General features: G+C 34.7%; 53 protein-coding genes and 1 pseudogene (2 of these 54 running past the window's edge). 31 read left to right on the top strand and 23 right to left on the bottom strand.

Annotated features, from left to right (window positions below; all coding sequences use genetic code 11):
• From purL to DDD_RS15645, 5 genes are all read left to right on the top strand, one after another.
• Positions 1–1,776, top strand: the final stretch of a protein-coding gene (gene purL / locus DDD_RS15625; RefSeq protein WP_015363922.1) for a phosphoribosylformylglycinamidine synthase. Its footprint begins 1,932 nt before the window's first position; only the last 1,776 of its 3,708 coding nucleotides appear in the window; its start codon lies beyond the left edge, outside the window; it ends in the stop codon at positions 1,774–1,776.
• A gap of 530 nt (positions 1,777–2,306) precedes the next feature.
• Positions 2,307–2,519, top strand: coding sequence for a helix-turn-helix domain-containing protein (locus DDD_RS15630; RefSeq protein WP_041567214.1), 213 nt, complete (start codon positions 2,307–2,309; stop codon positions 2,517–2,519).
• Entirely contained in the window at positions 2,512–3,738 is a 1,227-nt protein-coding gene (locus DDD_RS15635; protein WP_041567215.1) for a DNA cytosine methyltransferase, read from the top strand. The genes DDD_RS15630 and DDD_RS15635 overlap by 8 nt, the downstream gene beginning before the upstream one ends.
• Before the next feature lies 1 nt (position 3,739).
• Positions 3,740–6,115: an ATP-binding protein gene (locus DDD_RS15640; protein WP_015363924.1), complete on the top strand. Its 2,376-nt coding sequence runs from the start codon at positions 3,740–3,742 to the stop codon at positions 6,113–6,115.
• The gene (locus DDD_RS15645; RefSeq protein ID WP_015363925.1) at positions 6,112–7,020 is read left to right on the top strand and encodes a response regulator; all 909 of its coding nucleotides are present in this window, start codon (positions 6,112–6,114) and stop codon (positions 7,018–7,020) included. The genes DDD_RS15640 and DDD_RS15645 overlap by 4 nt, the downstream gene beginning before the upstream one ends.
• A gap of 322 nt (positions 7,021–7,342) precedes the next feature.
• Here DDD_RS15645 and DDD_RS15650 read toward each other — a convergent pair whose 3' ends face one another.
• Positions 7,343–8,722: an NAD-dependent succinate-semialdehyde dehydrogenase gene (locus DDD_RS15650; protein WP_015363926.1), complete on the bottom strand. Its 1,380-nt coding sequence runs from the start codon at positions 8,720–8,722 to the stop codon at positions 7,343–7,345.
• Positions 8,723–9,014: 292 nt separating this feature from the next.
• Here DDD_RS15650 and DDD_RS15655 point away from each other — a divergent pair, with 292 nt between their 5' ends.
• Complete coding sequence (locus DDD_RS15655) at positions 9,015–9,539, top strand: hypothetical protein (protein WP_015363927.1); 525 nt, start codon at positions 9,015–9,017, stop codon at positions 9,537–9,539.
• A 127-nt stretch (positions 9,540–9,666) separates the two neighbouring features.
• On the opposite strand, the gene DDD_RS15660 is transcribed toward DDD_RS15655, so the two are convergent.
• From DDD_RS15660 to pyrR, 4 genes are read right to left on the bottom strand one after another with little or no spacing between them, the layout of a single operon-like run.
• Complete coding sequence (locus tag DDD_RS15660) at positions 9,667–10,572, bottom strand: ribonuclease Z (protein WP_015363929.1); 906 nt, start codon at positions 10,570–10,572, stop codon at positions 9,667–9,669.
• A gap of 55 nt (positions 10,573–10,627) precedes the next feature.
• The gene (locus tag DDD_RS15665) at positions 10,628–10,960 is read right to left on the bottom strand and encodes a hypothetical protein (protein ID WP_015363930.1); all 333 of its coding nucleotides are present in this window, start codon (positions 10,958–10,960) and stop codon (positions 10,628–10,630) included.
• Positions 10,953–11,888, bottom strand: coding sequence for an aspartate carbamoyltransferase catalytic subunit (locus DDD_RS15670; RefSeq protein WP_015363931.1), 936 nt, complete (start codon positions 11,886–11,888; stop codon positions 10,953–10,955). The genes DDD_RS15665 and DDD_RS15670 overlap by 8 nt, the downstream gene beginning before the upstream one ends.
• On the bottom strand, positions 11,885–12,433 hold the full coding sequence (pyrR, locus tag DDD_RS15675; protein WP_015363932.1) for a bifunctional pyr operon transcriptional regulator/uracil phosphoribosyltransferase PyrR: 549 nt from the start codon (positions 12,431–12,433) through the stop codon (positions 11,885–11,887). The genes DDD_RS15670 and pyrR overlap by 4 nt, the downstream gene beginning before the upstream one ends.
• 150 nt (positions 12,434–12,583) lie before the next feature.
• On the opposite strand from pyrR, the gene DDD_RS15680 reads away from it, so the two are divergent.
• Positions 12,584–12,967 (top strand): hypothetical protein, encoded by a 384-nt coding sequence (locus tag DDD_RS15680; protein WP_015363933.1) that lies wholly within the window; start codon positions 12,584–12,586, stop codon positions 12,965–12,967.
• Positions 12,960–13,784, top strand: coding sequence for a hypothetical protein (locus DDD_RS15685; protein ID WP_015363934.1), 825 nt, complete (start codon positions 12,960–12,962; stop codon positions 13,782–13,784). Before DDD_RS15680 ends, DDD_RS15685 begins: the two co-directional genes overlap by 8 nt.
• Before the next feature lie 382 nt (positions 13,785–14,166).
• Here DDD_RS15685 and rpsA read toward each other — a convergent pair whose 3' ends face one another.
• The 3 genes from rpsA to DDD_RS15700 form a co-directional block, all read right to left on the bottom strand.
• A complete protein-coding gene (gene rpsA / locus DDD_RS15690; RefSeq protein ID WP_015363935.1) occupies positions 14,167–16,020 on the bottom strand; it encodes a 30S ribosomal protein S1 in 1,854 nt (617 codons plus the stop codon).
• 443 nt (positions 16,021–16,463) lie between these two features.
• Complete coding sequence (locus DDD_RS18375) at positions 16,464–17,348, bottom strand: VF530 family protein (protein WP_015363937.1); 885 nt, start codon at positions 17,346–17,348, stop codon at positions 16,464–16,466.
• Between the two features lie 18 nt (positions 17,349–17,366).
• Positions 17,367–17,897, bottom strand: coding sequence for a SixA phosphatase family protein (locus DDD_RS15700; RefSeq protein ID WP_015363938.1), 531 nt, complete (start codon positions 17,895–17,897; stop codon positions 17,367–17,369).
• A gap of 122 nt (positions 17,898–18,019) precedes the next feature.
• On the opposite strand from DDD_RS15700, the gene DDD_RS15705 reads away from it, so the two are divergent.
• From DDD_RS15705 to DDD_RS15725, 5 genes are all read left to right on the top strand, one after another.
• Positions 18,020–19,231: a bifunctional alpha/beta hydrolase/OsmC family protein gene (locus DDD_RS15705; RefSeq protein ID WP_015363939.1), complete on the top strand. Its 1,212-nt coding sequence runs from the start codon at positions 18,020–18,022 to the stop codon at positions 19,229–19,231.
• 1 nt (position 19,232) lies between these two features.
• Complete coding sequence (locus DDD_RS15710; protein WP_015363940.1) at positions 19,233–19,721, top strand: YdeI/OmpD-associated family protein; 489 nt, start codon at positions 19,233–19,235, stop codon at positions 19,719–19,721.
• Positions 19,722–19,783: 62 nt separating this feature from the next.
• Entirely contained in the window at positions 19,784–20,428 is a 645-nt protein-coding gene (locus DDD_RS15715; protein ID WP_015363941.1) for a superoxide dismutase family protein, read from the top strand.
• Positions 20,429–20,509: 81 nt separating this feature from the next.
• On the top strand, positions 20,510–21,046 hold the full coding sequence (locus DDD_RS15720; protein WP_015363942.1) for an RNA polymerase sigma factor: 537 nt from the start codon (positions 20,510–20,512) through the stop codon (positions 21,044–21,046).
• A complete protein-coding gene (locus DDD_RS15725) occupies positions 21,046–21,837 on the top strand; it encodes an anti-sigma factor (RefSeq protein ID WP_015363943.1) in 792 nt (263 codons plus the stop codon). The genes DDD_RS15720 and DDD_RS15725 overlap by 1 nt, the downstream gene beginning before the upstream one ends.
• A gap of 752 nt (positions 21,838–22,589) precedes the next feature.
• On the opposite strand, the gene DDD_RS15730 is transcribed toward DDD_RS15725, so the two are convergent.
• The 7 genes from DDD_RS15730 to DDD_RS15760 form a co-directional block, all read right to left on the bottom strand.
• Positions 22,590–23,915: a tetratricopeptide repeat protein gene (locus DDD_RS15730; RefSeq protein ID WP_041567216.1), complete on the bottom strand. Its 1,326-nt coding sequence runs from the start codon at positions 23,913–23,915 to the stop codon at positions 22,590–22,592.
• A gap of 78 nt (positions 23,916–23,993) precedes the next feature.
• A complete protein-coding gene (locus DDD_RS15735; protein WP_015363947.1) occupies positions 23,994–24,575 on the bottom strand; it encodes a DUF4331 family protein in 582 nt (193 codons plus the stop codon).
• Between the two features lie 38 nt (positions 24,576–24,613).
• The gene (locus tag DDD_RS15740) at positions 24,614–25,330 is read right to left on the bottom strand and encodes a DUF4331 family protein (protein WP_015363948.1); all 717 of its coding nucleotides are present in this window, start codon (positions 25,328–25,330) and stop codon (positions 24,614–24,616) included.
• Positions 25,331–25,448: 118 nt separating this feature from the next.
• Positions 25,449–26,231 (bottom strand): LytR/AlgR family response regulator transcription factor, encoded by a 783-nt coding sequence (locus tag DDD_RS15745; protein WP_015363949.1) that lies wholly within the window; start codon positions 26,229–26,231, stop codon positions 25,449–25,451.
• A 27-nt stretch (positions 26,232–26,258) separates the two neighbouring features.
• Positions 26,259–26,555 (bottom strand): 2TM domain-containing protein, encoded by a 297-nt coding sequence (locus tag DDD_RS15750; RefSeq protein WP_015363950.1) that lies wholly within the window; start codon positions 26,553–26,555, stop codon positions 26,259–26,261.
• 3 nt (positions 26,556–26,558) lie between these two features.
• On the bottom strand, positions 26,559–26,855 hold the full coding sequence (locus DDD_RS15755; protein ID WP_015363951.1) for a 2TM domain-containing protein: 297 nt from the start codon (positions 26,853–26,855) through the stop codon (positions 26,559–26,561).
• A gap of 2 nt (positions 26,856–26,857) precedes the next feature.
• Positions 26,858–28,192 carry a histidine kinase gene (locus DDD_RS15760; RefSeq protein ID WP_015363952.1) on the bottom strand — a complete coding sequence of 445 codons (1,335 nt, stop codon included), beginning with the start codon at positions 28,190–28,192 and terminating at the stop codon, positions 26,858–26,860.
• 205 nt (positions 28,193–28,397) lie between these two features.
• Here DDD_RS15760 and DDD_RS15765 point away from each other — a divergent pair, with 205 nt between their 5' ends.
• The 3 genes from DDD_RS15765 to DDD_RS15775 are packed head-to-tail and all read left to right on the top strand — an operon-like array spanning position 28,398 to position 30,689.
• Positions 28,398–29,042 (top strand): TMEM175 family protein, encoded by a 645-nt coding sequence (locus DDD_RS15765; protein ID WP_015363954.1) that lies wholly within the window; start codon positions 28,398–28,400, stop codon positions 29,040–29,042.
• Positions 29,043–29,102: 60 nt separating this feature from the next.
• Complete coding sequence (locus DDD_RS15770; protein ID WP_015363955.1) at positions 29,103–29,864, top strand: M90 family metallopeptidase; 762 nt, start codon at positions 29,103–29,105, stop codon at positions 29,862–29,864.
• Between the two features lie 54 nt (positions 29,865–29,918).
• Positions 29,919–30,689 (top strand): S1/P1 nuclease, encoded by a 771-nt coding sequence (locus DDD_RS15775; protein WP_015363956.1) that lies wholly within the window; start codon positions 29,919–29,921, stop codon positions 30,687–30,689.
• Between the two features lie 164 nt (positions 30,690–30,853).
• Here DDD_RS15775 and DDD_RS17405 read toward each other — a convergent pair whose 3' ends face one another.
• Positions 30,854–35,008 carry a reprolysin-like metallopeptidase gene (locus tag DDD_RS17405; protein WP_015363957.1) on the bottom strand — a complete coding sequence of 1,385 codons (4,155 nt, stop codon included), beginning with the start codon at positions 35,006–35,008 and terminating at the stop codon, positions 30,854–30,856.
• Between the two features lie 218 nt (positions 35,009–35,226).
• On the opposite strand from DDD_RS17405, the pseudogene DDD_RS15785 reads away from it, so the two are divergent.
• Positions 35,227–36,112: pseudogene (locus DDD_RS15785) on the top strand (dienelactone hydrolase family protein).
• Between the two features lie 134 nt (positions 36,113–36,246).
• Here the strand turns inward: DDD_RS15785 and DDD_RS15790 are convergent.
• On the bottom strand, positions 36,247–37,671 hold the full coding sequence (locus DDD_RS15790) for an RtcB family protein (RefSeq protein WP_015363959.1): 1,425 nt from the start codon (positions 37,669–37,671) through the stop codon (positions 36,247–36,249).
• Between the two features lie 234 nt (positions 37,672–37,905).
• On the opposite strand from DDD_RS15790, the gene DDD_RS15795 reads away from it, so the two are divergent.
• On the top strand, positions 37,906–38,922 hold the full coding sequence (locus DDD_RS15795) for a helix-turn-helix transcriptional regulator (protein WP_015363960.1): 1,017 nt from the start codon (positions 37,906–37,908) through the stop codon (positions 38,920–38,922).
• Positions 38,923–39,062: 140 nt separating this feature from the next.
• Here DDD_RS15795 and DDD_RS15800 read toward each other — a convergent pair whose 3' ends face one another.
• The 3 genes from DDD_RS15800 to DDD_RS15810 all read right to left on the bottom strand — a co-directional run bounded on the left by DDD_RS15800 (position 39,063) and on the right by DDD_RS15810 (position 41,839).
• Positions 39,063–40,520 (bottom strand): aminoacyl-histidine dipeptidase, encoded by a 1,458-nt coding sequence (locus tag DDD_RS15800; protein WP_015363961.1) that lies wholly within the window; start codon positions 40,518–40,520, stop codon positions 39,063–39,065.
• An 80-nt stretch (positions 40,521–40,600) separates the two neighbouring features.
• Positions 40,601–41,284, bottom strand: coding sequence for a tRNA (5-methylaminomethyl-2-thiouridine)(34)-methyltransferase MnmD (gene mnmD, locus DDD_RS15805; RefSeq protein ID WP_015363962.1), 684 nt, complete (start codon positions 41,282–41,284; stop codon positions 40,601–40,603).
• The gene (locus DDD_RS15810; protein ID WP_015363963.1) at positions 41,285–41,839 is read right to left on the bottom strand and encodes a DUF4920 domain-containing protein; all 555 of its coding nucleotides are present in this window, start codon (positions 41,837–41,839) and stop codon (positions 41,285–41,287) included. It abuts the gene before it with no gap.
• Positions 41,840–41,925: 86 nt separating this feature from the next.
• Here DDD_RS15810 and DDD_RS15815 point away from each other — a divergent pair, with 86 nt between their 5' ends.
• Positions 41,926–42,987 (top strand): branched-chain amino acid aminotransferase, encoded by a 1,062-nt coding sequence (locus tag DDD_RS15815; RefSeq protein WP_015363964.1) that lies wholly within the window; start codon positions 41,926–41,928, stop codon positions 42,985–42,987.
• Positions 42,988–43,064: 77 nt separating this feature from the next.
• Here DDD_RS15815 and DDD_RS15820 read toward each other — a convergent pair whose 3' ends face one another.
• Positions 43,065–43,955 carry a DUF6252 family protein gene (locus tag DDD_RS15820; RefSeq protein ID WP_015363965.1) on the bottom strand — a complete coding sequence of 297 codons (891 nt, stop codon included), beginning with the start codon at positions 43,953–43,955 and terminating at the stop codon, positions 43,065–43,067.
• A 108-nt stretch (positions 43,956–44,063) separates the two neighbouring features.
• On the opposite strand from DDD_RS15820, the gene DDD_RS15825 reads away from it, so the two are divergent.
• The 6 genes from DDD_RS15825 (at position 44,064) to DDD_RS15850 (ending at position 52,601) form a co-directional block, all read left to right on the top strand.
• Positions 44,064–47,033, top strand: coding sequence for a T9SS type B sorting domain-containing protein (locus DDD_RS15825; protein ID WP_015363966.1), 2,970 nt, complete (start codon positions 44,064–44,066; stop codon positions 47,031–47,033).
• 92 nt (positions 47,034–47,125) lie between these two features.
• Positions 47,126–49,126: an excinuclease ABC subunit UvrB gene (gene uvrB, locus DDD_RS15830; protein WP_015363967.1), complete on the top strand. Its 2,001-nt coding sequence runs from the start codon at positions 47,126–47,128 to the stop codon at positions 49,124–49,126.
• A gap of 208 nt (positions 49,127–49,334) precedes the next feature.
• Complete coding sequence (locus DDD_RS15835; RefSeq protein WP_015363968.1) at positions 49,335–50,717, top strand: autotransporter outer membrane beta-barrel domain-containing protein; 1,383 nt, start codon at positions 49,335–49,337, stop codon at positions 50,715–50,717.
• A 67-nt stretch (positions 50,718–50,784) separates the two neighbouring features.
• Complete coding sequence (locus DDD_RS15840) at positions 50,785–51,702, top strand: septum formation inhibitor Maf (protein ID WP_111474763.1); 918 nt, start codon at positions 50,785–50,787, stop codon at positions 51,700–51,702.
• Positions 51,699–52,250 (top strand): mechanosensitive ion channel domain-containing protein, encoded by a 552-nt coding sequence (locus DDD_RS15845; RefSeq protein WP_015363970.1) that lies wholly within the window; start codon positions 51,699–51,701, stop codon positions 52,248–52,250. Before DDD_RS15840 ends, DDD_RS15845 begins: the two co-directional genes overlap by 4 nt.
• Positions 52,251–52,277: 27 nt before the next feature.
• Entirely contained in the window at positions 52,278–52,601 is a 324-nt protein-coding gene (locus DDD_RS15850; protein ID WP_015363971.1) for a translation initiation factor, read from the top strand.
• Positions 52,602–52,720: 119 nt separating this feature from the next.
• On the opposite strand, the gene DDD_RS15855 is transcribed toward DDD_RS15850, so the two are convergent.
• A complete protein-coding gene (locus DDD_RS15855; RefSeq protein WP_015363972.1) occupies positions 52,721–53,008 on the bottom strand; it encodes a 4a-hydroxytetrahydrobiopterin dehydratase in 288 nt (95 codons plus the stop codon).
• A gap of 8 nt (positions 53,009–53,016) precedes the next feature.
• The gene (locus DDD_RS15860; protein WP_015363973.1) at positions 53,017–53,202 is read right to left on the bottom strand and encodes a CsbD family protein; all 186 of its coding nucleotides are present in this window, start codon (positions 53,200–53,202) and stop codon (positions 53,017–53,019) included.
• A 119-nt stretch (positions 53,203–53,321) separates the two neighbouring features.
• On the opposite strand from DDD_RS15860, the gene DDD_RS15865 reads away from it, so the two are divergent.
• The 6 genes from DDD_RS15865 to DDD_RS15890 form a co-directional block, all read left to right on the top strand.
• A complete protein-coding gene (locus tag DDD_RS15865) occupies positions 53,322–54,071 on the top strand; it encodes an outer membrane beta-barrel protein (RefSeq protein WP_015363974.1) in 750 nt (249 codons plus the stop codon).
• A gap of 147 nt (positions 54,072–54,218) precedes the next feature.
• On the top strand, positions 54,219–54,827 hold the full coding sequence (gene udk / locus DDD_RS15870; protein WP_015363975.1) for a uridine kinase: 609 nt from the start codon (positions 54,219–54,221) through the stop codon (positions 54,825–54,827).
• An 18-nt stretch (positions 54,828–54,845) separates the two neighbouring features.
• Positions 54,846–55,181: an FtsB family cell division protein gene (locus DDD_RS15875; protein WP_015363976.1), complete on the top strand. Its 336-nt coding sequence runs from the start codon at positions 54,846–54,848 to the stop codon at positions 55,179–55,181.
• On the top strand, positions 55,174–56,643 hold the full coding sequence (locus DDD_RS18275; RefSeq protein ID WP_015363977.1) for a methylmalonyl-CoA mutase subunit beta: 1,470 nt from the start codon (positions 55,174–55,176) through the stop codon (positions 56,641–56,643). The genes DDD_RS15875 and DDD_RS18275 overlap by 8 nt, the downstream gene beginning before the upstream one ends.
• A 53-nt stretch (positions 56,644–56,696) precedes the next feature.
• A complete protein-coding gene (locus tag DDD_RS15885) occupies positions 56,697–57,173 on the top strand; it encodes a hypothetical protein (RefSeq protein ID WP_148285393.1) in 477 nt (158 codons plus the stop codon).
• 1 nt (position 57,174) lies between these two features.
• Positions 57,175–57,671, top strand: the 5' portion of a protein-coding gene (locus DDD_RS15890) for a hypothetical protein (RefSeq protein WP_041567217.1). It continues 43 nt past the right edge of the window; 497 of the gene's 540 nt are visible here — the first part of the coding sequence; it begins with the start codon at positions 57,175–57,177; its stop codon lies beyond the right edge, outside the window.

Below are 57,671 nucleotides of genomic sequence, written 5' to 3' on the forward strand. Positions count from 1 at the left end.
AACGTAGGTGTTATGGCGATGGATTATAACGGTAAAAATGGAGTGGCAACTACAATAGGTCATGCACCAGTTGCCGCATTAATCGATCCAGCTGCTGGTTCTCGCAATGCGATTGCTGAGTCGCTGACTAATCTAGTTTTTGCACCATTAGAAAAAGGCCTTAAAGGCGTGAGTCTAAGTGCTAACTGGATGTGGCCGTGTAACAATCCTGGAGAAGATGCTCGTTTGTACAGTGCGGTAGAAGCCGTGAGCGATTTTGCCATTGAGCTAGGAATCAACATTCCTACTGGTAAAGACAGTCTTTCTATGAAGCAAAAATATCCAGATATGGATGTATTGGCTCCAGGAACGGTTATCATCAGTACGGTAGGTTCTTGTGATGCTATTTCTAAAGTCGTGGAACCGGTATTGCAACGTTATTACAAGGCTCCTATTTATTACATCAACATGAGTGGCGATGACCATAAATTAGGTGGTTCTAGCTTTGCACAAACACAAAATAAAATAGGAAATGAATGTCCTACGATTGTGGATAGTTCCGCTTTCGCGAAAGCGTTTACAGCCATACAATCCTTGATAAAATTAGGCAAAGTGCTCGCAGGACACGATGTTGCTAGTGGTGGATTAATAACCACATTACTAGAAATGTGTTTCCCATCACAAAACGTGGGAATGGAACTGGATTTGGCACAAGTAGGTCACGATATGGTCAAAGTATTGTTCTCAGAAAATGCCGGAATCGTGCTTCAAGCAACCGATGATAGCATCGAGAAAGAATTGGCTAAAACAGGCGTTCCTTTCTTTAAAATAGGAAATGCCATAGACGAAGCCGTTTTAGACATCAATGAATTCATCATAGACGTAGATGACATGCGCGATGTTTGGTATGAAACTTCGCATTTATTAGATAGAAAACAATCCTTCAACGACAAAGCAGATGAGCGCGCACTGAATTACGTGAATCAGCCGTTAGAATTTAAATTTCCTGAGCATTTTACAGGAAAACTGCCTGAATTGCCTCAAAAACGCGTTAAAGCGGCCGTAATACGTGAAAAAGGAAGTAATTCTGAAAGAGAAATGGCACGCGCAATGTACCTCGCAGGTTTTGAAGTAATCGATGTTCACATGACCGACTTAATTGCTGGACGTGAGACACTTGAAGATGTACAATTCATAGCCGCAGTAGGCGGATTCTCTAACAGTGATGTTTTAGGAAGTGCCAAAGGTTGGGCTGGTGCCTTCTTGTATAATGAGAAAGCTAACACGGCATTAAAGAACTTCTTTGCCAGACCAGACACCATGAGTATAGGAGTTTGTAACGGTTGCCAGCTCTTTGTAGAATTAGGATTGATCCATCCAGATCATGACGAGAAACCTAAAATGCTTCATAACGATTCAGGGAAGTTTGAATGTAATTTCACCAGTGTAGCAATTGCCAAAAACAATTCGATAATGCTACAATCTCTAGAAGGTAGCAAACTAGGAATCTGGGCCGCACACGGAGAAGGAAAATTTCATTTACCAAAAGATCGCAGCGCTTATCAAATCCCAGCAACTTATGGTTATGACGGCTATCCAGCAAACCCTAATGGATCTCACTATAACGCTGCGATGTTAAACAGTGAAGATGGACGTCACCTAGTAATGATGCCACACTTAGAACGATCTACGTTTTCTTGGAACTGGGCACATTACCCTACTGATCGTAAAAATGATGAAGTGACTCCTTGGCTAGAAGCATTTGTGAATGCTAGGGTTTGGTTGGAGAATAAATAATTTGTAAGCCAACATGCCAAGTATTTTTCTTAGCATGTTTGGTTGATGAAAATAAAGCTAAATACTTTTCTTAAAACCTTTATCTCGATAAGATTTAGACTATGCCAACAGCATAGTCCAGCTCATTTAAATTTGTTCCTGCCCTAAAAAATTAAAAGAGCTTGTCCTTTTCTATTGTTAATACGGTTAACGATTTTGAATTTCTTCTTGACTAAATTACTTTTACCCATACTAATTGACATACTTCCTCTCTTAATCTTGGGTTAATATTCTGAATCTATATAAAGCCTAATAAATCTCATTGCACTTAGGTTTTCCAATTGATTGTAAACAATTTTCTATAAATCAAATTTGATATATCTTCTATGACTATATATTGTAAAACAATACAAATATATATTGTTATTACATAATTTTTAATAAATTTTTATATTGTAATTTCGTAATGTTATACAACGCACTAAAATGCAGTATTAAAATATAAACCAATACTGTATAAAATGCTTCGCAATGACTGATAAATAGTCAAAATGAACAGAATTAAAGAAGTACTCAAAGAACAGGGAAGAACGCAAACGTGGTTATCAGAACAGATTGAAAAAAGTTATGTAATAGTAACTAACTATTGCAATAATAATGCACAACCACGTATCGAAGTACTCCGAAAAATTGCAAACATTTTGGATGTTGATGTGAGAATATTATTAGTGCCAACAAAAAATAATAATCTTGAAAATGAGTGAAAAGAAAACATATATTGACCTTTTCGCAGGTTGTGGCGGACTTTCTCTTGGACTATATAACTCTGGCTTATGGAAAGGATTGTTCGCAATTGAAAAAAGCCCTGACGCGTTTGAAACTTTCAACTATAATTTAATTGAAAAAAATAATCATTTTGATTGGCCAAATTGGTTACCAAAATCCAACCACGATATTAATGCAATAATTAAGAATTACCCTAATGAGCTCAAATCATTAAGAGGTAAAATTGATATGGTCGCTGGCGGACCACCTTGTCAAGGTTTTTCAACAGCTGGAAAAAGAAATGAAAATGATTTAAGAAATAAATTAATTAAATCATATATAAGATTTATTCGTAAAGTACAACCAAAAGTTATCTTTTTTGAAAATGTAAAAGGTTTTACTCAAAAGTTTGATAAGAATAAAATTCAAGGAAAAGTGTACTCTGAATACGTAAAAAGTGCATTAGGTTATACTCCAAAAGATAAAAAATATTTAGGCTACAAAGTAGAAGGTCGTCTAGTTGATTTTTCCGAATATGGTGTTCCACAAAAAAGAACACGTTTCATTTTGGTAGGAATTAGAAAAGATATAGTAAAGAATACGAAACCTACAGATTTTTTTGACTCAATAAGAAGCGAAAGAAAAAAATTCCTAATAAACAAAGGTATTGGTTTAACAAATAGTTTGGAAGATGCAATATCAGATTTATTAAGAATTAATGAGACTATGTCACCTGATACAGCCTCTTTTAAAGCTGGTTTATACAATAGACCTAAGTCAGAATATCAAAAATTATTAAAAGGAAACTATTCAGAAAAAATTCCTGATAGTCACAGATTTGCAAAACACAATCCTTCTACAATAGAAAAGTTTGAGTACATACTTGAAAATGCAGATAAAAATAAAACACTATCAGATGAAATAAAAGAAAAATTTAATCTTAAAAAAAGAACAATAATTCCATTATCTGGAACTACTCCTACTCCAACCATAACGACTTTACCAGATGATTATGTGCATTATTGTGAACCTAGAATTTTTACCGTTCGTGAGTATGCAAGGATACAATCATTTGACGATTGGTATGAGTTTAAAGGAAAATACACAACTGGTGGAAAAAGAAGAACACAAGAGGTTCCGCGTTATTCACAAATTGGTAATGCAATCCCTCCTTTATTCGGTGAACAAGCTGGTATAACAATTAATAATCTTATCTAGCATGCAGAAACCTCTTCAATTTAAAGTTAGTTCTGCGTTAAAAAATATAATTGGTAGAGACTTAATCACTGATGACTTTATAGCTGTTTTTGAATTAGTAAAAAATTCTTATGATGCTCACGCTACAAGAGTTGATGTGATTTTTCAAGATATCTATACTGAAAAAGGAAAGATCATAATTAAAGACAATGGCAAAGGAATGGGTTATCAAGACTTACTTGATAAATGGCTATTCGTTGCTCGTTCCTCTAAAAAAGAAGGAGACGAAGAAGATAGTTACAAAAATTTTAGAGATAAGATAAAAGTAAAAAGAGCTTATGCTGGTGCGAAAGGAATTGGTAGGTTCTCTTGTGATAGACTCGGGAGTGAACTATACCTTGAAACAATTAAAGATGAGGAAAATGCTAAAACTGAAGCTTTAATAACTGATTGGAATAAATTTGAAGAAGACAGCAATAATGAATTTGTAAATGTGAGTGTTTTGCACGAAACATTAAAGGTTAGTTCCTACGGAATTAATAAGGGAACTGTACTAGAGATTTCAAATCTTCATAGTGTATGGGATAGGTATAAATTTGAAAGATTAAAAGATTCACTTGCAAGACTAATCAACCCTTCAACTATTCAAGATGATGATTCCTTTAAAATTTTTCTATCTGTTGAAGATGAAAAGGAAGGAGATTTAAAGCAAAAAAAGAAAAATAGCAAACTGTTTGAAAAAGGTAAATTAGACGAATCAGAAATTGACTATTTCCATATCATTAATGGTGAAATTAAAAACCCAATTTTTGAGACTTTACAATTAAAAACTAGTTATATAGAATCAGATATTCAAAAAGACAATATTATAACTACTTTATTTGAAGGAGGACAATTGGTTTATAAAGTAGTTGAAAAAAATCCATTCATGGATTTAACTAATATTCATTATTCAATTTATTTTTTAAATCATTCTGCTAAGCTAACATTTGCAAGAAGAATGGGTGTAGACTCAGTAGAATATGGTCATATTTTCGTTTATAAGAATGGGCTAAGGGTTTATCCCTATGGCGAAAGAGGAGAAGACCCTTTTAAAATGGATAATAGGAAGGCTCAAGGATACAGCAGGTACCTAGGCACTAGAGAAGTTCTAGGTTATATTTCTATCAATGGAGAAAATAATAACCTTAGAGAAACTTCAAGTCGTGGAGATGGTTTTATAAGAACCAAATCTTACGAAAATTTGGAAACTCAGTTCTATGAAACACTTAAAAAACTAGAAAAGTATACTATTGAAATTACAGATTGGGGGAATTTTTTATCTGAGAGTGATTATATTAATATTAACGAATCTTTTATCAAAAACGAGGGAAAAGACAATGAAAGAGATTTTAATGTAAATGATAATTTAAGCAAACTAATTTTAAGCTTAACAAATTCTAAATCTGTTGTTAGTTTTGAAATTGCTCCAAATATTTTAAGCCTTTTAGATTCAAAAAGTAAGGATTCAGCAGAAGGAGTATTAAAAAGTATCTCAGATTCTTTAGATGAAAATGATTTTGATAAAAACGAAGTCAAAAAAACCATTAAAAGTGTAGAGAAAAAACTTTCTGATTTAAAGAAAAGCAAAGAAGAAGCAGAGGAAGAAGCTCTTGAAAAGCATATTGAAAATGAAGGTCTTAAAGCTGAATTAAATACAGAAATTGCGAATCGTTTGTTTAGCGATTCTGTTATAGGAAGAGAGAAAAAAGACCTATTAAGCCTTCAACATCAAATAACACATACAGCGAATAATATTTCTTGGTCACTAGACAAACTAACCGAACTAATTGAAAATGAAGAGTCAAAAGATAAACTTTTGAATCGTGTTCAGAATATTAGTTTAGAGGTACAAAAGATTGTTAGTTCTTCGAGATTTGTCACAAAAGCTAATTTTAGTACTGAAGCTAGTCGGATTACTGAAGACATAGTTAGTTTCATAAATCATTATATTGAAAAAATATATGTCCCTAATGATTCTTACATACATTCTAGAAATCAAATAGAAATAAATATTAAAACTCCTAAAAGTATTAAAAAAGTAATGAGTTTTAGACCACTTGAAATCACAGTATTACTTGATAATTTATTTGTAAATTCAAGAAAGGCAGATGCTACTAGAATTGATTTAACTTGGAGTAAAACTAAAGATAATCTATTATTAAATTTTAAAGATTATGGTAATGGAATACCTGATGAAATTTTGAATAAAATTTTCAATTTTAAATTCAGTACAACTGATGGTTCTGGTATCGGCTTATATCACACTAGAAAAATTCTAAAAAAATATAACGGAACCATTATTGCCTTAGAAAATATCTCAGATGGTGCTGAATTTCAAATAAAATTACCAATATGAAAATAGATTACAAAGTTATATGGATTGACGATAAATTTGAAGAAGAAGAAAGTCCGTTCACAGACATTAAAGATTATTTGGTTGATTATTTAAAAACAGAACACTATTTCCAAGTAGATATTAAAACATTTGAAAATGTCGAAAATTTCAAGAAAGCCGTATTAAAAGATAATTTTGATTTAATAATCACCGATTATCATTTGAATGATGGTAAATTGGGGAGTGAAGTGATTGATTTCATTAGAAGAGAAAACAATATTGCTACTGAAATATTCTTCTATTCTGCGAAACAAGATTTAGGGGTTGACACCAAGTTAATTAACAATAATAGAGTCACATTCTATACTTTAACTGGCAATAGTTATAGGGATTTGCGTAGTGAAATTAAAAACTTAATTGATTTAACATTGAGAAAATTCAACCATATTGTAGCTATGAGAGGGATGATAATGCACGAAACCAGTAATCTAGATGAAAAAACTCTTGATATTGTTGGTAAATATTTTGAAAGAAAAACAGATCAAGATATTATTGATGCTTTATTTGGAGAAATAATTTCTTTTCACAAAAGAAAGTTAGGTGAAGCAGAAAACTTTAAAAAGAATTCAAGATTAGATAAGATTATTGGAGACCCAGTCTCATTTTCTGCTTTCCAAAGAGCAAATACTTTATCTAATATTATCGATAAGGAAGGTCTCGTGAATTTTATTGCTGACTATAAAAAGGAAATTCTATTAGTTAGGAATCAATTTGCACACGCAATATTAGATGAAGAAAAACAAGTATTTAGAACCAAAAAAGGTGAAGAGTTTAATGAAGACCTTTGTAAAAAAATTAGAAAAGACATTAACATACATATTGATAACATAAATGATTTAAGTTCACAATTAAAAGCCAACGCGTAAAGCCATACACATTTGCAATTCACTACAGCCAACTCTACGCCAAAAATTGCAAAAGAGTATGTCTTGCCGACGCTAACATTTGAACTAAAAAAAATACATCGGATAACCGAGTTTGACTGACAATCTGAACGTGGAAAGCACTATGCACAACAAAGTACTATGGTAAAAAATAAGTAAATCCTACTTTAAAATATCAGTAAAGAACTTCTGTTTAAATCTAGATAAATAATTAGGATTTCACTTTCGCGAAAGCGAAATTATAGGAATACAAAAAACCACTGCGCAAACAGTGGTTTTTAAATTTTATAAATGCTGGCAAGGACTAATCCAAAATATTAATAGCCTTAACATTTACAAATTCCTTTATACCAAAACCACCATGTTCTCTACCAAAACCTGAATCTTTCACTCCACCGAATGGCATATCTACTTGAGCAAGTCCAAACGAATTGATAAACACCATTCCTGTATCAAAATGATCTTGTGCTAATTGTATGGCTTTATCCTCATTTTTAGAGAAGATTCCGCCACCTAAACCGAAACGGCTATCGTTTGCAATGCGCATGGCATCTTCTTGATCTTTAGCTTTAATTAAGGAAGCTACTGGCCCAAAAAGCTCGTCGTCATAAGCTGGTTGTCCCGGTTTTACATTGCCCAAAACCGTAGATGGATAATAGTAACCATCACCATCTGGTAGCTGCCCACCACATAATATTTCGGCTCCTTTTTCTACACTTTCCTCCACTTGATTGTGTAATTTCTCTCTTAAATCTTTGCGAGCCATAGGACCTAACTGTGAAGTCTCATCCATTGGATCTCCATGTTTAATATTGCTCATGCGTTCTACAAATCCTTTCTTGAATTCTTCGTAAACTGCATCTACTACGATAAAACGTTTTGCTGCAACACAGGTCTCTCCGTTATTATAGATACGACCTCTTGTGCAAGTTTTTACAGCGTGATCAATATCGGCATCTTCTAATACTATGTAAGCATCATTACTACCTAGTTCTAAAACCGTTTTCTTAATGTTTTTACCAGCTTGCTCACCTATTTTTCTTCCTGCTCCAGCACTACCAGTAAATGTAACTCCACGAACTAAATCATGTTCGATAACTTTTTCACTCGTATCATGATCTATAATTAATACATTAAATAGATCTTTAGGTAGACCAGCTTCTTCATAAATCTCTTTGAGCTTAAGAGCAGATCCCGTAACATTCTCAGCATGTTTTAATAGGATTCCGTTACCTGCCATAAGATTTACGATAGAATAACGCACCACTTGATATGCAGGGAAGTTCCATGGTTGGATTCCATAAATGACTCCTAGCGGTGAATAAGTTACTATTCCTTTACCTCCATCTTGAAGGTCTACATTTTCGTTAGCCAATTCTTTAGGACCGGTTGCTGCTGTATACTCACAAATACCAGCGCAAAGATCCAATTCTTGTTTACCATGTTTAAATAATTTACCCATTTCTTGGGTCATTAACTCGGCAAACTCATCTTTATGCTCTTTAAATTTCTCTCCTATCTTTTTAATAATGTCACCTCTTTTCTCAATAGGTAAAGCTTTCCATTCTTTAAATGCCTTATGACAGTTTTCTATTTCGGTCATGGTTTGCTCCTGAGACATTAAATCATAAGATTTAATTTCTTGCTCGGTTGCTGGATTGATAGTTGTTATCTGGTTGCTCATAATATTTTTTATTTGAATATAGGCACATCATCGACGCCTTACCGTTAATTATATAAGAAGAGTTGAGTATCTATAAATTATTTAACTTGCTCTTATACAACTATTAACAATTAAGCAATACAATCGTTAAATAATTAGATCGCAATTTAATTCCATCAATAGGAATGTGGATAAAAGTCCATCCTAATTTCAAGAATTTTAGATAATACGATTGTTGAAATAATCTAATAGGTATTTTTTGTTACCTTTAATTACTTGATTTACAGCTTTTATTATTTTAAAAACACTTGACATGTTTAAAAACACCTTAACCTTCATCTTATTACTTTTTACTTTTTCAACTATTTCTGGTCAGAATTTAGAAGAGCTGAAAAAAACCGCGTTACGGGATTGTAAAATAACGGTACAATCTACCTTAAATGAAGATTTTAAAACACTTTTAAAATATACTCATCCAGCAATACTAGAAGCTGCTGGTGGAGCTTCTGTTATGGAAGAGTACTTAAAAACTACATTTGCTCAAATGAAAGAAGGAGGCTTTAAATATGTAAAATGTGAAACTCAATTTGTATCAGATGTTGTTCAAGAACAAGGAGAGTACCGTTGTTATCTTAGAGTGTACAATGAAATGATAATGAATAATAAAAGAATAAAATCAAATTCTCACATGTTAGGGTTCTATCTGGAAGATGCAAAAAAGTGGGTTTTTGTAGAAGCAAAAGAAATGAAAGAGAATGGCTCTATCATCAATTATTTTCCTGATTTTAAAACCAACTTAAAGATTCCTGAAAACACAATGGAAATTGTCGATGAATAAAAATACTTGACCTTTTTTTACTATTAGTTATAGATAGGATTGGAATTGATCTCGCTTTCGCGAAAGCGGGACCAAAATTATCTACACGATCCTTTTTTACTTAGAAGCCAACAAAATTTATAGTGTCTTAAAATTCAAATACCTTTCCATCCATAGCAAGCTCTGTTTTTTCAAAAACTTCCTGAGCCTCTTTCCTAAACAATTCATAATCACCATAACGAGAGGAATAGTGACCTAATATAAGAGTTCCTACAGTTGCTTTTTTAGCAATTTTTGCAGCCTGCTCTGCTGTGCTGTGTTTTGTTTTCTCGCATAAATGCTCGTGCGATTTAAGAAAAGTACTCTCATGGTATAACGCTGTAACATCAGTAATTTGTGGTACAATATCTTCTTTATAAACCGTATCGCTACAAAATGCATAACTTTTAGGTTGATCGCCATCCGTCGTGAGTTCGGTATTTGGAATTACTTCACCGTTCTCCTTTACATAATCGTGACCTTGCTTGATTTTGCGATAATAAGCTTTCTCGATTTCATATTCTTGACAGGCTACAATATCTAAATGCCTATCGCCAGGTTTTTCCTGAAAAAGAAATCCATGAGTAAATATGCGGTGTTCTAGCGGTATAGTCGTTACTTGTAATGAATCATCCTCTAAAAGTATTTGTGGAGTGTTGATCTCGCTTTCGCGAAAGCGTAAACTAAAAGATGTGTAAACACCAGCCAATTTTAACTGAATTAGTATAAGTTCTTTGATGCCTTTGGGACCGTAGATCGTTAAATCAGCATCACGACTCAATAGACAGAATGTTGAAATTAACCCAATCAGGCCGTAAACGTGATCGCCATGTAAATGCGAGATAAAAATGTGCTTGATGCGAGCAAACTTCACTCTATTTTTACGTAAAGCCATTTGCGTGCCTTCACCACAATCTATCAGAAATAAATGTCCTTTCATTTCTAAAATTTGAGCGGTAGGTCTCGCATTATCTCGAGGCGTTGCACTATGACAACCAAGTATAGTTAGTTTCAAAGAATGTAGGTTTGGATTATAAAGTACGGTTAGAATAGGTGTTTAAAATTTGACTTTAAAAGCCTAATTCTCGTTCCATATCTTCCATAGAAATAACATCTGTTGCCTCATGCACCGTAGGCACAACAAGTAATTCATCAGGGATTTCATCTCTTGATAACGCCGTGTTTACTAATACAAAAGACTGTTTTGTAGCTCGATGTTTATTGCTCAACTCAAGAAATGAAATAAGATCCATCAAGGAAGCTTCTTCATACTTTAGTAAGTCCACGATCAAATTCTTACCTTTAAATTGATCATAAATACGAGATAAAAAAGATGCGAAATCTTGAATATCGTCTTTTTCGTCTTTTAACAGCGTATAGTTATCGTGTTGTTCACTAATCATTTCTTCTAATTTTTGCGGCTATTAAATATAAAACTGCCATTCTTATAGCAACACCGTTTTCTACCTGATTAAGAATAATTGCTTGATCAGAATCGGCTACATCGCTTGTAATTTCTACACCTCTGTTAATAGGTCCTGGATGCATGATTACGATATCTTTGTTGAGACTATTCAACAATTCCATATTTACTCCATATTGCTGCACATACTCTCGTACGCTAGGAAAATAGGAAATATCCATACGCTCATTTTGCACACGTAACATATTTGCTACGTCACACCATTCCAAAGCTTTTTTAAGATTGAGTTCCACCTTGACACCCAAAGATTCTATATGTTTAGGTAATAGCGTTGCTGGTCCACAAACCATGACTTCTGCCCCTAATTTTTTGAGGCAGTAAATATTTGATAAGGCTACGCGGCTGTGTAAAATATCACCAACGATCACTACTTTCTTACCTTTTAAGTCACCCAGCTTTTCTCTAATGGAATAACTATCTAGTAAAGCTTGAGTAGGATGTTCATGAGCTCCATCTCCTGCGTTTACTATTCTTGCATCCACGTGTTTAGAAAGAAACACTCCAGCTCCAGGATGTGGATGACGCATTACTACTAGATCTACCTTCATGGCTAAAATATTATTGACCGTGTCGACTAATGTTTCTCCTTTTTTGACAGAGCTTTGAGCAGCGCTAAAATTGATAACATCTGCACTGAGACGCTTTTCTGCAAGTTCAAAGGATAATTTAGTTCTAGTAGAATTCTCAAAAAAGAGGTTTGCTATGGTGATGTCTCTAAGTGAAGGTACTTTTTTTATGGGTCTATTAATAACCTCCTTAAACTGATCGGCAGTTTTGTGAATTAAATGAATATCATCTACGGTGAGGTATTTAATTCCTAAAAGATTATCAACGCTCAATTCACTCATGAGTCTGTATTTTTTAAAAGATAAACTGCGTCTTCACCTCCATTTTCTTTCCACAACACCTTTACTTTTTGATTATTGATAGCATCTACTTGTCTACCATTATAATCTGGCTGAATAGGTAAATGCCTGGAGAACCTTCTATCTATAAGGGTTAACAACTCTATTGTGTCTGGCCTACCGAAGGATTGTAAAGCAGTTAAAGCTGCACGAATACTTCTTCCTGTATATAAAACATCATCTACAATAACGACGCGCTTATTCTCAACGAGGAAATTAATTTCGGTAGAGTTTGCTTTAAGCGGTTCTTCATTCCTTCTAAAATCATCTCTGTAAAAAGTGATATCCAACAAACCTGTTTCTAAGTTCTTGATCTTATAAGAGTTTTGTAGAATAACAGTTAATCGTTGTAATAAAAAACTACCTCTAGGTTGCAGTCCTATTAATGCTGTATTTTCAAAAGAATCGTGATTTTCAATTAATTGACAAGCTAGTCTATGAAGTATAATTTCTAGAGCTGCGGCATCGAGAAGTAATTTTTGACTCATTAATCCTATTTATGTTTTTAAAAAAGGTATTAACTTTAATTGTGCTTTCAGAGCAAAGATAAGTATTTTGCTTTGCGATAATCATGAATCATCTATTTAATGAAATTAAAAAGACTTTGTAGAATATTTCTTATCCTATTGCCCATAATTATGATTTCCTGGCAAGTTTATGCAAGTAACTTTCAGAATCTTACAAGATGGAAAGGCTGTGGTTATGGCATGTACACGGACAGTCATGGAGAATACCGCGCTATTGTTTACCGATTAAAAGGCACAGATTCTCTACTTCAGGTCTTCCCTTTAAAAAAAGAAGCTTACCATAAACTTAGTGAAGATGATCAATCTCTTTATTTTAATTCTGGAAAAACTCTAAGAGTGGCAAGTTTCTATCCAGAGTGGTATGAGGAAGATTTGAAAGAAAATCCTTGGGTTTCTATATTTTTAGAACAAGAAGGAAATTTAGAGATTCATAGAACCGACCTAGATATTGATGAAAAAGAAGCTCGATCTGTAAAAGTGTATAGTTATGAATAGAATACTATCCTACTTGAATAGAATGGACATAATGAAGATGTATCACTTCTTTATATTTTTATTTTTCTTGAGCACTTCTTTAAAAGCACCATTAATTAAAGGTCCTATAGTTGCTCTTGCATTTGTTAATTTAATCTTTGAAAATAAAAAGTTAGAAAAATATAGCATTTTATTTTATGCTTTAAATTTTCTAGGAAGCTGGTACATGAGTTACTATCAAATGGCTAATCACAGGAGTTTACTGGGCATATTCACCTTATATATGGTTTATCGATTATGGTTTAAGGACAAAGAATGGAATTTCCCTTTTTACATCTTATCCTTAATCATCATTGTAGCTACGATTCAAAAAGGTTTGAGCGCCTATTTCATGAATGGTAACCTGATTGGAGAGTTATTCTTGAGCGGTACTAGTTTTCCACAAATAGGTATTCTCATTGATCCTAATTTTAGTGAAAATGCTCAATATTTTAATGATCATTTTCATGAGGTAAAATATTCTCATCAAACTGTACCATTGCTCATCAGTGATAACACGGTTCAGTTTTCTAAAATATTCACCTGGTTCGTCTTAATTAGCGAGATAGCCTTATCTGTTGCTATGGTGGTACTTTCACAAACTAAAAAATACTATGCTATTTTTTTCTTTGTCATAGGAACGGCTCTATTTAGAAGTGAATTCGGTTTCTTTTCTATCCTAATTCTCATCTCATGTTCTGATACAAAAATCCAAAACACTAGAATTCAACAATTGCTAAAAATACTCTTTCTCCTATTAGTAAGTATATTTTGCTATATTGATTATACTAGGTTTTAAACCCTTTAAAAAACATTGTAAATAACGTGAGTCCGACGTTATAAAGGTTTATATTCAATAAGTTAGTTTGATTTTTATTTTTATAATAAATAGAATTGAATTCTTTCAACGGTTTGGGACGTTCAACCACTCCTGATTGCATCGTCGCAGGTGCGACGAGGTCAATCTGTCCTCGCCTTTTCCAAAGCGAGGAGTTAAATATCAATATTTTAAACTTTAAATGTCAAGTATTCTTATATCGAACTCACGATAAATACTTAATTAGTTATCTACAGTTGTAAGATTAGAACTGGTATTATATATCAACTAAAATTCTACAAAATAAAAAATCCCTTATCAAATAAATGATAAGGGATTCTTTCTATATTAAAATGAGTTGGGCTTACTTCCCTTCCATTCTATCTTTAAGAGCTTGTAACTTAGAGTTAGCATCACCTATTGTAGGCTTCGTGTCCTCTTGAGCTTTAGCAGCTGCTTGTTTCACGTTCTTAGCTTCTTCTTCTTTGTGAAGAACCATGTGAGAACCTACTACACGCTTAAATTCTTTGTTGAATTCAATGATCTGGATTTGAGCCTTCTCACCTTTCTTCAATTTAGAACCATCTTCTTTTTCTAAGTGACGTGTTGGAATAAATACAGAGATATCTTCATTAAAGTTAACTACGGCACCTTTGTCCACAGTTTCAGTAATTTCAATATCGTGAGTTGTTCCTACACCAAATTCACCTTCGTACTTATCCCATGGGTTAGGCATAGTTTGCTTATGTCCTAGAGATAATTTACGTCCTTCTACATCTAGTTCAAGAACCACTACTTCTAGTGTGTCTCCTACTGCACAGAATTCAGATGGGTGTTTCACTTTCTTAGTCCAAGATAAGTCAGAGATGTAAATTAATCCATCTACTCCTTCTTCAAGTTCTACAAATACACCAAAATTAGTAAAGTTTCTTACCGTTCCTTTATGACGAGAACCTACAGGATACTTAGTAGTAATGTCAGTCCATGGATCTGGGTGAAGTTGCTTCATACCTAGAGACATCTTGCGATCTTCTCTATCAATAGTAAGAACCTCAGCATCGATCATGTCTCCTACTTTTACAAAGTCACCAGCACTTCTTAAGTGCGTAGACCATGACATTTCAGATACGTGAACAAGTCCTTCAACTCCTTCTTCTACTTCTACAAATGCACCATAATCAGCGATTACAACTACTTTACCTTTCACCTTATCTCCTGGCTTGATCTTATCAGAAAGAGCTTCCCATGGGTGCGCTTCTAATTGCTTAAGACCTAACTGGATACGAGACTTATCTTCATCAAAGTCAAGGATTACTACGTTAAGTGTTTGATCAAGTTCTACAATCTCATTAGGGTGATTGATACGTGACCAAGAAAGGTCTGTAATGTGAACTAATCCATCTACACCACCTAGATCAACAAATACACCGTAAGAAGTGATGTTTTTCACAACACCTTCTAGTACTTGTCCTTTCTCTAGACGAGAGATAATTTCTTTTTTCTGCTCTTCGATATCTGCTTCGATAAGCGCTTTGTGAGATACTACAACGTTTTTAAACTCGTGGTTGATTTTCACCACCTTGAATTCCATTGTTTTATCTACATACTGATCATAATCACGTATAGGCTTCACATCAATTTGTGAACCTGGTAAGAATGCCTCGATACCGAAAACATCTACGATCATACCACCTTTAGTACGACATTTAACGTAACCGTTAACGATCTCGCCAGTGTCGTGAGCATTGTTAACGCGCTCCCAAGCCTTGATAAGACGTGCTTTACGGTGAGAAAGAACTAATTGTCCTGTCGCATCCTCACGTACATCTACAAGTACCTCAACTTTATCACCTTCTTTAAGATTTTGGTTGTAACGGAACTCGTTAAGAGAGATAACACCTTCAGATTTTGCATTAATGTCGATAATAGCGTCACGATCAGTGATCTTGATAACTACACCTTCGATAACATCGCTATCGATAGTATCTACAAAATTGTCAGATACTAACTTTTCAAATGCTTTTAATTGCTCTTCATCAACTTTTTCAATTCCTTCACTATAACGTTCCCAGTCAAATGAGTCTAGAAAAGCAGTAGGATCTTCTTGTTGTGGAGATGTAGTTGCAGCGGTTGCTTTCTCTACTTGTTCTTGAACTTGAGTTTCAGTTGCACCATCTTGTGCAGCTTCAAGTTCTTGTTTGTTTGTTTCTTCAGCCATGATTTGTTGCTGATTAAAATTTGTATTCTAAAGAGGCGTGGAAACTTACAGAACTCCTTTAGAAGAGTTATAGATAAATATTTGATTCCCAATTGGTTTCCTTATTCTCAATTTGGGTTTGCAAAAATACATTCTTTTTCCCTCTTTTCCTAGTGCTATTTCTCTTAAAATTATGGGTGTTGGTCTCGCTTTCGCGAAAGCGCAATTTACAACCTCATCGCAGCAATACTTCTCACTTCACTCAATGAGATATAGCATTCACTCATTTATGCTTTTCAAGAGAAGAAAATATCTCCAAATTGAAACAATTAAGATAAAGGTTGACCTCGCAAATCAGAGAAAATGATCAACTTAAAAGCCAGAAGTATGATTGTGATTTGCGAGGTTTTTTATGATAACCATGGGCGTATTTCTTTAGGTATGATGATATTCAAAACCTTTTTTTATTCCACAAAAGTCTCCACATACAAATCCTCTACTTTTTTTCTAGCCCAATCTGTTTTGCGTAAAAACTTTAAGCTTGATTTAAATCCTGGGTTTGAATTGAAGGAATTGATCCTGATGCGATCGCCCAGTTCATTCCAGCCGTAATGATCTACTAGTTTTTCTAGCATATAAGCAAGTTTCACACCGTGTAACGGATTATTAACTTGCTTTTTGATTTCCTTTTTTTTGATCTCTACGACTATGATTTCTTTATTAGAAATGTGAGATGGTACTTCAAAAAGATCAAGCTTTGTGGTGTTTCCTTTTAGGAACGATTTGCTAATCGTTACATGGCTCATGAGATTTTCAAAGTCGGCAGTGAGGATGGCCATTTTTTGAGAATCTGCAAAGGCTTGCATGTCCTTTACTTTCTCTTCATTTGGTAAAAAAGGTTTAACAAAGCTCATTTGATAATCACCTACGTAACAAATAGCGCCTTCTATTCGTTCTAGATCGTCTTTTTGCTCTAATAGATCTGACTCAAAAAGCTCAATATTTGCACCTATTACAGTTCCATAGATATTCAGGTTGCCTAAGGGCGTATCTAGCATTTGACAGATACTATTATGGTCATCATAAGTTTTGACCTTATTCTTTAAGGGGTATTTGGTATAAATACTAACTCTGTTTTCACCTTCTTTATAAACAATGCCGTCATGACGCAATGGCATTTCTTGAGTAGAAATTCTTTTATAGATCCCGCCTAACTGAAAGTTCAAATTAGTATGTGTTAGAATAACTACATCAGCATCGTGCTCTAGGATAAGATCTTTGCACGCACTATTAGACGAGTTTTCTTGATCACCATCATGGCGATTCATATTCCAGCTTAGTATTTTCATTAATTGCTATATGTTACTTTATTCCTGAAAGCCCATTACCTCCTTAACTGCACTAGAATTACCATCTTTATCTATACGTACAACAAAGAAATGATCGTAATCAGAATCTTCTAAGTCGTTATAGATGCTATCCTTTTGCAATGCGTTTGCATATTTATTAATTGTATTACTGTGCCCAAATAAAGCAACAGTTTTACCTCTATACTTTTCTAACAATGATTTACCAGTAGCTTTTCTCACATCGTAAAGTTCTATATCTAACTTCTTAGATTTTGCAAGTGGTGCAGCAGTAGCTTTAGTTCTTTTGAAATCAGAAGAAATTACGTGATCTACATCCTTGATAAAAAAATAATTCACCCAGTCATTTGCTCTTGCAGTACCTTGATCTGTTAACTCTGGATCGCTACCTTGATCTGTCATTTTCTCTGCATGACGTATAAAATAAAAAGTAGTGAGTTGTTCCTTTTGTAATTCTTCTGGTGACTTATTATCGTTAGAGCTAAAACAAGAAACCAGACTAAAAGCGAGTAAAAAAAGTATTTTATTCATGGGAAAGATTTATTACGGTAAAAATATAGAATCTATAATGAATTTAATGAGAAACCTGAATTATTAGTCATATTGATACTACTGTGATAAAAACATTTTACTTTTAAAGAAAATAAGTGTTTATGAATTTTGAAAAAGTAAGCTTTAAAAACGCAAATGGATATGACTTAAGTGGTAGAATGGAATTACCTGCCGATAGACAACCTCATAACTATGCGATTTTTGCGCATTGTTTTACCTGCAGTAAGAACTTTAGCGCTACAAAAAATATAACTAGAGCTTTAACCACTTCTGGTTACAGTGTTTTAAGATTTGACTTTACAGGTTTAGGCGATTCTGATGGTGATTTTGCTGATACTAACTTTTCAGGAAACGTGGAAGATTTATTAGCTGCGATAGATTACTTAAAAGATAATTATAAAGCTCCTTCTCTACTCATAGGTCATAGTCTAGGCGGTGCTGCTGTTATATTCGCTTCCGCGAAAGCGAGTTCCATAAAAGCTGTAGCAACCATTGGCGCTCCTAGCGATACAAAGCATGTGCGTCATTTATTTGGTGATCAACTAGAAGCCATTATAGAAAATGGTGAAGCAACGGTTCAATTAAGCGGACGACCGTTTAAAATAAAAGAACAATTTCTTAGAAATATTAATGAGCAAGAAGTAACTAAAAAACTTCAGGAATTAAGAAAACCTATTTTGATCGCACATTCTCCACAAGATACAACAGTAGGAATCCAGCACGCTGAGAAACTGTATCATGCCGCTATACATCCTAAAAGTTTTGTAAGTCTCGATGGAGCTGATCATTTACTCCTAGATAAAGTAGATTCTAAATATATAGGTGAGGTAATAGCTAGCTGGGCAAAGCGCTATGTCTCTCAAGAAACAGAAAATGATTTAAAAACAAGAGATCAAGTTGCGGCGAGTTTAGGAAATGAAGAAGCATTTACTACTCAAATTGTTGCTGGTAAACATTACTTAACCGCCGATGAACCAGAAAGCGTAGGCGGTAATGATTTTGGACCAACTCCTTATGATTTACTTTCTAGCGGTCTTGCAGCTTGTACTGTTATGACCATACAGATGTACGCCAAAAGAAAAAAATGGATCATTGAAAATGTGGAATGCCATATAACTTACGATAAACAACATGCCCTAGACTGTCAAAACTGTGAAGAGGACACGGCTAAAATAGACACCTTTACCAGAAGTATAAAAATTACTAGTACTCTAGATGATAAGCAGTTGCAACGTATCTTACAAATCGCAGATAAATGTCCTGTTCATAAAACGCTGCATTCTGAAACACAAATAATTACAAAATTAATCTAATATGGTTTTTGAGTTTAACACTTCAATAGGTCATAATGGTTTTATGGGTTTAATTGCAATACCAGATGATGTAGCTATGCAAGCTGTTCAAGATCGTGTAAAGCGAGTTGTAGCAAACTTGTCACATAAAGAAAAAGAAATCACTTTATACGCTGCCATTTCTAAGAGACATGGCTCCTACTCTATGATGTTTTCAAAGGCAAATCAAAAAAAGCTAGAAGTACAACAAGGAGACACCATTCAAGTAAGAATGCAAGAAGATACAAGTAAATATCAAGCACCTATGACTGAGGAACTGGAAGCTGTATTATTAAGTGATTATGAAGCTTATGAAATATTTGAAAATCTACTTCCTGGCAAACAGCGCAATATTATTTTTATGATTTACAACGCAAAAGGCTCACAAAAAAAAGTAGACTTAGCTCTCAATGCCATGGAAAATTTAAAAATAGGTAATCACAATCCTATGAAATTTGAGAAACTCTTATGAGGTTTTGAGCTTTTTACTTAGTATTTTTAGCACTAATAATCAAACTTTAAAATAAATCAACAATGAAAAAATTAATAATTGGAATAATGGCACTTACCTTATCAATAAGTGTATCTTCTTGCAAAGAAGCAAAAGAAGAAGTAGAAACAGAAGCACACGATCATGAACATACTCATGATGGAGAAACTCACAGTCATGAGCACGATGGCGACGATCATCATAGTGATGATATGGATAAAGCAGGTACTAAATTAATGGTAGGAAAAGAAGTAATGGTTCCTATGTCTGCAAAAAGTGGTAGTAATGTAAGTGGTACTATTACCTTCACTCAGAATGAAAAAGAAGTAGCCATGAATGTGGATTTGAAAGGATTGACTCCTGGAATGCATGCAATTCACATACACCAAAATGGTGATTGTAGCTCAGACGACGGAAAAAGCGCTGGTGGACACTGGGATCCTACAAGTGAAGCTCATGGAAAATGGGGTGACGAGATGCATCACTCAGGTGATATAGGTAACCTAGAAGTAGGAGAAGATGGAATGGCTACATTAGATTTTAGCACTGATAAATGGTGTATAGGATGCGATGATGAAACACGTAATATCGTAGGTAAAGGTGTAATCGTTCACGCAAGTGCTGACGATTTTGAATCTCAACCTAGTGGTGCTGCAGGAGCTAGAGAAGCCTGTGGAGTAATTGAATAACAAAAATATTTATCATAAAAATGCTTGACCCTTTCTAGGTCAAGCATTTTTTATGCATCTTTATCCCATAACTATATATCAATGAGTGCACAACCAGATTTATTAATTGAAAGAATGAAAAGCGGTGATCAAACTGCTTTCACTCGAGTTTACGATCGTTATCAAGAGGCCTTGCATGGTGTTATCTATAACATTGTAAAAAACCGTGACGTCTCCGAAGAAATATTACAAGATGTTTTTATTAAGATCTGGAATAACTCTGACTCATATGATTCTGCGCAAGGGCGTTTTTTCACGTGGGCTTTAAACATTTCTCGTAATGCTTCTATAGATTATTTAAGATCTAAGCGACATAAAGACGGTTTAAAAAACCTAAGTACAGATAATTTCGTAGATATACTAGAAACCAGTGAAGATCTGGATAACTCAACAAATGCTATCTATCTTAAAAAATGGATTAACAAATTAGAACCTATGTGTATAAAAATCATAGATGTAATATTCTTTAAAGGATTTACATTCAATGACGGTGCAAAGGAGCTTGATATGCCTTCTGGAACTTTAAAAACCAGGCATAGAAAATGTATGATGGCATTACGTAATATGATACTGAACTAATGGATACTCAAGAATTAATTAACAGCGGTGATTTAGAGCTCTACGTATGTGGAGTGCTAGAATTAGAGCGTTCCATAGAAATAACTAAGGAACTCAAAAAGAACATTCCTCTTCAATTAGAAGTACAACAAATTGAAGAGACATATATGAAGCTTGCTACTGGTTTAGCACCTTCTAAAAATGAATTAGAACTATTTGATAGACTACAAACTATAATAGGAAAAGACACTTCTGTAGAGATCGTTAAAACTCGACCTAATTATCTGGCTTGGGCGGCAGCGGCAGCATTACTGATAAGCTCCGGTTATTTGTATGTAACAAATAATGACCTGACAGATACCAATTCTAATCTAGAAAATCAAGTAGTAACAGTCCAACAAGACAATGAGATTCTCAATTCAGAAATTGAGAACGTAAAATCGGTTAACAACGATTATGAAGAAGCTCTTGCCTTTATAAAAGATAAAAATACGGTAAAAGTCGACCTTGCTGGACAAAAAGGGTTTGAAAACTCCTATGCAACTGCTTTTTATAACGATCAAGAAGATGTTACTTACATAGATGTTTCAGGATTACCTGAAGCTCCTAGCGATAAGTCTTATCAACTATGGTCGCTTACATTAAATCCGCTTACGCCTACCAGTTTGGGAGTTGTAGAAAATAGCAATAGTCTATTACGAGTAGAGAATGATAATGCTTCTCAAGCCTTCGGTATCACATTAGAAGAATACGGCGGCGCTGCTGGACCTAACTTAGAACAGCTGTATACCTTAGGTGTTATAGATCAATAAGTACCAATTAGTAATAATTATTTTAAGATGACCTTTATTTTATAGAGGTCATTTTTTTTTAGACTGTTTTTAAAGTATTCCGCTTTCGCGAAAGCGAGAACAAAAACAATTAACACAATGACCAAATCAATCCTTAAGATAATAATCACTTTACAGTTCAACTAGATTAATAAAGGCTGTACTAATAATTTAAAATTGTGTTGCCAGCTATTCACATGCTTAGGGAAATATAAAACAGAATCCGAGAATAGGACTCTTGAAGAACGTATTCATAAAACCTTAAACATACTGTTATCGCAATAATATATTTCGCTCAATCGGATTCCTGATTGCTTTAATCACCAAGGAAAATGAGGTGATCATTTCATTAATAGTTCCAACTTGTGCTTCATTAATCGTTTCAGATTTGTTTATGCCGGAATAGCTTTAAAAATAATTTCTAGACAATGATTAGAAAGCTTGAAAGAAACAATTGGGATTAATAAGCTTAAAAGAAAAGAGGCTAGAGAGAATGAAAACAATGCTATCTATTCAACTTCATCATATAAGTGGTTTAAGCTACGCACAATTGTCTTACATGAAATTCTCGCAATGAAATTTATAGAACATATTTGAAATAAAAAATGCCCCACTATTTTACTAGTGAGGCATTCAAACTAACCAACCAAAACTAAACCTAACATTCCCCTTAGGCTTATTTTAAAGGATTATGATCCTCTTTTATTATATACGTAGAAATCTTAACTGCGGTTTTAAATTTCTTCAAGAATCTCATAATAGTTCTTCATAGTGACAGGACCCAACTCATAAGATGCGGCAGACAGCTCTTCCGTGTAAGTGAGTGCTTTATTTTTTTCATCATTTGCCAATAGGATTTCTAAGGAGTGTAGTTGTGCTACCGGTTCATAAGTTTTATCAATTACATACTTCTTTTGATTTTCTAAAGCTTCTTTAGTAAGGTTATTTTTAAGCATAGCATAGCTTAACAGGCTTTGAGTCTCTGGAGTTGAGCGGTTGTCAATTTCAATTTTTGCGATCTCAAGAGCTTTAGCTTTATCTGCTTCATTTCCAGACAGTAATTGTTCAATTTTATAAGTATTGTACATCGCTCCATAAGCGTCATTTTCAACTTCAGCTAGGAAGTTTTTTCTTAAAGAATCTGCATCCTCGCTTTTATTTTGAAACTCTTTTATTTCTGCAATATCAAGATCGTAATCTGGTAGTGGATGACGCTCTTTTAGTTTTTTTAATATACGTAATGCCTCTTCAGGATTTTTTTCATGAGAATAGGCTATCCAGGCGATTCCCTTAAGTGCATATGTATTATCTGGATCTAATTCGAGTGTTTTAATATAGTGGTCATAAGAATTTTGAATTTGACCATCATGTCCGTAGTAGTCTGCAATATTAGAATTGCTCCATATTTGGATAGAAGGATTACCACTTTGATCTGCAAGAGTTTTTGCTTCTTCCATTAATCGAATAGTAGCATCAAGATCACCTTTATAATCATTCCATTTTGCAGCTCTGATCAAATAGTTGTAATTCTTTTGATTTTGAATAGCGTTAAGCATCTTTTCTGCACGAGTATAATCTCCTAATTCCATAGCAATGTCAAAAAATAGCAATTGGCTTTCTTTTGTGCTTGCATCAGCGGCAAAAGAACGCATTAAACTATCTGCTTTTTTAAATCTATGTTGTTTGATATAGGCTTGAGCTAAGGCATATTTGGATTTCTCAGGCTCTATGTACATGTTTTTCACTACAGCTTCTTGCATCTCAACTGATCTATTGAGATGGTTCACATCTCCTTTTAAATCGTATAGTAAGTTGAGTTTAGAAGAGAGTCTTCCTAAGTCTAATACGCCAGTATTGTTTACTGCAATAATTTTTTCAAGACTATCTATATCAGATTTTAAGGTTGCTATTAATGCAGAATTATCCTTGTTCAAGTAGGAGTTATAGTCTTTTTGTACAGTTACTATATCGGCATTTTCTTGCCCATTCTTATCTGTCGTTTGATTACAAGATACAGTTATTATGGAAAGAAAAAGGAGGAGCAAAAAGGAATTTTTCATGGTAAGGAAAGTTAGAATTGTTATAAAATAAAATGCCGATTTTATTTAAAAAATCGGCATTTACAAAAAACTATATGATTAAAATGATGCTGGCACTAGATAAGGAAAAGTAGTACTAGTTACTCCAGGCTCAAGACCTACGTTATCTGAAACTAAATTAGGTGTTCCATTCATACCATCAAATCTTGCTCCAGTGTTACCACCGAATAGTACAATTAATGATACATCAATTACATCGTCTTCTAATCTACGACCAGTTAAGAAACTACTAGTATCAGTAAAATATGAAGTCGGTGCATTTTGTGCTACTTGTAATACATCTAATGATAAAACCGCAGTCGTTTGACCTTGATCTAGTCCTAAAATGTTGTTTTCAAAACTTGCTCCATAAGCATTATAATAAGCGACTAAGGTGTTGTTGAATATTCCAGAAAACTGAGCTAATTGAGTTTCTGGCGTAGTAACATTAAAATTATTTTTGTTTGCATCACTTCCAGAAAGAACCGTGTTAATTCCTGGTCTACCCATTTGATCTTGAGTCGTGAAGGTTCCAGTAAAATCTGTAGTTACAGGCTCTCCTGTAAAGTCATCGTCGTTGTCACAGCTTACAGTTAGAGTGGCTGCAATGGCAACTGTTAATATATATTTGAATATTTTCATTGTGTTTGTTTTAAAAATTAAATTTAATTTGAGGTTGTTTAGTTTCTTCTTTTAGTTTCTACCCAAACATTGTAAGAATTAGGTAATCCATAAACTGGAACTTGTAAACCTGCACGGAACTGATCTGCAAGGTGAGTAGGTGCTGTTCCTAATAAAGAATTAGGCACTTCTACTACTATTGCATTTACGTTTGCATTTGCAAAAGCATTAGTTCCTGTTGTTCCAAATCCATCAGCTGGTGCAGTACCTATAACTGTATTGAATTGTTGGAAGTCAAAGAAAAATGCATCCTGACGTTGTCCTGCAAACGCACGGATTCCACCAGTTAAAGTTTCTCCTTGAGAGTTGATTGCAACACTACCTATAGCTTCGTTAGTATCGATAGTACTACTTAAAGATGTTGAATCTGGAGCATAAGGTCCAAAGAAATACATTCTATCTCCTTGTCTCAACGCTTGAATTACTAGCTCTTCTGTAACACCTACTGATGCTGGAAAAGCTCCAGGAACATCTGCACCGGTATTATCTATATTGATTTCTATCATCACATTTTCATCAAAATTTGATGCTGCGCTTGAAGCAGGTAAAGTGACTATAAAAACAGTAGAATTAGGATTCTCACCTTCAAAAGCAAAAAAGTCTGCAATGTCAGATGGTTGTGAGGCTACATTAGGAGCGTCTAAGTGATCGGCCGCAATTATAAAACTAGCAATAGCTACTATCGCAAGTGTGGACCATAGGGCAATTTTTTTCATCGTAATAATGGTTTTAATTAATTTATACCCAACTTACGAGAGAAAGAAGACCGCGGTTTTAAATATTGTGTTAAAGCGTTCTTAATGCCATATTAATTTAAGATATATTTTTAATAAATCACCTTTCTAGCCATGATTTGAAGTCTTTAACTCGTTCTCTACTAACAATTAAATCCATTTCTTTAAATGTCTTTATTTTTATTTGCAAACGTGAATTTGTGTAAGAAATCATGTCATCTATTGCATTCACATGTATAATTGCTTGTCTTGAAATGCGGAAAAACTTTTCTGGATCTAATTCATTCTCTAGAGCTTCCAGTTTTGTGTCTATTAAATAATTCCTACCGTTATCTATATGAAGATAAGTTCCCTTATTTTCAGAAAAAAACAATTGTATGTCTTCAGTATGGAACAGCTTTAAGTGCTCGCCTACTTTTGCTGTATATCTTTTTTTAAATTTACGATCGACTGGATTACCTAGGAGTTTTGCAATGTCATCAAAGTTTATGGTTGCCGCTTTATTGTTGTTGTTCTCGCTTTCGCGAAAGCGGGATACAAATTGCTCTACTGCAATCTTTAATTCATCTTCATCAATAGGTTTGAGTAAATAGTCTATGCTGTTAAGCTTAAACGCCTGAAGTGCATATTCGTCATATGCAGTTGTAAAAATGATGGCGCTTTTAACATCTACTTGATCAAATATTTCAAATGATAATCCATCACTTAATTGAATATCAAGGAAAATAAGATCTGGTGCATCGTTATTTAATAAGTAGTCTACTGACTCCTGCACCGAGTGAAGCATGGCTTCTGGAACGATATCAAGTTCTCCCAGCATTCTATTTAATCTCCTTGCTGCTGGCTTTTCATCTTCAATAATTATTGCTTTAAAATCTGACATACTTATTCTTGAATTAGATTGATGTGTTTAAATATTAAATTGATCCTGATCAAGAATCTCTTGAATTTTACGCTTTTCCCATTCTTTATTAGTAAACGGATTGATTTCAAATACTCTAATGGCATGTGACGCAAGCCCGATTCCCCAACCCAAAACACTTACAATAAAGAAGAACATTAAATCTCCTTCAAAAAGTAAAACAAATGCTAGAATGGATAAGTTAATTATAGTAAACACAATAAGGTGATGATAAAAGGCTTTGATTTCCTCTACTCTTCTCGCTGCTTTTTTATATTTCTCTGATGCTTTGTTGATATGATCCATAATCTAAATATTATTTTCTTCTTTTTCTAGAATTTCTTTAATCTTACGTTCTTTCCATTTTTCATTTGTCAACGGATTCCCGCCAAAAGTTCCGAAACCATGGGCTGCTAGACCTATGCCCCAACCTAAAAGCGGAAAAATAAACCAAATAAAACTCCATTCATTATGGTAATAATTCACTGCAATTAATAAGATATTAATTACAACATAAATAATTGCGTGATTGTAAAAGGCTCTTATTTCTTCTACCTTTTCTACTGCCCGATTGTATCGGTCTTGATAGCTTTCATTAGGATTCATAATTAAAACCTTTCATTATTCATTAGTTCGTTGATCTTGCGCTCTTTCCATGATTCTCCTAAAAAGAAGTTCTTGTTAAATGTTCTCATGTATTTAAATAGCAAACTAATTCCCATTCCTATAGCAGGGAAAATCACCCAAGGAAAACCACCTGTAAATGCATTTATAGCTGCTAAGAATGCTAGGATTACCAGCGTCTTCACTGCATTATCATAAAAGTCTTTAATACTATCTACTCGCAGTTTTGCTTTAGTAAGTCTTATGTCCTCCGTATTTTCCATGTCAATTGTATTTAGGTTTACTGATTCTGATTGATTAGTAAGTATAGGAACACTTACTTTAAAAGTGTCTGTAGTTTCATTTATAGTCATTTGCCTCTTAGTAAGCAATCTGTATCTACTCTCAATATTTTGTAAACCTACTCCACTACTCTCCTTTATCACTTGTTTCTTTTGCAGGTTATTTTCTATGACTAGAAACTGATCTTGCTCATAAATATTGAGCTTCAAAGGTTTATTACTACTTACAATATTATGTTTTACTGCATTTTCTATGAGTAATTGCAAACTAAGAGGAACCACCTTTGCGTTTTCTATAGAGCCTTGCTCTGGTATTTCTATTTCAATGCTATCTTCAAATCTTGTTTTGAGCAGTCCTACATAAGTTCTAGCAAACTTTAGTTCCTCATCTACAGACACCAGTTCCTTATTTCTTTGTTCTAGTACATATCTATAAACTTTAGAAAGCGAGGTTGTAAATTTTGTAGCCGCTTTAGGATTTTCTTCGATTAAGGACACCAGAACATTTAGACTATTAAATAAAAAATGCGGATCTAATTGATTCTTAAGCGCATCAAATTGTGCTGTTGCAGATCTTGCAATGGTTTTTTGTTCGTTTACTTTTTGAGCTTGGCTCGCTTTATAAAAATAAATCGCATGATAAATAGCCGAAACAAAAAGTGTTATTATCAATCCAAAGACATACCATTCTGTTTCTTGATCATCTAGGAACTCTTGAATTGTAGTATCATATATTACAACGTACGTAAAGAAATTAAGAAAAGATAGCAATAACATCGTTAGTACAACAGATCCTATGGCACCGTATATTAAACGTTTAGTCGACTCATCCCGCCATGAAAGTTTTTTACCTAGAAAATCAAACCACCATTGATTACCTGATGATAGCACAATGGTAAACATGAAGTTGACCAAGAAACCTTCCAACTCTCCTTCAAAATTTAAAAATTTTCCTCGGAAATAAGCATTGATCAAGTTTATAGTTATAGATATGGCAATACTCGCTATTAAAAATTTGTAAAATCGTTTTAAGTTCATCTGGTTCAATTATGATTCTAAAAATAGTTTAATACTTTAGAACAGTTCAAATATGAAAAGAGAAAAAGCTATATTAAATTAAGAATAACCGAATTGTAGAAATAAGGTACTGAACTGTTATGCTTTCGCGAAAGCGAGATTAAAACCACCTTCAATTTTAATATAAACAGTAAATATAAAAAGACTAAAATCATATATTTACCTGATGGAATTAACCTACGATAAGAATAGAGTCAATAATTTTACCGATGCCATATTTGCCATAGCGATGACTTTGCTGGTACTCGACCTTGTTGTACCTAGTTATAATGAGCTAACTACAAAGGGCTTTGGGCAAGTAATGCAAGATCTTCTTCCTAAATTTATAGGGTATGCTGTTAGTTTTTTAGTCATCGCACTATACTGGAGCAGTCACATGAATATTTCTAAAAACTTAAAACACTACAATAAAGGCGCTTTAGGATGGAATATTATGTTATTATTTATGGTTGTTTTAATGCCTTTCACGACTTCTTTTTACTGTTCTACTTTTGTAGTTAACGAGCCTTTTATTATCTACTCAATTAATATTATAGCACTTAGCGTTTTTAAGTATTTAATGATTCGCAAAATTGAAAAAGACCAACTCATTGAAAAAGGCTATGATCCGATTTTATTTCAATGGGCAAAAACTAGAGATTTGATGGCTGGTTTGGTTTGGCTATTTGCCATTATAGTCTCTTTAAAATTTGCGTTGCTCTCTAGATTTTCTCCTTTACTATTATTTCCTGTACTAAAATTTGTAGACATCGTTTATAAGCGAAAATCTACCAAACGTATCAAAGTAAAATCGCGTAAAAAAAGGACATAACAAAAGTTCTTTTTTAGATTATCAAAGCAACTTGTTTATTATTAAATAGATCATTAACTCATGCCTATATTCCATTTATTCAAAAAAGAAAAACCAGCGCCGTCCACAGAGCACTGGGACGAGCTATTGATAGAATATGTGCCGTTTTTTGAAAAGTTAGAAGCTAGAGATCGATTATTTTTCAAACTACGCATGCAGGCATTTCTTGATGAGATAGAAATAGAAACCATAGACATGGAACCTGCAGAGTTAGATGCTTTATTAATTGCTGCCAGTGCCATCATTCCTATTTTTCAATTTCCAGACTGGCATTACAGTAATTTAAAGACAGTTATTCTATTACCAGAACATTTCAATGAAGACTTAGAATTTGAAGGACATGGTAACGGTAGACGCATTTTTGGAATGGTAGGCACTGGTAAATGGAACAACAAGATGATTCTTTCAAAAGAAGCACTCTATCACGGTTTTAAAAACGAAACAGATAAATTAAATACTGCCATACATGAATTTGTGCATCTCATTGATAAAATGGACGGCGCCATAGATGGAATTCCTAAAGTTTTAATGGATCAAAATGTAATACTTGCATGGATCAATCTTATGCATGAAGAAATGGAGCGCATTAATAAAGATAAATCTGACATAAGAAATTATGGAGGCACCAGCAAAATTGAGTTTTTTGCTGTCACTGCAGAATATTTTTTCTCTAGACCAGATTTAATGAAAAGAAAGCATCCAGAAATCTATCAAATGCTTCAACTTTGCTTTAATCCGCAAATGAAAAATAAAGTTTCCAGAAATAAAATAATATCTTTTTAACACCTAATTCACCTAGACAAGTGTGATGCAACTTACTTTTGCAAAAAAAATATCATGCGCAAATTATTCTTATTTCTTTTTCTAAGCTTTTCAATTTCTGCTTTTGCAAACGATTGGGGTAAAACCGGTCATAGAACTACAGGAGCTGTTGCAGAGCAATATCTTAATAAAAAAGCTAGAAAAGCCATTGCAAAATTACTTGACGGAGAATCATTAGCATTGGTCTCTACATTTGCAGACGAAATAAAGAGCGATACACTTTATAGAAAATACGGGCCTAAACATTACGTTAATATCCCATTTGACTCTACCTATGAAGAGCATCCTAAGAGCGAGCGAGGTGATATTATTGAAGCAATTGATACTTGTATTGCTACCTTAAAATCAAAGACTGCCACAAAAGAGGAAAAAGCATTTCAATTGCGTTTATTAGTTCATTTTATAGGCGATCTTCACCAGCCTCTGCACACTGGATTAAGTGAAGATAAAGGCGGTAACGATTTTCAAGTACAATGGTTCAGAGATGGAACAAATCTTCACCGTGTATGGGATTCTCAAATGATAGACAGCTACGGCATGTCTTATACCGAATTGGCAAGCAATATGCCTGCGTTAACAAGAAAACAACGTAAAGTCATGGGCAGCGGTACGCATAGAGACTGGTTAAAAGACAGTCGTGTTTTAGTTAAAGATATTTATGCCAACACCAAAAAAGGAGACAAATTAAGCTACCGATACATGTATCAATACTTTTACAAGCTACGTGTTCAATTACAAAAAGGTGGTGTAAGGCTTGCTGCTTTATTAAATGAAGTTTTAGGATAAAGTTAATTTGTATTCCGCTTTCGCGAAAGCGGAATACAAAATTGATTCATTCTAATTTTTAATAATTAATCAATTACAACCTTAAAGTAATTTGATTCATTAGCTGTTTTCATTTTAGTTAAGCGAAACCTAGATTTCAACTTTATAGCTTAGATAAAGCGATATTATTCTTTAAGAAATTTCAACGTTTGAGATAGATCACCAGATGTAACTTTTAAGAAGTAAACACCAGAAGATAGCCTCGATAATCCTGTAATTTGTGAAGATCCGTTTGAGAAATCTAATTGGTATTCAAACAGCTTTTGACCAGCCAAATTATAAATTAGTGCTGAAGAGTCATTTTCTGAATTAGCATTTACAATATTGATTTGAGCAAAGTCCAAATTTACAGGATTGGGTAGTAATTCCAGTCCAAGAGAAAGTTCGTTCTCTTCCATTCCCAAGGTTTGAGCTTCTATTTTAATTTGAAACCTGTCTGACGCAGCCGAGCTATTAGAAGCATCAATAGTAAAATTATAAAGGTTTACTCCATCATTTAATAAACTCATAGTACCTAAATATGTGTCTTCAAGATACACTAGTTTACCATAAACGTTATTTATCATTAATTTGTATTGATAAGCGTCAGTACGGTAGGTATGATGACTGAGTTGAATTACCTCTGAGTTATTAGGTAGTTGTCTATTATCAACAGCTAGTAATGAAGCCCCATATGCAACTGCTATGCTTTCATCTTGATTAAAAATTTTGGAAGCATCAAAGGAATCGACCGCATTGCTAGATGTGCTATTAAAGAAAACACCAAAACTGTCTTGTAATGAACTAGCAACGAAACCATCATCAATTCTGTACAATTGACCTATTATGGAAGCATTATTTAAAGGTGTCGAAAATGTATTAGTGTTTTCTCCTGCTGCCTTATGAGCCTCTGTAAAAAGTACATTACCAGCTCCATTTGCTAAAGTAGTTACAAAAATAGACTGACCTGGTTGTAAAAATCTATTTGCCATAGATCCTGAAGTATTTGAACCTGCTGGTAAATTTACTGTGACGTAACTACCTCTAGCCCCTAATTGAGGATCCCAAGCATAATAGAAATTAGGATTGATATTAGAAGAGGAAGCAAGCGCTAAATTCATATCTACCGATGACTGGTATGGGTTTCCTATAAAATTAAATTCTCCAGCATTTAAACCGATGTTTGAAACGGTAACATCTCCTATAACTAAACTTCCTGTAGCTTGTAAGGTTGTTGCATCTGCTGGAGACAGGTTAGAACTAAGGTCCACTATTCTACTACCTCTAACAAATAATCGATAAGGCGTTCCGGCTGTAAGTGTATTTACATCAGTATTTAATACCTGTGTCCACGTCTGATTGATATTATCGTATCCAAACATAGAAGCATTCCCTGATCCTGTAGCATCGAAACCATTAGCTCCTATAATCGAACCAGTAATGTGAGTACCAAATCCGGGATTAGGATTATCTCCTGCATTTACAGCACCTTCTTGCCAATTATTTTTAATTGATGTGTTAGTAGTTACTGAGCTCGATAAAAATCTATATGCTCTTTTACCTGGTATAAATCGCTCGACAATTACAGAGCCTTCACCAGAAATACTTCCAGTAAATGTATCTAATTGTCCTGTTGTAGTGGAATTACTTTTAAAAACCAGCTTTCCATCATTGGTAATATCACCATTTACATCAAGAATACCATCCGTACTCAATGTCTTAAATGGTAAAATAGTAAGGTCATTACTTGCAGTTGTTCCGGTAAGCGTCGGTTCACCATCTACAACAAGAATGTTATCTCCAGTTGTAGAGACACCACTTGGGTTTGTAGGTGTCCACGTATTATCGTAATGCACATAATCCTCGTAAATAACAACGGTGTAGTCTTCAACTTCTCCTAATGAAGAATCGCCACAAGGTGTAGTATTAGAAGTTCCACTATCTGCATTATTGATGCGTACTCGCATTCTAGTTTCTCCTAGAAATGCGCTATTAGGAATAGTGATATTTCCTCCATACGGGAATGCAGCATCATCATTTATAACTTGTTCTCCTGGATCAAGAAAGCTTCCGTTCTTGTTGTAATCGATCCATACATAAAGCTCATCTCCTATAAAAGGTCCAGGATTTGAAGAAGCTGTTAAAGTATAGGATTCCCCTCTTGATAGTAATGTATAAAGGTTACTGTAATCTTCATACCCATTACTAGACGTTGAAGAGGAATTATCAATAGTGTTAAATTCAATTCTAGAAATATTAGTAAAACTTGTTTGTGCAGCACCGGCATCGCAGTAAACAGGCATAAATTCAACTCCTATACTAAATGCTTGAGTATTGATATCAAAAAAAACGTTATCTGATGCTTTTACCATAATACGTGCATTTGAAGTTTGTACGTCTGGCACAATAATATCTGCGCTACCATCATTAGGCGTATTTGCGATTAAAATGGTAGGATAAGTTAAACCGTTATCGGTAGAAAGAAGAACGTCTACATTTTGCGCATTTACACCACTCGGATCATCAGTGTTAGCAATATCCCAAGTTATGGTTTTGGAACTATTTGCAACCCATGAATTTCCAGCCGTATTTTGCGACGTTACCCTAAATGGTCCTGCCGCATCATTAACGGTTACAATACTTGTTTCTGTAGAAACCTGACCTCCTAAAATGTTATTATCCCGAACAACAAGACCAAAATTCATAGTTCTACTCACAGATGGTAGAACTTCCCAAGTATTGGAATAAGAATTTGTAATTAAAGTACTCATTGAGGGAAAATAACGAATCGGACTGGCTGTAGGTAGGTAAGTTCTGAAACTTGGCCCTATCGTTGAATTTTCTAAAGGAGGCATAGCAGCGACGTCATTATCTATCTGCTCCCAACTATAAGTAAGGATATCTCCATTAGAGTCTGTAGCAGTTGCTTCCAGTAAAAATGGAGTGCTTTTAGGTATGACGTAGTTGGGACTTTGGGTGATAGTAGGTTCATCATTTGCAATAATTATTTCTGTTGCACAGTTACCTGTGTTCAAATTGTTGGTAACCGTAAAAAAGTTGCTTATTTCTAAAATACTTACATAATGAAACATGGCATCACTATTATTTTGAACATTAGGAGCACAAATACCTGCATAACCCATTATTGTATTTGCTGAGCCTGGTTCTACCGCTGTATTTGAATTTCTTTGACAAGAGTTATTTTGGGTATGGTTTGCTCCAAACTGATGTCCCATTTCGTGAGCTACATAATCAATATCAAAAAAATCACCTACTGGATTTCCTTGACCTGTAACTCCACGAGCTTTGAAATTAGTATTACATACAGATGGAGTACTGGCAATTCCTCCACCACCAGTGCTAAATACGTGCCCTATATCGTAATTTCCACTACCAATTACACTGTTGAACGTAGCTTGATTCTCACCTAACATCGTAGAACCACTGTTATTTGTATAAGGATCCATAGCTGTATCTCCTAAAAAGATAACATCTTGATTATTGGTTATAAGCTCTAAGGTTACGCCTAAATCTCTTTCATAAATTTGATTTACACGATCAATTGTAACAACTATAGCTGCTTGAACTGCATTTTTCTTTTGAGTATCACTAGCACTTGCTGCTAAACCTGCAGCTTGCCAATGAAAATCAGAGTATTCCACTGTAGTAGCTACTCCAAGACGGTATTTTCTCAATATTCCTTCACTAATAAATTTTGTTCTAATAGGAGCTTGAGTAGAAAAGGTAGTAGAAATATTAATAGTATTTACTCCACATTCAAATGAGTTTTGATTAGTATTTCTCGTGTCTCTTTTACTAAAGACAGTGTAAATATTAGTGTTTTTAGCATAAGGGTTTATGTAAGTCTGACCAAAGTCAGATCCAGTTGTCATACCAAAGAAACCTTGAGGTGTTATGGTAATTCTCAGTACGTGTAGAGGATTAGTTACATTTGTTCCTACAAAGCTTTTTACATCGGGCAGTTGCTCTGATAATTCTGGAGACATAGTGAGTGTCGAAAAAATTTCAAAAATCTCTTGTTGCCCTTGAGGATTAGGTATATTTAATTTTATAGGAGAATTTGTAGTTTCAAATCTATTTGGGGCATTCGACAAAAGAGTTGAAACAGATCTGCTGTCTAAAGTAAAATAAATAGGATTCAATACATCTGTCGAATAAGTAATAACGTCCTCTTGAGGAATGCCTTCAACGTTTGTTATATCCCAATATTTTTTTTCTTGTGCAAAAAGAAATACTGAAACTAGTAAAAGTATAGCTGTTAATACGGATTTTAAAGACATAGTAGCAATTTTGATTTGTGGAGAGGAAAAGTAATCAAAATTTACCTAACAAACTCATAATCATGAAGTAAAGATTTTTAACCTCTTGAAAAATGGTGCGTAATAAAGTTCAATACAAACAAAGTTGCTTCGAACAATTTTTCATGTTTACCGACTATAGTTTTCATAAATCAAATATTTGAGAAAGAATATTGTAAATTTCATGGAAATTGTTGACCATGAAAGATTTAAAAAAAGAAGATATAAAGCAGGAAGTTTTTGATTTATATGATGATTATGCTCATAATAAATTAAACCGTAGGCAGTTCGTAGAAAAATTAGGAATTTATGCAGTAGGCGGAGTAACTGTAGGTTCTTTACTAAGTTTTATGTCTCCAGATTATATGGAAACTTTGTTGGTAAGTCCAGACGACCCTAGTTTAGATAGCGACTATATAATTTATGATTCTCCTAAAGGTGCTGGTAAGATGAAAGGCTTATTATCTACTCCTAAAAATACCAAGACAAAGTTGCCAGGTATCATAGTCGTGCATGAGAATAGAGGTCTTAACCCTTACATTGAAGATGTAGGAAGAGGCGTTGCAAAAGAAAATTTTATTTCTCTCGCTCCAGATGCTTTAACACCTTTGGGCGGTTATCCTGGCAATGATGACGATGGTAGAACTTTACAAAAGAAAAGAGATAGAAATCAAATGCTTGAAGATTTTATAGCTGCTTATGAATATCTAAAAGCGCACGAAAATTGCAATGGACATATAGGAGTGGTAGGCTTTTGTTTTGGAGGTTATATTGCAAATATGATGGCCGTTCGCTTACCAGAATTGGGAGCAGCAGTTCCTTATTATGGGAGACAACCTGAAAAAGAAGATGCCGTAAAAATCAAAGTGCCCTTATTGTTGCAGTATGGTGAATTAGATAAAAGAGTAAATGCAGGATGGCCAGCTTATGAGGCTGTTTTACAAAAGAATAACATCGAGTATCAAGCATATATATCCAGAAGTGAATCATGGTTTTCATAACAATACAACGCCTAGATACGATAAGAAAATGGCAGAATTATCGTGGACTCGAACTATAGATTTCTTCAAAAAGCATTTGAAGTAAAATAAAGTTTACTTTGAACTATCAATTGATTTTTTCACCTATTGTCATGACGTTTTACTAGCTGTAAATGGCTAGATAATAACATGAAACGAAAAAAGCTCAAAAAATACGGGACTATTTTTTGAGCTTTCTGTTTACTTCTTGTTACGCAGTTGTTTTTTACGTCTTTTTACTCGCCAAGGTGCGTTTTTATCTACATCGCCAGCCATGATACAACCGTAAGGCATGACTTCATCAATCACCGTCCCAAGATTAAAATCTTCCATTTGCTGTCTTACCGCCGCCGCATTTTTATACGCACTAGGAAGTTCAGAAATATCAATTTCATTGGAGTAAAAACGAATATCAAGTCCTTTTGTTTCTTCAATAAAAATCTCTTCATCAGTTTTATGAGCAAGATTACGCTTATGTTGCGATCTACTCATATTACGTCCAGCGCCATGCGGTGCAAAGCCTAAATTAGTTGCTGTCGTTGCACCTTCTACAATTAAAACTGGCTCTGACATATTAAGTGGAATCAATCGTGGACCAGTAATATCGGGCATAAATTTAGGATCAAGAGGTGTCGCTCCTTTTGCATGGTAAAAAGTATCACCATCTTTAAAAACAAAGTTATGCTCGTTCCAGAAACGATTTTTGACAGTCGCCCCTATTTTTTCTTTAACGCCATCGTGAATCAATTCATGATTTAATTTAGTCCATTTTCTAATCGTTTGTAAAGCTTCCCAATATTTCTCTCCTTCATGCGTGTCAAAAGGGATCCATGCATTCTGTTTCATGGTTTGTGGCGAGATCAATTTTCTAAACTTCTCTGCAACATTCATTCCTTGCGAGTACAATCTTGCACCTGGCGCACGAGAACCATGATGAGTAATCATCATCGTGTTTCCCGTCAGCTTGCTTTTACCTACAAATAAAAAGTGATTTCCGTCACCTTGAGTTCCTAAATGTTCTTGTGCTAGTGAAATACTTCGCGCACTGTTCAAAAAGAAGTTTGCTTCAAACTCTTCTCTCAACTCTTCTGGAAGTTGAAACTGTTGTCCTCTAGGTCTTCCTCCAGGTGCAAAGTGCGTTGTAGCACTTGCCGCATCCAGAACCTCTTTAGGATCTGCATCACCAAAATCGGTTAACATCACAGAGCAACAAATATCTGCACTATGCATACCTGGATGGATCGCATTCTTTGCAGCTACCACTCCACCTACAGGAATCATTCCTACTGGTCCAGCTGGACAAGCGTCTGGCATCACACTTCCATTAACAACAGTAGGCGTTTTCATAACGGCATTCATAGTTGCAATAACTTTTCCTACATTATCTTCTTCTTGCTCATTTTCTGCCTTTAGATTAATAGAAAAAGGTACTGGCTTTTCATGAATCCCTACTTCTGGTGGTAACCTAAATTGTTCTAGGTAAGCTTCCATTTGTTCCAGATTTAATTGATTAGAATTTATATGATTTATGGCTTCTGTAAACCATTGTCCACTTGGGTAACCTAAAGCTACAATTTCTTTACCAGTGATATTTTTGAAGTCCGTTTGGTTGGTTTCTTTTTTCATCTTATTTGATTTTACATTCTTTTAATAAGCTGCGCCATCTCCTCGTATGACGCAGCACTACATTTTTGAAAGCCTTGAATCGCTTTCTGTTTAACTATGCAACAAATATGCATACAGTACTACGCAATCTTTTTGCGTAGTTAAAAAAGATGTTTATCATTGTAAATAGTTATTGCTGTTCCGCTTTCGCGAAAGCGGAATTACAACTATCCTAACTATCATTAAAACAGACCTATGGCTATTAATAAAAATGCACTCATAAGATATAAAACTATAGATCGCTGTTTACAGAATACCTATAGAACCTGGACTCTGGACGACTTAGTAGAGTATTGTTCTCAGGCATTGTATGATTTAGAAGGTCGAGAAATAAATGTTAGCAAACGCACTGTACAGCTAGATATTCAAACTTTGCGCAGTGATAAGTTAGGTTACGATGCACCCATAGAAGTCTACGATCGTAAATATTACCGCTATAGTGATCCAGATTATAGTATTACTGATATTCCTATTACCGGCACAGATATGTCTGTGCTCACTGAGACCATGGAAATGTTGCGACAGTTTAAAGATTTTTCATTCTTTGACGAGCTTAATGTAATTATCAATAAGCTGGAAGATAAAATCTACACGGAGAAAAAAAATAAACCGCCCATTATCTATCTGGAGAAAAATGATAAACTTAAAGGTTTAGAATACTTAGATGAGTTGTATCAGGCTATTCTTAAGGAAGTGGTTCTAGTCATCACCTACCAGTCGTTTCAAGCAAAATCTTCACAACAGTTTACTTTTCATCCACAGTTTTTGAGAGAGTATAATAATAGATGGTTTCTTGTAGGACTTAATGAAAATACTCCTGTGATTAAAACACTAGCCCTGGATCGTATTATATCTATCGATTACGATTTGAACATAGATTATCAGGATGCTGAGTTTCATCCAGAAGAGTATTACAAAAACACCATAGGTGTAACCGTTCTAGACCATCACAATACTGCACACGTTGTTTTTAAATTAGACAAGAAGAACGCGCCTTATGTAATGACAAAACCTTTTCATCATTCTCAAAAAGTCCTTTCTAAGAATGATGACGGTAGTATTACCTTCCAGATTTTTGTAAGCTTAAATTTTGAATTAGATCGATTGATTCTTGGTTTTGGAGAATCTATTGAAATCTTAAAGCCTAGAAATTTACGACATCGCATTAAAAGAAAAACCCAACTTGCGGCTCAGGTGTATCGTAAAAAATAACTGCTATAATTTGTATTACTAATAAAAACTTATCTTGTTATTGCAAACGTTTGGTTCCGCTTTCGCGAAAGCGGGATCATAAAAAAAGCTCAAAAAATAGTTACCTACTTTTTGAGCAATTTATCTAATTGAAATATGTTCTATTTCTTTGGAATCTCCTTCAATAATTCTTGAAGTAAACTCCAGAATTTCTGCACAGATTTGATCTCTACATGCTCATCTGGACTGTGCGCTCCTCTAATGTTAGGACCAAAAGAAATCATGTCTAGACCAGGATAACGTTCTCCTAGTAATCCACATTCTAATCCTGCATGGCATGCAACAACTCTAGGTTCATGGTTGAAAAGCTCTGTATATTTTGATTTTGCTATTTCTAGCATCGCACTATTAGGATTAGGCTGCCATCCTGGATAATCTCCAGATAAGTTAGTTTCCATACCAGCCAGTTTCATTACTGCTGCAATGCTCATGGCAAGATCTACTTTAGAACTATCTACTGAAGATCTAGTTAAACAAGCGATTTGCAAGTCACCATTTTTCAACGTTACTCTGGCAAGGTTATTTGAAGTTTCTACCAGTCCGTCTATATCTGGACTCATTCTATAAACACCATTATGAACACCTAGTAAGGCATAAATAAGTTGCTTGCTATCTGTTGCACTTAAGGTTTCATCATTTGGAGCATCTTCTATGCTTATGTATAAATTCTTTTCTAAAGACTTATACTCGTCTTCAATTGCTGCTTTGCAACTTTGAAAAGCTTTCATTGCTTGATCGAGTTCACTTTCTTCTATACTGAAAACGGCAACGGCTTCTCTAGGAATGGCATTTCTTAAACTACCACCTTGAATCGATTGAAAATGAAGTGATGCTTTGCGCTGTATAGCATCGGCAAGACGGTTGATCATTTTGTTTGCATTACCAAGGCCTTTAATGATATCCATACCACTGTGACCTCCATTCAAACCTTTTACAGTTATCTTTTTAGAAACAAAACTATTTTTAGCAGGTAACAACTCATACTTCTTAGTAGCAGTGACATCTACTCCACCGGCGCAACCTATATCTATCTCATCATCTTCTTCTGTATCAAGATTTAATAAAATGGTAGATTTTAGAATATTTTTATCTAACTCTTTTGCTCCAGTCATTCCAGTTTCCTCGTCAATGGTAAATAATGCCTCAATTGCTGGGTGAGCAATATCTGTAGAAGAAAGAACTGCCATAATTGCGGCAACACCAATACCATTATCTGCACCAAGTGTGGTACCATTTGCTTTAATGATGTCACCATCTACTGTCATTACTATTCCTTGAGTAAGAAAATCAAAGTCGGTATCATTATTCTTTTGATGAACCATGTCTAGGTGCGACTGTAAAATAATGCTTTTGCGATCTTCCATTCCCAAGGTAGCAGGTTTCTTAATAATCACATTACCTATCTGGTCCTCCACAACTTCTAGATCAAGACTTTTACCGAAGTCTCTCATAAAAGCTCTTACTCGTTCTTCTTTTTTAGAAGGTCTAGGAACAGCGTTTAGATCTGAAAAATGATTCCATAAAGATTTAGGCTCTTGATTTCTTACTTGTTGTGACATATATAATTTTGATTTCTGCAAATATAAAGTTACTCCTTGCTAGGATACTTAAGTTAATACTAAATGATTGTATAAGGTAATTAGAACTCTTTGCTTGCTCTAAGCATTTCTCTTTTTCCAGGTGGTCCTGGCAGTCGCTCAACCGTAAAACCAGCGCTTTGCATGTTGCGTCTTACTTGACCAGCAGCACAATACGTGGTAAGAACACCACCATTTTTCAACGATTTGAAAGCGGCGTCAAATATAGGTTGCGTCCATAATTCTGGTTGTGTTCTAGGACCGAATGCATCAAAAAAGATCAAATCAAACTTTTGATCGTAATCTAGTTTTTCAAAGGTTGTTTGAATCTTTTCAATGAAAAAAGAGTCGGAGATTTGTGTTTTTTTATTCCAAGAGGCATTGTGCAATTGAGCAAATAACTCTTGATCTTCAAGAAGTTTACCGTAATCAATAGCCTCAACTTCTTCTGCCGCAATAGGGAAAGCTTCTAATGCAGTGTATTCCATGAAGGTATTAGATTTATGCTGCGCAGTAAGCATAGCATTCAGGCCAGTACCAAAACCATATTCTAAAATATGAAGAGGTTCTTTTTTAAAATCCCGCTTTTGCGAAAGCGAGACCTCAACAAAGTACTCTAGACCTGTCTCTATAAAAACATGAAGCGCCTCTTGCAAGGCGCCATGTTTAGAATGATATTGCTCATTGAGATCTGGCATGTGGATGGTTTTTGACCCATCACCAGTAATCATGATCTCACGTTTCATTTACTCTTCAGTTTTCTCTACTCCTTCTACATCTGGATTTTCAAACTCCTCTACCATTGCGCCATCTGCCACAAAGCTAAGTGTTACCTCATCTTCGGTAATAGCAGCAATTTCTTCTTTAGTTTTCCCAGCATCTTCAGCATAATGTTTCAATTCATCTACTGGAGTGATGTTTTTAAAAGCTTTACCACTCAAGATAACTTCTTTACCTTTCCCGTTTTTAGGAAGAAAAAAACCGTAGTCTTTAAATTTTACGGTAGCAGACTCTTCTCCTACTGGCATTTTAATCCAGCATCCTTTTTTTACACAAACATCAGCAATGGTACCTTTTACTTTTACGGTTGTGGTATCACCTACTTTCATGTTTTTGTACATCGTTCCTAATTCCATAGCGTCAATAACGTCGGTATTAGAAAATGTAGCACCATAATCCATGTAGGCCATTTCTTCAACTTGCTCGTCGTTTACGGCTGGCATTTCTTCTTCTTCTTGTTTTTGTTCTTTACATCCTACTAATAAAGTCAATGCAAATAATCCTATGATGAACTGTTTCATGTGTTTATATTTTACACAAATTTAGGGATTCGTTTACATTTATGCTAAATGATAATGAAGTATATTTGCAAAAACACAAAAACACCATGACCAACACGCACGCAATCGTTATAGATAAGGTAAAAGAATCAAAAATCGCAAAAACTGATTTTGATAATTTAACTTTTGGTAAAACATTTACAGACCACATGCTGGAATGTACATGGCGCGATGGTGAGTGGCAATCGGTAGAGATCAAACCCTATGGACCTATTGAAGTAGAGCCTAGTTGTAAGGTTTTTCATTATGGTCAAGCTATTTTTGAAGGGATGAAGGCTTTTAAGGACGCCACTGGTGATGTTTTCTTATTTAGACCAGAAGATAACTGGCAGAGGTTTAATGCAAGTGCAAAGAGACTTGCTATGCCAGAAGTTCCAGAAGAGATCTTTATGGAAGGTTTAAAAAAATTAGTGGCTTTAGATAAAGATTGGGTACGCTACGGTGAAGGTTTATCTCTTTACCTAAGACCATTTATGATTTCTAGTGAAAATGGCGTTGCTGCTGCTCCGTCTACAGAATATAAATTCATGATTATTATGTCTCCTGCTTTTGCTTATTATAAAGGAGATGTTAGGGTAATCATTGCTTCGGAATTTTCACGTGCTGCTGATGGCGGAGTTGGGTATGCAAAAGCAGCTGGTAATTATGCTGCTAGTTTTTATCCAAATAATCTTGCTATTCAAGAAGGTTACCAACAAGTGATTTGGACAGACGCCGCTTCTCATGAATACCTTGAAGAAGCAGGTACTATGAATATTTTTGTTAGAATAGGTGACAGTTTATTTACCGCACCACATAACGATCGAATTCTTAATGGAGTCACTCGTAGAAGTGTTATTCAAATGGCAAAAGATCATGGAATCCATGTAGAAGAACGTCGTATTTCAGTAAATGAAATTAGAGAAGCTGCTAAAGATGGTAGTTTAAAGGAAATCTTTGGAAGTGGAACTGCTGCTGTAATCGTTCCTATAAAAGGATTCAAACACAAAGACTTTAAATATGAATTGCCGCAATTAGATGATTCTTATGCGAGTCGTTTAAAAGAAGCATTAAAAGATATTCAATACAATCGCGCCGAAGATAAACACGGCTGGAGAGTTAAAATATAATTAGAATTATTACCAATTAAAAAATGCCCATCTAAATAAGATGGGCATTTTTATTTCTATCGAAATGAATATATAATCTAAAGCATTTCTACAACAAACTGGCCGTTTGTAATGGTGAACGTACTACTAGGATTATTAGGATCTGTTGCTGTAAAATCAAATGTACCAGTGATTACATCGCCTGTTCTATCTGTAATGACTATAGATCCAGTTCCTGCAACAGAGTCGTGTTGAGCGCCCATATTAACAGAATCGTTTTCATAATACCCACTATAAGTACCACCTGAAAAATTCTCAATAGGATAAGTCCCTGCAGTAATATTAGATGGAACACTTATCGCGATTCTTTCATCAAGACCACTATCAAAAACAATAGTCTGTCTATTGTTTATTTCTCCTATAGGGAATAAATCAGCAACAAATGGCATTCCGTTTACATCTGCAGTTGCCATATCACTTCCTTCATCAGTTGTGTAAGGAATGTTTTGAAAAACACCATTAGTAATCGCACGATCTGTATCAGATCCAAATATTTCTTGAGCAAGTCCTTGAAAAGTTCCTGTCACTGTTTGATTTGTCATATCAATTTCAGTTATAACTACTTCACCGGTACTAGCTATCCATGCTAAATTAGATGGCTCATTTGCATATACTAAAAGAGCACCAGTCATAGAGCTTGCAGTATCCACATTGAAAGTTCCCACTACAGGATCAAAAACTTGAAAACCTAACGAAAGATTTCCTTGTTCACTTTCGATGATTAAACCATCACTATTTAAGGTTGCTTCAACTATAGAGCCTACGTAGGCTGTCCCATTAACTGTTGCAGTAAAAACTGCATTAGTGTTCGGATTACCATTTCCAGGGTTACTTCCATTGGGATTTAAGCTAGGGTCAAGCGGCTCAATATCGGTAGTACAGGAGATTAAAAGAGCAAAAAAAGCAAGGCTTCCAATTAATTTTTTCATTGTTATTTTTTTTACGAATATATAAAACCTAACGCTACCGTTTTAAATTAGTCTTTATTAACATCTAATTTTTATGAAGATATAGAATTGATTACATATTTTTAGACAGTGAAAAAATACCTCATCCTATTCTTAATATTGACATCAACTGCATGTTTATCTCAAAATGAAGCAAATTGGTGGTTCTTTGGTAGCAATGCAGGAATAGACTTCAATAGTGGTACTCCTATTCCAACAGATGTTGGTCAATTAAATACCATCGAAGGATGCTCAGCAATTTCTGATGCTTGTGGTTCTTTACTTTTTTATACCGATGGGATTACAGTATGGGATAGAAATCACTCCATAATGCCTAACGGTATGAATCTGTTAGGAAATCCTTCTAGCACACAATCTGCTATAGTGATTCCTTTACCAGATAGCTCTAATCTGTATTATATTTTTTCTATTTCTATTAATTCAGCGACTGGTTTATATTATACCGTAGTTGATATGAATTTAAATGGTGGTACTGGAGATGTTATTGCCGCACAAAAAAATATTCAGCTATTGGCTAACAGCACAGAAAAACTGTTTGCTGCAGTCGCTTCAAATGGTCAAGATGCATGGATTGTATCCTATGCAGAAAGAGTTTCTGGAAGTTTAAATTTTGATCAGTTTTATGCTTTTAAACTTACTCCTAGCGGTATAGATTTATCAGCCACCGTGACATCTGCAAGTCCTTCTACTCGCACAACAGACAAAAGAGGTTATTTAAAAGTTTCTCCCGATGGTACTAAAGTAGCTATGATGACTCAGTTTTATGTAGATCTCACTAATCCTAACGAAGCTGGTTATGGTGCTTGGTTATTTGACTTCAATAATAATACAGGTGTAGTAAGTAATCCTTTAAGACTTAATTTCCCAGCTGCCTATCAAGCTTATGGAACTGAGTTCTCGTTAGATTCCAGATTAGTTTATGTGGATTTAAATACCTTAGGCAGCGGTCTTATACCTGGAGAACGATTGTTACTTCAATATGACACAACCGCTGCAAATTTTCAAAATAACCCAATTACTATTTACGAAAGTGACCCTTTAAATGCTAGTGATGACGTGACTCGAGGCGCTTTACAAATTGCTCCAGATAATAAAATTTATTACTCTCGTGATGAACAGCCTTGGCTAGCTGTAATCAATAATCCAAATGGTATTGGAGCCTTATCAAATTTTCAATATGACGGACTGGCTTTAAGCCCTGGAACCAATAGCAATGAAGGTTTACCTCCATTCTACAATGCCTTTTTCAATCCGTCTTTTGGAGTAGTAGAAGGCTGTAGCGGTACTGCCACTCAATTCTTTGCAGTTGATATAGCCACTTGTCCCAATACCAGTGTGCTTTGGGATTTTGGCGATCCGAGCAGCGGTTCTAACAATAGTTCAACCATCATCAATCCTAGTCATATTTATGCTACCGCTGGAATCTACACGGTTTCCCTTACCATTAATACGCCTTCAGAGGTTTTTACTTCTACTCGAGATGTTACTATAGTTGATACGCCATTGATACAAAACGTACCTGATATTAACATCTGTGATGATGCTCTTAATGATGGTGTTGCCCTTATAGATTTTAGCACCACAAGAGTTACCGCTTTAGGAAATCAAGACACAACTATCTTTAATGTTAGTGTTCACTCTTCTTTACAAGATGCACAACAAGATTTCAATCAATTGAGCGATAATGATTTTTATGAAAGTGGCACCTATTATTTGCGCATTGATAATCGCAATTCAAATGGTTGTTTTGTAACTACTTCTTTTGATCTAAATATTTCCGAAATCCCATTGCCAGTAGCTATTGATGATTTGATCACCTGCGACGATTTTTCTAATGATGGATTTGAATTATTTGATTTGACTGCTGCAGCAATACAAGGTTTAGGAACTCAAGATCCTAACTTGTTTTCTTATACTTTTTATAACTCAAGAACAGAAGCAGAAAATGATCAAAACGCCTTGAACAACATGTACAACGGTACTAACAATGAAGAAGTTTTTGTGCGTTATGAAAACATCGATAATTCAGACTGCTTTGACGTCACGTCTTTTCAATTACGTGTGATCTCTCAACCATCCATTCCTGTTTTGAATGATTTTCAAATTTGTGACGACGAGTCTAGAGACCTGACAGAGTTATTTGATCTAGCTTCTTTGGTTTCAACTATTGAAAATGGACAATTAGGTAATTTGACAACTACATTTCATGCGACACAGCAGGAAGCAGAATCTGATATTGCCAATCTCAATTTTCAGTACGAGAATTTAACACCTCAACAAACCATTTGGGTACGTTTAGAGAATAACGACTTGATTACTTGTTATGATGTTCAACCTTTAGTTCTAGAAGTTTTGCCTAAGCCAGTAGTAATCTCAACACCTGATTTTTCAAAATGTGAAGATGATGAAGCCATAATTGAATCTAGTTCAGGTTTTGTCTCCTACTTATGGAATACTGGAGAGACCACACAAAATATTACTGTCAGTCAAGACGGAACATATACCGTGACAGTAACGGACTTCAACGGCTGTGAAGACACCACTTCTACCACAGTCACTAATTATCTAGAAACTCAAATCGTAGATATAGAAGTACAACAATTCACCATAAGAGAAAATAGCATTACCGTTTCAGTTACTGGAGATGGGCCTTTTGAGTACAGCATTGATAATTTTTTCTACCAAAGCAGTAATGTTTTCACAAATTTACTTCCTGGATATTATACGGTATATGTACGCGATTTAAACGGTTGTGATTTAAAAACCGCTCCTGCAACTATAATAGCGGCACCACCTTACTTCACGCCTAATCAAGATGGTTTTCATGACTACTGGCAGGTAACCGCCATAGAAACAGAACCTGATGCAGAAATATTTATTTTTGATCGGTTTGGTAAATTATTGAAACAATTAAGTCCCGTCGGACCAGGCTGGGATGGCATGTACATCGGTAATCCTATGCCTAGCACAGATTATTGGTATCGCGTTGAACTGAACGATGGACGCAGTTTTAAAGGCCATTTTACTTTAAAGAGATAATTCTTTCTCCAGAGTTCTTTTATGAATAAAAAGTGTTTTTTTAACCTCGCTTTCGCGAAAGCGGAATTACAAAAATCTTATTTTTACATTTCATGGATTTTAATATTATATCAGACTTTTCTCCTACTGGAGATCAGCCTCAGGCGATAGATAAATTAGTCAAAGGAATCAAGGCTAACGAAAAGTATCAAACACTCTTAGGTGTTACCGGAAGTGGTAAGACTTTTACTGCGGCAAACGTGATTCAAGGAGTGCAAAAACCTACTCTTGTACTGTGTCATAATAAAACTCTTGCGGCGCAATTATACTCTGAGTTCAAGGACTTTTTTCCTGATAACGCGGTAGAATATTTTGTGTCTTACTATGATTATTACCAGCCAGAAGCATTCATACCTTCCAGCGGAACTTACATTGAGAAAGATCTATCTATCAATGAAGAAATAGAGAAAATGCGATTGAGCACAACCTCTTCCCTACTTTCTGGTCGTAGAGACATTATTGTTGTGGCATCGGTTTCATGCTTGTATGGTATAGGGAATCCGGTAGAATTTCAAAAAAATGTAGTACGCATTAAGCGAGATGAAGTTATTGCAAGAACAGCTTTATTGCATCGATTAGTGCAATCCTTATATTCAAGAACTACTGCAGAGTTTAATAGAGGTAATTTCAGGATTAAAGGAGACACACTGGATGTATTTCCTAGTTATGCAGATACTGCATTTAGGATTCATTTTTTCGGTGATGAAATTGAAGAAATAGAACGCTTCAATCCAGTAGATGGATCGGTTATTGAAAAGTATGACCAAATTACTATTTACCCAGCAAATATGTTTGTTACCTCACCAGACATATTGCAAGGCGCGATTCATTCCATACAAGAAGATCTGGTCAAACAAGTAGAGTATTTCAAGGAAATAGGAAAACCACTTGAAGCTAAAAGACTAGAAGAACGTACGGAATTTGATCTTGAGATGATCAGAGAACTAGGTTACTGTTCAGGAATAGAAAACTACAGTCGTTATCTAGATGGTCGCTTGCCTGGTACAAGACCTTTCTGTTTATTAGATTTCTTCCCAGACGATTACTTAATGATCATCGATGAAAGTCATGTAAGCGTTCCTCAAGTAGGTGCCATGTATGGTGGTGATAGATCTCGCAAAGAAAATCTGGTAGATTATGGGTTTAGACTTCCGGCCGCAATGGATAACAGACCTCTTAAATTTGAAGAATTTGAAGCTTTACAAAATCAAGTATTGTATGTAAGTGCCACTCCAGCAGATTATGAGTTGGAAAAAAGTGAAGGTATCTATGTTGAGCAAATCATACGACCTACCGGATTATTAGATCCTATTATTGAAGTACGACCGAGTCAAAATCAAATAGACGATCTGGTTGAAGAAATACGCATAAGAGAAGAAAAGGATGAGCGCGTTTTGATCACTACGCTTACTAAACGTATGGCAGAAGAACTTACTAAATACTTAACACGTATCAATGTGCGCTGTCGCTATATACATAGTGATGTAGATACTTTGGAGCGAGTGGAAATTATGTCAGATTTGCGACGTGGAGTATTTGATGTTTTAATAGGTGTAAACTTACTGCGAGAAGGGCTGGATTTACCAGAAGTTTCTCTTGTTGCTATTCTAGATGCAGATAAAGAAGGATTTTTACGTAATAATAGATCCTTAACCCAAACCATAGGTCGTGCAGCAAGAAATGTAAATGGTCTGGCCATTTTATATGCCGACAAGATTACAGATAGCATGCAAAAAACGATCGATCAAACAGAATACCGACGTTCTAAACAAATCGCTTATAACGAGGCAAACGGTTTAAAGCCAACTGCTATTAAAAAGAAATTAGAAACTGCATTATATCGTAAAAATGCAGCTACTTATGCTATCGAAGAAACGCTGACCATGAAAGCTGCTGAAGAAGAGGCAGAATACCTTTCTAAAGCACAGCTGGAAAAGAAAATAAGAGATACTCGTAAGATGATGGAAAAAGCTGCTAAAGAATTGGATTTTATGGAAGCTGCAAGATTGCGCGATCAGATTAAAATGATGCAAGAAAAAGTCAAAAACTTGTAGATAACTGGCTCGCATAAGTTCCAAGTACCATTTATCGACTTTTTAAGAGGTTATTTAATCGATGATTTAAAACGTATAAACGTTTATTTAAGTCTAAGCGATTTAAAATAGAGTTGAATGGATTTTTCCATAGTATGATATTAACTTTCATACTCTATAAAACAATTAAATTTTTATCTTTAAAGGCTAATACAATGAATATATCCCTATGAAATTTTTCTACTGTATCTTATTTTCTTTTGCAAGTCTTTTATCGTATTCTCAAGTAGGAATAGGCACTGCCGCTCCTACTGCCGATTTGGAAATTATTTCAAATACTGGCCTTGCTAGCGGTGAGTTTAATGGAATTATTATCCCAAAAGTCCCAGTTCTTCCTACTGGAGCCGCTTTACCTAGTGTTGCTCAGACAGGACTTATTTTGTATTTAGATTCTAACGATGCAGCCGAAGGTTTTTACTACTTTAATGGGACGTCTTATCAAAACGTGAATGCTACATCTGCATTTTATACCGATGGAACAACTGACAATGCTACTTCTACAACTTCTGACATCGTAAGAACTGGAAGAACCTCTTTTGGAACAGAATCAGTTGCTGCGGCTGTTGTAACAGTAGAGAATCCAGGCGCTGTGGCTTCAGAAGAAAGAACGATTTTAAGCGTGACTAATAGGCATACAAGCGTTGCGGCAGCGGCTTCAACGCCAGATACTAAAACATTAGATTTGACCAATACAAGTACAACAGGTCGAGATAAGATAGGTATTGCTAATGAAGTTTCTGTTTCCGGTTTAGGCGCTCACATTGGTATCGACAATGTAGTTGCTGTTAATAATAATAGTAATTTCACCAATTATGGCATCAGAAATGTAATAGGATCAAGCACGACTTCAGGACAAGATATTAATGGAATTTCTACAAGAGCAGGTAATGCAGGTGCAACTGGAACCGTTTATGGAATAAGAAGTATTGCTTTGAACGATGGCTCAAATAATTCGTTTTCTGGATATTTTCAAGGAGATTCATTTGCGATAAGAAACGCTGGTGACACAGATGGTTACACAATGCCAGTAGATTCTGGTACGGCTGGTCAAGTACTGACTACAGATGGTACTGGTGCAGCAACGTGGAGTGGTCTTTCAGATTTTTCTAGAGCTGATGTATCTGGGACTACATACACTTTGAACAACCCTGCACAAGGTGATACAAATGATGATTGGGAAGATGTTGTTTTCAGTAATGAAACTGTGACTAGTGCTAATTATGATAATTCAAATGGTGTATATACAGCTCCTGCAGATGGTGTCTATAACATAAATGCAATGGTTACTTCTGACTTTACCACTGGAGACACATTTAGATTTGGTATTAATGTGGTGGTTGATTACGACGGTGGAGATGATAGTTATGTATTTTATAAACAAATAGAATATTCACATTCAGGAACTGGTACGGTTTCTAGAGAAGTAAACGCAAATATTTCTTTGCTAGAAAACGCGAATATTAAAATCCAATTTTTAATGCCGGATTCCTATGCTAATTTCACGGTTGACGAGTTTGGGCCAAAAACCAATTTAACGATTACTAAGCTGTAAGTTATTTACGCTTTCGCGAAAGCTTAACACTACATAAATATAAACTTCATAACTTTGAAAAAAAATTATGAAGTTTTTTTATACCTTAATAGTTGTGTTGACTTTAATGTCATGTAAAAACGATGCTGAATTAGCTAATAATACACCAGCCACAAAAGCTGAAAAACCTGTTTCACAATTAGAAAACAGACAACTAACACAAGAATTCAAAGACTACTGGTATAACGGTACGGCAGAGATATCGAGTTATGACATCAGCGTTGCTCGTTATGGTGAGATGAGAGAAGGAACTGGTGTGATGATTTTTGTTACTGAGCCATTTGATAATAAAGATCAAATAAAAGCAGACCAACATAAAGAAAACAATCGACCTGTTCTTAAATTAAATGCAACTCGAGATTTCTACACAGGAATTTATCCTTATAAAATAATGAGCAGCACCTTTTTGCCACTGGACAAAAAAGATAATGCGATTAAAATAGCGACTTCTATTCAAGAATGGTGTGGTCACACTTACATGCAATTAAATCAAAATGAAGCTAGTTATGATGTGACGCTTCACTCCTACTTTCAAAGTGAAGGAAATAAAGATTTTGAAATCGATAACGTAATAACTGAAAACCAAATAGCAGCGCAACTAAGAATTGACCCTAAAGACATGCCTACAGGCGAATTAAAGGTAATTCCAAGCACTGAATATTTGAGATTAAAGCATATGGAAGCCAAACCTTATGATGCTGTTGCTAAACTTAGTGAAATCCCTGATGGTTATTTGTACAGTGTTAAATTCACTGATCTAGGTAGAACCATTGCTTTTAAAACCGAAAAAGAATTTCCTTATAAAATTCTTTCATGGATGGATCGTTATAAAGACGGAGCAGCACCCATGGTTTCCTCTGGTACGCTCAAGAAAACCATAAACACTGCTTACTGGGGAAAGAACGCAAATAAAGATGCTGTTTTAAGAGATAATTTAGGTTTATGAAAGAATTTTTACTGAGACCACAAGTTATACTCACGTTATCATTGTTATTGTTAACTTTTATAACACATCGTTTTATTATTTGGAGTGCGATAAAGTTATCTAAACGAGTTTCTAGAACAGAACTACGTAAACAATATCTAAACAGATATACTGGCTATGTAATTTGGAGTATTTGTGTCATTGCAATTATTCTCGTTTGGGGTTTTTCTACTGATGGATTTTTTGTTGCACTAGGATCTACCTTTGCAGTAGTAGGTGTTGCATTATTTGCAAACTGGAGTATTCTAAGTAATATCACCTCCAGTTTTATTCTTTATTTTACCTTTCCGTTCAAGATAGGTGACCGCATTCGTATTCATGATAAAGACTTACCGGTAACCGCCGTTATAAGTGATATAAAAGGTTTTTATACCTTACTCATTACAGACGAAGGTGAGAATATTACCTACCCAAACAATTTGCTTCTTCAAAAAGGAGTATCTATACTTCAAGAAAGAAAGGAATCTATTTTTGACATTAATGATCAAGAATCAGATCCTACAGTTTAATAATTATATAAATTAAAATTGCTTATTATGGACTTAAGCGACCAGCTCAAAAACCTTTTTCCAGATCACGACTTCAAAGAAGAAAAACAAACAGAAAAAAGCAATATCTGGTTACAAGAGCAACCTCTAGAATGTAAGTTTGAAAAACGTAAAGGAAAAGTAAACACCATTATCGATGGTTACACAGGAGCAACAGCAGACTTTAAAATTTTAGCCAAAGAATTAAAAACTCAATTAGGAGTAGGTGGAAGTTTTAAAAACGATCAAATAATCATTCAAGGTGATTATCGCGATCGCATCATGGAAATGCTCAAAGACAAAGGATTTAAAGTAAAGCGTGTCGGTGGATGATTTCAAAGATAAGTAAGTTTGATAAAAGTCTTGTACTATATTATTTCTCCATTCAACAACATAAAAAAAGCTCCAAAATCAATTTGATTTTGGAGCTTTTATCTTTAGAATAAATTGAATTACTCGTCACCTACTATATGTTCAATAGCAGCTGCAAGTTTAAAATCCTTTTCAGTTAAACCGTTGACATCGTGAGTAGAAAGCGATATTTCTAACGTAGCATAAACATTATGCCAGTCTGGATGGTGTTCCATCTTTTCTGCTTCCATCGCAATGCGCGTCATTACTGAAAAACAATCCATGAAGTTATCAAATTCAAATGTAGTATGAATAGCATCATCATAATAATCCCATCCTTCTACATTCTCTAAATGCTTTTCAATTTGTGCTTCTGTTAATTTTTCCATTTTGGTATTTATTTACCGTCAAAGGTATTTTTAATTTTCCTCTTAGCCTCACCTAGTCCTTCTTTAATTTTTCCTTCGGCCTGATCAGCTTTTCCTTCGGCTTCTGTAGAAGAATCATTGGTCATTTTACCTACTTCTTCTTTTACTTTTCCTTTTGCTTGATCTAATTTTCCTTCTAGTTCCTTGTCGCTCATAATATTTGTTTTTGTGATTATTTTTAAATATAGTTACGCTTTCGCGAAAGCTTACACAAAAAAATCTTAATCCTGCATTAATGGAATCATAATAACCATCAAACTATTATCTTTAAACCATGAAAAATACCACTCTTTTATTATTACTTGTTTGCTCCATGAGTCTCGCTCAGGTGGACTCATTGAATCAAGATACCTTTAAAGATCCCGTACATTTAAGAGAAGTGCCCAGACATAATTTGATTATTGATTTAGGTGTTGCTCAGCCAGCTGGTGATTTTAAAGATGTTTCTAGAAGCGGATTGAATCTAGGAGCTGAATATGGGTATTACTTTAATAAAAAAGTAGGGTTAGGCGTGAGTTTGCGTCATCAGTATAACGAATTTGGGTATTTAGATTTCAGAAATGACGAGAACACAGCCGTAAGTGATAATAATTATACCAACACTTCTATAGCGATAGGACCGACCTATTCTTTTACTAAAAAGCGATTTCAATTTGATGTTTTTGCAAAAGCTGGAGTTGCCTTTTTAAACAATCCAGAAAATAGTATTTCTCAGGTAGGTATTGGGAATTCGATGCCTTTTTCTAGTGATAATGAAAATTCGTCATCATCTAGTATGTACATAGAAGGAGGATTGAGGTTTAACTATTACTTCCGTAGATCAGTGCAAGTTTTCTTTTCTCCTCAATTCAATACAACATTGGGAAACCCTTTAAGTTATTCTTATAGAGACGAGAATGCTACAACGGTTATCCAGCCTGCCCTAAAAAACGATATAAATATTTCTAATATACTCTTTAATGTAGGAGTTAAAATTGCTATAGGTAAAGAGTATAGCAATGGAGAAGATCGTTTAGACGATTAAAAGTTTGATCTTTAGTTAAGGAAAAGCAAGAATATTGAACTAGAAATTTTCAGTTAAAATTCCAGTGAATTAGTTCTGATTGAGAGCTAGACTTTGTCTTTTCATATAAGTTCAAAACCTTACTTTTGCAAAAACAAAAAATAACTCATGCTTATATTAGGGATTGCAGGTGGAACTGGTAGTGGAAAAACCACGGTAGTGGAACAAATGGTACATGAGTATCCAGATCACGAGGTAACTGTCATTTCTCAAGATTCATATTATAAAGATACCAGCGACCTCAGTTATGAAGAGCGCACAAAAATCAACTTTGACCATCCAGAAAGTATAGATTTTGATTTGCTAGAAAAACACCTTCTAGAGCTCAAAAAAGGAAATTCTATAGATCAACCAGTTTACAGTTTTAAGGAGCATAATCGAACAGGAGAAACGATTAAAACCGCGCCATCAAAAGTTGTTATCGTTGAAGGAATTCTTATCCTTACCATGCCACGCATCCGCGAGTTATTTGATATCAAAGTTTACATCGATTGTGATAGTGATGAACGTTTAATACGCAGGCTTAAAAGGGATATTGCAGACCGTGGACGCGATCTTCAGGAAGTGCTAGAACGTTATCAAAATACATTGAAACCTATGCACGAGCAGTTTATAGAATCTACTAAACTCTATGCAGATGTCATTATTCCTACTAATCGTTTTAATACGGTAGGTGTTAAAATCTTACGTACGATTATTGATCAAAAGCTGGGATAATTTCTTAAATTTCCAGTTATGGGATTGAAAAATTTAAAAACAAATCCGTGGTGGAGGTTTTTTAGTAATAAATATACCATCATCACTATCTTATTTGCTATCTGGATCTTATTTCTAGACGGTAGCGCATGGACTACTTCTCATAGACAAATCAATAAGGATCTTGCTGAAAAACAAGAAAATGCAGATTTCTATAGGAAAGGTATTGCGCGTGATAAAGCAAAAATTGCAGCCTTACAGGACAGTGCAGGTCTTGAAAAATTTGCAAGAGAACGCTATCTGATGAAACGCGATAATGAAGAAGTATTTATTATCCAGCATCCAGATTCTGTAAAAACTAAAAGTAATGAGTAAAGGACTTTTTAAAGATTTTAATCCTGTTTCTGAAACACAATGGAAACAAAAGATCCAAATGGACCTCAAAGGAGCCGATTATAATGAAACGCTTCTTACCGCTACACGAGAAGGAATTGATATCAAGCCTTTTTATCATCGTGAAAATGCGCCTAAGGTTCATATTCCTAATCGATCTACTCAAACTAACGATTGGTATATTTCACAAAGGGTTTATGCAGGTAATGCTGTTGCAGCAAATAAAAAGGCACATGATATTTTAAACCGCGGTGGTGAAGGTGTCATCTTTACTATTCCTAACAAGGATATTGATCCTGCTGCTTTATTAAAAGGACTGCCTAAAGTTGGTATTCAGATTCATCCTCAGTTTTTTGATCTAGATTATATCAAATCGATTCATGAAATTGAACCTAAGGCCTATGTCCATATAGACATTATTCATCAACTGTTTAGCGATGGAAATTGGTTTCATAACAAGGATCAAGATCATAAAAACCTAGATAGTTTTATCAATGATTTTCAAGGATATTTCTCTAATATCACAGTAAATACAAGTATCTATAAAGAAGCTGGAGCAACAATAACCCAAGAACTAGCCTATTTTACAGCTCATCTTAATGAGTATTTGAATCATTTGAATGATTCTGGTACTTTGTCGGCTTTCGCGAAAGCGGAAACAAAACACTCATCATTACAAGAGCCAGCAACTGATGTCAGTTCGAGCGACAGTCGAGAACGGTTACAGAATGAAAAAGCTCGTATTACCAAAAGAATCAATATAGACACCACAATAGGCAGCAACTACTTCTTTGAAATCGCAAAATATCGCGCCTATCGCATTTTAACTAAAACTCTAGGCGAGATTTATGATCTAGATTTAGGGTGTTACATAACCGCTACTCCTAGCCTACGCAACAAATCCTTAATGGATTATAATGTAAATATGTTACGCACAACTACTGAATGTATGAGCGCAATTTTAGGCGGTGCAGATACATTATGCAACATTCCTTATGACACCTTTTTTAGTAAAGAAAATGAATTTGGCGATCGTATTGCACGCAATCAGTTACGTATTTTAAAAGACGAAGCTTACCTCAATAAAGTGGGCAACGCTGCTGATGGTTCTTATTATATCGATTCTATAACGCAACAGTTGGTAGAGAAAGCTTTAGAAATATTCAAAGACATTGAAAACGCTGGTGGTTTTGTACAATCACTATTTGATGGTACGATACAGCGCAAGATCAAAGAAAGTGCGCAACAGGAACAAGAAGATTTCAATTCTGGAAAGCGAGTTCTTATAGGAGCAAATAAGCATGTAAATGCAGATCTTCCATTGCAAAAAGAGTATGAAATATTACCGTTTGTAAAGGTGAATCCGCGTAAGACACTGGTACAACCTATTGTTGCTAGAAGGATTACAGAAGATTTAGAGAAATCTGAAATCGCAAAGCTGTAATGACATCTAAAGATTCCATATCTATTCACAGGTGCGGACTTAAGTCCGCACCTGTGAATAGGTCACAAGCTATTTTTCTTAAGGGTGGAAGTAATTCTGCACTTTGGAAAACTTTGGGTTTGTTATTTTTAGTCTTTACTTCTTGTAATAGCGATGAACAATTCAAAAAAGATATACTTGGAAAATGGAAATACGAAGGTATTTTTATTGATGAGTTTATTGGGTTTTCTAGATTAGAAGCTAATTCTCCACTTGTAAAAGACTGGCACAGCCTTATAAACGATTCAGAAATCTGGAGTTTTAAAACCAGCCGAGAACTTATTGTGACAGGGAGAATTCAAGATTTAAATCCTAATTTGAAATATCAAATATTAGATAGTGAATTGAGGATGAATTATATTGATACCGATCAAATGGAGAAAAATATAGCTCAGTTTACAATTTTGGAAATAAACTCTAACACCATGTTTATAGAACCGTTGCATAAAAAGAGTGATGATGATACGGTATTTGCATTTACAAGAGATTAAAATGTATAATTCAGAAAATCAAAATAAAATGATCTCTAGGTGTAGCAAAAAGGACACTTTAAAACATATTTCTTTTCCAAAAATAAGTCTTACATCAATATTGGGTAAAATGATTTTACTGTGTTGCATTATTCTTAATTCCTGCTCACAACCTACAAACGAAGAAACAATAGTTGGAAAGTGGACAGTTTCGGAAGTAACTTCAGCTGAGTTAGAATCAATGCCAGATGAGCTTTGGGTAAATAAAAGCAATTATCAAATCACTAATTTCTTCAGAGAAAATGATCATTGGGTATTTAATGAAGATAATTCTCTTAAACATAAAGGTGAAGTTGGTATCTGGCCTAGACCGAGAACTTTTAGAGTAGAAAAAGATCAGCTTTACTTTTATCTAGGTAATTTAGAAGAATCGCCCGATTTAAAACAATTGGTTCAATTTGCCATTTTAAATATGAATGAAGAGAAAATGACGCTGCAGTCCATAAGTGATGAGAAACA

This window comes from Nonlabens dokdonensis DSW-6 (assembly GCF_000332115.1).
GTDB lineage: Bacteria > Bacteroidota > Bacteroidia > Flavobacteriales > Flavobacteriaceae > Nonlabens > Nonlabens dokdonensis.

What these genes read in the sequence shown, in the direction of transcription:
- DDD_RS15755 (WP_015363951.1), bottom strand. Translation starts at nt 26,855, where the DNA reads ATGAATCCTAATGAAAGCTATCAAGACCGATACAATCGGGCAGTAGAA.
- DDD_RS15820 (WP_015363965.1), bottom strand. Translation starts at nt 43,955, where the DNA reads ATGAAAAAATTAATTGGAAGCCTTGCTTTTTTTGCTCTTTTAATCTCC.
- pyrR (WP_015363932.1), bottom strand. Translation starts at nt 12,433, where the DNA reads ATGAGTCAAAAATTACTTCTCGATGCCGCAGCTCTAGAAATTATACTT.
- DDD_RS18275 (WP_015363977.1), top strand. Translation starts at nt 55,174, where the DNA reads ATGAGTAAAGGACTTTTTAAAGATTTTAATCCTGTTTCTGAAACACAA.
- uvrB (WP_015363967.1), top strand. Translation starts at nt 47,126, where the DNA reads ATGGATTTTAATATTATATCAGACTTTTCTCCTACTGGAGATCAGCCT.
- DDD_RS15770 (WP_015363955.1), top strand. Translation starts at nt 29,103, where the DNA reads ATGCCTATATTCCATTTATTCAAAAAAGAAAAACCAGCGCCGTCCACA.
- DDD_RS15790 (WP_015363959.1), bottom strand. Translation starts at nt 37,671, where the DNA reads ATGAAAAAAGAAACCAACCAAACGGACTTCAAAAATATCACTGGTAAA.
- DDD_RS15725 (WP_015363943.1), top strand. Translation starts at nt 21,046, where the DNA reads ATGGATACTCAAGAATTAATTAACAGCGGTGATTTAGAGCTCTACGTA.
- DDD_RS15835 (WP_015363968.1), top strand. Translation starts at nt 49,335, where the DNA reads ATGAAATTTTTCTACTGTATCTTATTTTCTTTTGCAAGTCTTTTATCG.
- DDD_RS15750 (WP_015363950.1), bottom strand. Translation starts at nt 26,555, where the DNA reads ATGGATCATATCAACAAAGCATCAGAGAAATATAAAAAAGCAGCGAGA.
- DDD_RS15860 (WP_015363973.1), bottom strand. Translation starts at nt 53,202, where the DNA reads ATGAGCGACAAGGAACTAGAAGGAAAATTAGATCAAGCAAAAGGAAAA.
- DDD_RS15715 (WP_015363941.1), top strand. Translation starts at nt 19,784, where the DNA reads ATGAAAAAATTAATAATTGGAATAATGGCACTTACCTTATCAATAAGT.
- DDD_RS15865 (WP_015363974.1), top strand. Translation starts at nt 53,322, where the DNA reads ATGAAAAATACCACTCTTTTATTATTACTTGTTTGCTCCATGAGTCTC.
- DDD_RS15685 (WP_015363934.1), top strand. Translation starts at nt 12,960, where the DNA reads ATGAATAGAATACTATCCTACTTGAATAGAATGGACATAATGAAGATG.
- DDD_RS15815 (WP_015363964.1), top strand. Translation starts at nt 41,926, where the DNA reads ATGACCAACACGCACGCAATCGTTATAGATAAGGTAAAAGAATCAAAA.
- DDD_RS15645 (WP_015363925.1), top strand. Translation starts at nt 6,112, where the DNA reads ATGAAAATAGATTACAAAGTTATATGGATTGACGATAAATTTGAAGAA.
- DDD_RS15845 (WP_015363970.1), top strand. Translation starts at nt 51,699, where the DNA reads ATGAAAGAATTTTTACTGAGACCACAAGTTATACTCACGTTATCATTG.
- DDD_RS15700 (WP_015363938.1), bottom strand. Translation starts at nt 17,897, where the DNA reads ATGAATAAAATACTTTTTTTACTCGCTTTTAGTCTGGTTTCTTGTTTT.
- DDD_RS15635 (WP_041567215.1), top strand. Translation starts at nt 2,512, where the DNA reads ATGAGTGAAAAGAAAACATATATTGACCTTTTCGCAGGTTGTGGCGGA.
- mnmD (WP_015363962.1), bottom strand. Translation starts at nt 41,284, where the DNA reads ATGAAACGTGAGATCATGATTACTGGTGATGGGTCAAAAACCATCCAC.
- DDD_RS15630 (WP_041567214.1), top strand. Translation starts at nt 2,307, where the DNA reads ATGAACAGAATTAAAGAAGTACTCAAAGAACAGGGAAGAACGCAAACG.
- DDD_RS15680 (WP_015363933.1), top strand. Translation starts at nt 12,584, where the DNA reads ATGATTTCCTGGCAAGTTTATGCAAGTAACTTTCAGAATCTTACAAGA.
- DDD_RS15670 (WP_015363931.1), bottom strand. Translation starts at nt 11,888, where the DNA reads ATGAGTGAATTGAGCGTTGATAATCTTTTAGGAATTAAATACCTCACC.
- DDD_RS15655 (WP_015363927.1), top strand. Translation starts at nt 9,015, where the DNA reads ATGTTTAAAAACACCTTAACCTTCATCTTATTACTTTTTACTTTTTCA.
- DDD_RS15650 (WP_015363926.1), bottom strand. Translation starts at nt 8,722, where the DNA reads ATGAGCAACCAGATAACAACTATCAATCCAGCAACCGAGCAAGAAATT.
- DDD_RS15810 (WP_015363963.1), bottom strand. Translation starts at nt 41,839, where the DNA reads ATGAAACAGTTCATCATAGGATTATTTGCATTGACTTTATTAGTAGGA.
- DDD_RS15740 (WP_015363948.1), bottom strand. Translation starts at nt 25,330, where the DNA reads ATGAAAAAAATTGCCCTATGGTCCACACTTGCGATAGTAGCTATTGCT.
- DDD_RS15775 (WP_015363956.1), top strand. Translation starts at nt 29,919, where the DNA reads ATGCGCAAATTATTCTTATTTCTTTTTCTAAGCTTTTCAATTTCTGCT.
- DDD_RS17405 (WP_015363957.1), bottom strand. Translation starts at nt 35,008, where the DNA reads ATGTCTTTAAAATCCGTATTAACAGCTATACTTTTACTAGTTTCAGTA.
- DDD_RS15800 (WP_015363961.1), bottom strand. Translation starts at nt 40,520, where the DNA reads ATGTCACAACAAGTAAGAAATCAAGAGCCTAAATCTTTATGGAATCAT.
- DDD_RS15720 (WP_015363942.1), top strand. Translation starts at nt 20,510, where the DNA reads ATGAGTGCACAACCAGATTTATTAATTGAAAGAATGAAAAGCGGTGAT.
- DDD_RS15765 (WP_015363954.1), top strand. Translation starts at nt 28,398, where the DNA reads ATGGAATTAACCTACGATAAGAATAGAGTCAATAATTTTACCGATGCC.
- DDD_RS15795 (WP_015363960.1), top strand. Translation starts at nt 37,906, where the DNA reads ATGGCTATTAATAAAAATGCACTCATAAGATATAAAACTATAGATCGC.
- DDD_RS15735 (WP_015363947.1), bottom strand. Translation starts at nt 24,575, where the DNA reads ATGAAAATATTCAAATATATATTAACAGTTGCCATTGCAGCCACTCTA.
- DDD_RS15665 (WP_015363930.1), bottom strand. Translation starts at nt 10,960, where the DNA reads ATGATTAGTGAACAACACGATAACTATACGCTGTTAAAAGACGAAAAA.
- udk (WP_015363975.1), top strand. Translation starts at nt 54,219, where the DNA reads ATGCTTATATTAGGGATTGCAGGTGGAACTGGTAGTGGAAAAACCACG.
- DDD_RS18375 (WP_015363937.1), bottom strand. Translation starts at nt 17,348, where the DNA reads ATGAAAATACTAAGCTGGAATATGAATCGCCATGATGGTGATCAAGAA.
- DDD_RS15710 (WP_015363940.1), top strand. Translation starts at nt 19,233, where the DNA reads ATGGTTTTTGAGTTTAACACTTCAATAGGTCATAATGGTTTTATGGGT.
- DDD_RS15760 (WP_015363952.1), bottom strand. Translation starts at nt 28,192, where the DNA reads ATGAACTTAAAACGATTTTACAAATTTTTAATAGCGAGTATTGCCATA.
- DDD_RS15730 (WP_041567216.1), bottom strand. Translation starts at nt 23,915, where the DNA reads ATGAAAAATTCCTTTTTGCTCCTCCTTTTTCTTTCCATAATAACTGTA.
- DDD_RS15855 (WP_015363972.1), bottom strand. Translation starts at nt 53,008, where the DNA reads ATGGAAAAATTAACAGAAGCACAAATTGAAAAGCATTTAGAGAATGTA.
- DDD_RS15640 (WP_015363924.1), top strand. Translation starts at nt 3,740, where the DNA reads ATGCAGAAACCTCTTCAATTTAAAGTTAGTTCTGCGTTAAAAAATATA.
- DDD_RS15850 (WP_015363971.1), top strand. Translation starts at nt 52,278, where the DNA reads ATGGACTTAAGCGACCAGCTCAAAAACCTTTTTCCAGATCACGACTTC.
- DDD_RS15840 (WP_111474763.1), top strand. Translation starts at nt 50,785, where the DNA reads ATGAAGTTTTTTTATACCTTAATAGTTGTGTTGACTTTAATGTCATGT.
- DDD_RS15705 (WP_015363939.1), top strand. Translation starts at nt 18,020, where the DNA reads ATGAATTTTGAAAAAGTAAGCTTTAAAAACGCAAATGGATATGACTTA.
- DDD_RS15745 (WP_015363949.1), bottom strand. Translation starts at nt 26,231, where the DNA reads ATGTCAGATTTTAAAGCAATAATTATTGAAGATGAAAAGCCAGCAGCA.
- DDD_RS15875 (WP_015363976.1), top strand. Translation starts at nt 54,846, where the DNA reads ATGGGATTGAAAAATTTAAAAACAAATCCGTGGTGGAGGTTTTTTAGT.
- rpsA (WP_015363935.1), bottom strand. Translation starts at nt 16,020, where the DNA reads ATGGCTGAAGAAACAAACAAACAAGAACTTGAAGCTGCACAAGATGGT.